This is a genomic window from Arthrobacter sp. MMS24-S77 (assembly GCF_054888235.1).
Genome location: NZ_JBTZRN010000001.1, coordinates 2,575,062 through 2,631,375 on the forward strand (window position 1 = coordinate 2,575,062; position 56,314 = coordinate 2,631,375).

Here is a 56,314-nt window from a genome sequence, read left to right on the forward strand (position 1 = left end):
CCTTGGCCAGTGCCCGTCGGACAGCGACAGCGACGGCGTCGGCGGAAAAGCCGAACAGGACCGAGTCGGCAGGCAGCGCGGCGGAGACGGCAGCGGAAATCTCGGCCGGCGTCGAACTTTCCGGAAGGCCCGTGAGCGCCCGGTTGATGTCCAGCAGGGCCTCATCGGGTTCCAGGAAGAAATCTCCGCTGAGCGAGACGTGCGCGAACTGCCCGTCCACGACGTCGAGGTCGACCACCACGAGCTTTCCGCCGGGGACCTTGTATTCGCCGTGGAGCCGGGGTTCGTCTTGCTCGAAAGGCATGCTGGAAGTCATGGTTCCCATCCTGCCGGAAAACGCAAAAGCCCGCAGCCACCGAAGATACGGCGGGTGCGGGCTTTCACAGAAGCTTGGAGGTGAAGTTGATTACTTCTTGCCGCCGAAGCCCTTGAAGCGAGCGTTGAAGCGCTCGACGCGGCCTGCAGAGTCCATGATGCGCTGCTTGCCCGTGTAGAACGGGTGGGACTCCGAGGAGATTTCGACGTCGATGACCGGGTAGGTGTTGCCGTCTTCCCACTCGATGGTCTTGGAAGAAGACACGGTGGACTTGGTCAGGAACTTGACGCCGGAAGCCAGGTCGTTGAATACAACAGCTTCGTACTTCGGGTGGATATCAGACTTCATAATGGGACCTTTGTTCACGCAGCTGGATTTTGCCAGCTGCCAGGTATGAATGGATTCGGTCCGCGCACCGCCTGCCGTTACTAACGGATTTCCAGTGCCGGGCCAACAATCAATCATAGCGGAAACCGCACCTTGCGACGAACCGAGGTCAAGGCAAGTCAGCCGCAGTCCATGCATACTCAGTTAAGGTCAAGCGTGCTTCACTTCTTAAGGTACATATCGAGCAATCAGCCGGCGCGCATCCCAACGCGACCGCCACTGTGAGACGAGGAACCATTGCCATGGAGCTGAAGGTCAACATCCAGGTGTCCGTCGACGGCGTTTACCAGTCCAACGGCGGGCGTCATCCCGACTTCGACCCGGGCATGGAGAGAGGCGGCTGGGCCAGGCCGCTGTTCGACGACGAGTCGCTGGCCTACGTCGGCGACTACTACCAGCGCGCCGATGCGTTCCTGTTCGGCCGACGCACGTACGAGATGTTCGCCTGGTCCTGGGGAACCGGCACCTGGGGCACCGACCAGGGCGACAACCCGATCTCCGCGGCCTTGAACACCAGGCCGAAGTACGTTGCATCCACCACCCTCACGGACCCGGCCTGGGCGAACACGACCGTGCTCTCCGAGGACATCGCCAGCGCGATCCGCGAGCTCAAGGCCACGCCCGGCGGCGAACTGCAGGTGCACGGCAGCGGCGCACTCGCCCGCTGGCTGCTGGCAAGCGATCTGGTCGACGAGCTCACTCTGCTCGTTTGCCCCGTGATCGTCGGCCAGGGCGCCCGGCTGTTCCCCGAACACGGCCCCGATCTGGCGCTCGAGCTGGTAGCGACGCGGGCCTTCCCGAAGGGAATCATCCTGCAGACGTACCGGCCCGCCGGACTCCCCAGGTACGCGTCCGACCCCACCAAGTGAGAGTCACGAGACCATCATGACTGCGTCGACCGGCTCCAGGTGACGGTCTTCCCGGTGATCAGCGGCCAGACCGGAGACGCACCGATCTTCGCCGGTGCCGCCGACTTCGACCTGGAGCTGATCGAGAGTCATACGCTCGACTGCCGCACCCAAGAGCTCTTCCAACTTCCCACTCGGCATCGATGACAGAACACTGCGAGGAGAATCACCATGGGCAAGGCCATCCTGTACATGTCGATGTCTCTCGACGGCTACATCGCAGGTCCCGACGATGGCCCGGACAACGGGCTCGGAACCGGTGGTTCCCGACTTCACGAGTGGCTGGGCGAGCCCATCTCCGACTATCCCCACTTCGACCCGCCGGGGGTCAGCGGGCAGGTCTTCGCCGAGTGAATGGCGACCGGAGCGGTCGTCGTCGGCCGCAAGACCTTTGACTATGCCAGCCACTGCATCGATGTTTTCGGCTCACGGAATCACCGCACCATCAACATATTAGAGACGGCCTCGGGCGCAGCCTGGAGCCAGGTGATCCTGTCCTCGGACAAAGGGGGCCGCGTGTCGGTCACGGACCCGTCGGCACGGAATCCAAGGCAACGGCGGTCTCCTCAGGCCTTACCGGTTGATTCCAAGGTTCGGTGTCTTGCGACCACGGTCAGGCAGTCAGGGCCATTGCTGCAAACCCGATTCCGAATGCCCAGGGCACGCCGAACCGGTCGATGACGATGCCGGCCACCGCGGCCGATGCGGCGAACGATCCCAGGGCAACCGAGGTAACCGCCGTAAAAGCCTCGGTGAGAGTGCCTCGCGGAGCGAGGTCCTCCAGTAGGCCGAAGTAACAGACCGCAACCGGCCCTATCGATGTTCCGACAAGGAAGACCGAGACTGCGAGCAGCGGGAGGGAAGGCATCACAGCGCAGAGGGCCAAGGCGGCCGCTGCGGACGCGAGGAGCAGTGCCAGCCTTGCCCATGGGCGCCCGGCCCAGCGCCGCAAACCGTACGCGAACGTGCCGACCAGGCTCCCCACTGAGAGCGCCCCGTAGAGCAGCGGTGCGCCCTCAGCAGCGCCGACGTTCGCAGCGAAGGCGGCCGACGGAACCTGAGTCAGGGCCGTAAGAATACCTTGGCCGAAGCCGACCAGCACGATGGTCCTGACCCCCTTCGACCCGAAAGCACCCAGAAGGCGACTCCGTTCCCTTAATACGGGCTTCCAGGCCCGTGACGCCTTGCTGGCGGAAAGCAGATATGCCCCGGCTGTGAAGCACACTCCAGCAAGAAGCACGCCGAATGACGGGTTGGCGATCACCAGGACCGCGGTCAAAAGCAGGGGCGCGACAATGATCGGTGCTTCGAACAAAATCGAAGACAGAGCCGTCGCCACGTGCCGCTGCTCTGGTCCGACGAGTGCCGCCCAGAGCGATCGCAGACTAGCCCCGACCTGCGGTTCGCCAGCCCCGGCACCGAACGCCACCAAGCAAATGGCCCATACGGGCCAGCCGGAACCCACCCCGACGACGAGAAGCACGAGGAGAACAAGCTGAATCGATGCCACCGGAATGAGCACTCTCGGTTGCCCGAATAGGTCGATCAGCCGGCCTTGGAATGCCATCCCGAGCCCCGTCCCTAGACCGAGTGCCCCGACGACCAGCCCTGCACCTGAGAAGCCAGCGCTGGACTGCTGGACCATGAGCAGGACGGACAGGCCGAGCATTCCGATGGGGAACGTGGCCAGCATGGTTCCGACCACGGGCAACGCAGCGCCTGGCGCGCGCACAACGTCTGCATAACGCGACACCGCCGCTCCAACCCCACCAAGCATCATCGTGGTTACCTCCGAACTCGTCATTAACCCGGTGCTGCGTTCAGGCTATCGATTCACGGCAGCGAGAACGTGTCCGTGTCCCTGGGCAGCAGCGGTTCTTCGAAGACGCTGTCCACCCTGTCTTCTGAGAAGAAACCAATGGCAGTGACAGGAGATTCCCCAGCGTTCGCTATGTCGTGGATGACACCAGGCGAGATGACGACAATCGAACCGGCGACAAGCAGTGCCCGCTCGTCGCCGACCCGCGCCTCGGCTAACACGCGGAAGACACACCTCACAGCTCGCCACGAAATCTGCACCGTGCCCGTATTGGCAGAGCTATGGTTTCGTGCCGGTCGCCGGAGACTACCTGGCGTTCGGCGATTTTCATCATTCAGGAACCGGCCACCACCCCGCTGGCTGTCTGATCGCCGCGAGGTCCGCGGTCCTCTGGAAACCGTTTGAACGGCGCGCTCCGCTCGCTTCGAACAGGCAGAGAACCGATCTGTTCGGGCCTTCGAGTGCGCACGAGCCAACCCGCGCTGAACGTCCGTGTAATGAGGGAGGACGTCGAGGCCGCCCACAAGATTGAAACCGCTGGGTCGGTGACACCGACATCGTTCCTGTCGGCGGCAAACACGATGGCGATGTCAGCAAAATGAAGCCACCAACGTTACTAACGAGATGGGTCGTTGACGTGCCACAAAGATGTCCACACATAGGTCAGAACCCGCGTCATTCCAGGGATTTTGGTACCCACCTCCTATAACAACTTTGGTGCCACGAAGCTCTCGTTGTCACGCCAGTGACCGCTGTCAGCATGATTCCAATCGCCGGTCAGCGACTGGCAGCCGACCCGCCAGGGATCACGCCAGAGAAGGCCCCCTGACTAGAATCGAATCATGCGACTTCGCGCGAAGCCGCTATCTCGTGGCGTAGAACGCCACAGCCGACGAAGCCGCAACATTCAGCGAATCCACGCCGTTCATCATTGGAATCGTCACGCGCGCGTCAAGCAATCGGTCGGTCTCAGGCTTCAGCCCGTCGCCTTCGGTTCCGAAGACTAGCACAAGGTTTTGATGATCCTGGGCCACCAGCTCATCAAGAGTGATGGCTCCCTCCCCCAGGGACATGCCCGCTACGAAGTAGCCCGCCTCTTTCAGCTGTTCAATACCAGCCGGCCACGGATCGACCCGCGTCCACGGCACCTGGAAAACGGTGCCCATACTGACCCTGATCGAGCGACGGTACAACGGATCAGCGCACTGAGGCGTCACCAGCACGGCGTCAACACCGATCGCCGCGGCTGACCTAAACACAGCACCTACATTCGTATGATCAGTAAGGTCCTCAAGTACTGCGATCCTTGATCGCCCTCGTGCGCGAACTCGATCGGACTCCTGTACTTTGCGACCACCCACGTTCGTGTGGTCAACCACCTCTTCAAGGACAGCCACCCGGTGCGCGCCCGCGAGGAGCTCTTCAAGGGGGACCGGTGCCGGGCGATGCATGGCGGCCATGGCGCCGCGGTGCAAGTGGAATCCCGTGATTTCCTCAAGCAGGGAAGCCGTGCCGATGTAGACCGGGACCTCGGGGAACTGTTGGAAGACATCGTCGAGGTCTTCCAACCATTTCTCCGCCAGGAAGAAGGAACGGGGTTGATGCCCCGCCGCGAGGGCACGCCGAAGCACTCGGGACGACTCAGCAATGTACATGCCCTCCGCGGGCTCGCGGAGCTTGCGGAGGTGCACATCCGTGAGTTGCGTGTAGTCAGCAACGCGCGGATCGTCGGCGGTTTCGAGGTAGTGGAAGGTCACTGGGTTCCTATTTCAGCAAGTTGGCGATCATGAAACCGAGCGCCACGAGCCCCAGCGCGAAGATCACGATGCGCAGGGCGAGGGGTTTCAGGCGCCGCCCCACCTTTGAACCCACCAGGCCGCCGATCAACGAGCTGACCGCGATGATTGCCACGACCGGCCACTCGATCCGGCCAGCGGCGAACAAGAGGTAGGAGCACGCGGCCACCACGTTGACCGCCAAGACCAGGATGTTCTTCATGGCGTTGGCGTTCTGAATGGTGCCGGTCATGAAAACACCCAGGATGCCGACCAACAAGATGCCCTGGGCAGCCACGAAGTAGCCACCGTAGATTCCGGCGAGGAACACCAGCACCACGAGGATGACCGTGTGCCGCTTATCCTGGATGGCGTGCTCCGGGTTGCCTGCCCGGTCCTGGACCCACTGCTGGAGTTTGGGTTGGAAGAGCACCATGAGCAGCGCAACGACGATCAGGACGGGAGCGGCGTAGTAGAAGACCTTCTCCGGGAGGTGCAGGAGCAGCCAGGCACCCGTGATGCCGCCAAGCAGCGACGCCGGCAGCAGCCGCAGCAGTTGCCGGCCCCGGCCCCTGAGTTCGTGCCGGTAACCCCAGGCCCCGGTGACGTTGCCTGCCACGAGGCCCATGGCGTTGCTGATGGACGCCGTGACCGGCGCGTAGCCCAGGGCGATGAGAACCGGGAACGTGACCAGCGTGCCCGAGCCGACCACGCTGTTGATGGTTCCGGCCCACAAGCCCGCGAAAAAGATCAGGATGCCGCTAAGGATCTCCACTGCTTCGAGGTGCCCGTGCCTAGCGGCGGGCGGTGGCCGTGTAGCGGCCGGAGTTCTCGGTCACATCCAGGGGAAGGCCGAAGGTGTTGCTGAGGTGCTCGGCGGTCAGGACCTCCTCGATGGGTCCTGCGGCCACCACCCCGCCGTCGCGGAGAAGCATGGCATGCGTGAATCCGGGCGGGACTTCCTCCAGGTGGTGCGTCACGAGAACCATGGCGGGAGCGTCCTCGTCGCGGGCGAGTTCGCCGAGTTTGTGGACCAGCTCTTCGCGGCCGCCAAGGTCCAGGCCAGCGGCCGGCTCGTCGAGCAGGAGTAGCTCAGGATCAGTCATAAGGGCGCGGGCGATCTGCACACGCTTGCGCTCGCCCTCGGAAAGCGAGGAGAAGGACCGGTTCAGCAGCGGACCCATGCCCCATTCGTTGAGCAGGCCGAAGGCGCGGCGCTCGTCGTCGCGCTCGTATCCTTCACGCCAGCGGCCGGTGACGCCGTAGGCGGCGGTGACCACCACGTTGAGTACCTTTTCGTGTTCCGGGATCTGGGTGGCCAAGGCCGCGGAGGAAAGCCCGATGCGCGGACGGAGGTCGAAGACGTCAACCCGGCCAAGCGTCTCGTCAAGGATTCCGGCTTTTCCACTGGTGGGATGCATCCGGGCAGCGGCTATCTGGAGCAGAGTGGTCTTACCGGCACCGTTGGGGCCAAGGATGACCCAGCGTTCGCCTTCATTGACCTGCCAGTCAACCTTGTCCAGCAGGGTCTTGGTACCTCGGACAACGCTGACGGAAGCCAATTCAAGAACATCACTCATAGGAGTAGACACTAGGACAAAAACGGGGGCGATAGATAACCGAAACGTCGGTCACACTGTTCGTACGCCGCATTGAATGAAACAGGAATTCGGGCGGCGGTTCCGGGCTAGCTAAGATTGCAGCCATGAGTTCGAACTTGACCGCGGTCAGCTATGGCGTGAATTTGTCCCCCTCGGAGCTTGAACACCTGCGCAAGGTGCTGTCCGGCTCAGGGGCTTCCTTCACGTCTGAGTCGCGCTCCGGGGACAGTCGCTTCGGCGTCTACACCATGGGCTTGGCCGTTGACGGGGCTACGGCCGCCGACTTGTCCGGCATCCGGCGCCGGGTGGCAGATGCCGCGGCTCCAGGCATGGACACGGCAATCGTGGCCGACGCCTTGCGTGATGCTTCCCGCAAGCTGCTGATCATGGATGTCGACTCCACCCTGATCCAGCAGGAAGTGATCGAATTACTTGCCGCACACGCCGGCAAGCGCGAGGAAGTAGCGGCCGTCACTGAGGCCGCGATGCGTGGCGAGCTGGATTTCGCGCAGAGCCTGCATGCCCGGGTGGCGGTGCTCGCGGGCCTGCCGGCCGCCGTCGTCGACGCCGTCCGTGCCGAGGTGCGCTTGAGCGAGGGCGCGGCGGAACTCGTCGCTGCGTTCAAAGCCGCGGGCCATGCAGTGGCGGTGGTGTCCGGCGGCTTCAACCAGATCCTGAAGCCCATCGCGGAAGAACTCGGGCTGGACTATTGGATCGCAAATGAACTTGAGATCGTCGACGGCCTCCTGACGGGCAAGGTCCTCGGCGACGTCATCGACCGCGCAGCCAAGGAGAAGTACCTTCGCGAATGGGCAGCTGCCGAGGGGATCGACCTGGAGCACACCATCGCCGTGGGCGACGGCGCGAACGACCTCGACATGCTGGGCGCTGCGGGCATCGGTGTCGCGTTCAACGCCAAGCCTGCCGTCCGGGCTGTAGCCGATGCCGCCATCAACATGCCATATCTGGACGCCGTCCGGCATATCGCCGGCGTCTGAGCCGAGTTAAGGGGCCACGAAGAAGCGGCCGGGACTGGGTAATTCAGACAGTCCCGGGCCGCTTCTTCATGCACTAAAAAATATCAGGCGCTCTTGCCGAAGTAGTCGGCGCCGCCAACGTACTCGGTGTGGCCGCTCTCGACGTCGGCAGTCACCATCTTGGCGACCTCCGCGGCGAATTCCTCCACGGAGTACAGCTTGCCGGCCTCTGCGCGGCGGGCCTCGATGGCGCCCGGGTTGGAGCGGTCGAGCAAGGTGGCCGTGACGGTGCCCTCGATCATGTCTCCGGAAACCACGACGAGGGAGATGCCCTTCTCGGCCAAGTCCGGGAGCAGTTCTCGCAGTGCGTCTTCACCAGCACGCTTGCTGCGGGCAACCGGCTCGTATTCGGGCATCGTGGGCACGGTCTCGACGAAATGCGCCTGGTGGCTCGTGACGAAGACCACGCGGGAACCTTCGGGCATCAGCGGAACCGCGGCGTTGAGCATGTTGATCTGGGCATCACGGTTCAGCTTGAGGGCGTAGTCCTCTTCCATGCCGGATTCCATGCCACCGGAAGCGTTGAGCACCAGGACGTTCAGCGAACCGAATTCCTCCATGGCGGCGCTGGCCAGGGACTGGACTCCTTCCTGGGTGGTCAGGTCCGCGCCGACGGCGACAGCACGGCCACCGGCCGCTTGGATCTCGCCCACCACCTTGTTGGCCCGGGGGGCCTTCTGGCGGTAGTTGACAACGACGGCAGCGCCCTCGCCAGCCAGGATCTTGGCTACTTCAGCGCCGATGCCGCGTGAAGAACCGGTGACAATCGCCGTCTTGTTGTCCAGCAGTCCCATTCGTGCTCCCTTATTCAAAGCGTCCAACTTGTTCAAAACATCCCAAGTTCTATTAGTCCCGAGTCAATCATGCCAGCGGGCTTCCTCATTCCACCTGTGGATTCCCCACAAGAACCGGTGGACGTGCTTTTGCGCTTCCGCCTACACACCCTGCCGCTGGAGGGACGGACCTAGTGGCCCATCCCCAAGCCGCCATCCACCGGGATAACAGCTCCGGAAATGTAAGCGGCCTCGTCGCTGGCAAGCCAACGGACCACGTTGGCGACCTCGGACGCCTCGGCGAAGCGGCCGGCTGGAACGCTGGCCAGGTAGGCCTTCTGGGTGTCTTCGGGAAGCTCGGCGGTCATGTCGGTGTTGATGAAGCCCGGTGCCACCACGTTTGCCGTGATGCCGCGGCTTCCAAGTTCGCGGGTCAGGGAACGGGCGATCCCCACCATTCCGGCCTTCGAGGCCGAGTAGTTGATCTGGCCCGGGGCTCCGTAGAGGCCCGAGACGGAGGAGATCAGCACAACGCGTCCCTTGCGGAGACGGATCATGCCTTTGGAGGCGCGCTTGATGACGCGGAAGGCGCCGGTCAGGTTGGTGTCGATGACCGAAGTGAAGTCGTCCTCGCTCATGCGAAGGAGGAGGGTGTCCTTGGTGATCCCGGCGTTGGCCACGAGGACTTCAACGGGACCGTGCGCAGCCTCGACTTCCTTGAACGCCGCGTCAAGGGAAGCCTCGTCCGTGACATCGGCCTTAACGCCGAGGATGCCCTCGGGAAGCGGCGTTTCGCTGCGGTACGTCACTGCGACCTTGTCGCCGTTGGCCAGGAACGACTCTGCGATCGCCAGGCCGATGCCTCGGTTTCCACCCGTGATGAGGACACTGCGGGCGGTTGATGCTGCTTCAGACATGCTGTTCTCCGTAAGTTCCGCGGCAGCACGGTGCCGCTTGAAAAGGGTGATTTCCTGGATCGATCTTAGCCGCCGGGAGCCCACGGCCGCGGGTAGCCGCCTTCGGCGCGGTTTGGGCGGCCGGTTCCATGGTGAGAGAATTGAAGGAAGCCGTTGGAGCGTGATGAATCAGCCGTGACAAGAGATAGCAGTCCCCTGCAGCAGGCGCCCGGGGACCCGGACGCCGTTTCAGGTGACCCCGTAGTGCACAGCATTACCGATGCCGCCGCCGCCCATTCGGACGACATGCGCGAAAGATTGATCAAGTACGCAGTGGCCATGGGCATCCGCATGGTGTGCATCATCCTCATTTTCGTGGTTGATGGCTGGTTCAAGATCATCGCCATAGCCGGCGCCGTGTTCTTGCCTTGGATTGCCGTGGTGATCGCCAATGGCAGCGACAAGGCCGAAATCCACAGCGACGCTTTGTTGGATTACGTGCCGGCGATCGAGCTCGAAGCGTCGCCGGTGGCAGAACCGGAGTCGCCCGCGGCGACCGTGACAGTGCTGGAAGGTGAGCTCATCGAGGACGACGCCACGCACCAGGACGATTCCCTCCCGGAAGCAGAAGGCATCGCCGGCAGCGGCAAGCTCAGATATCCGCACAGCGGGGAAGAACAGGCGGCTTCATGAACATCTTCACAATGGGCGGCTCTGGCCTGGACAATGAGCAGCAAGCTGGTCATCGCGAGTCACTCGCCGCAGTGTGCTCGCGTAAGGCCTGCCGCGCAGAGGCCACATGGCAGCTCTTGTGGAACAACCCGCGCATCCACACTCCCGATCGCCGCAAGGTGTGGCTGTCCTGCCAGGAGCACCGGGAATGGCTGGAGGACTACCTGCAGACCCGCGGCCTGTGGAAAGAGACAATACCTTTCGAGAAGTCCACAGACCCAGGCGAGGCCCGCTGAATGTACCGCTTTCTTTTTTCCAGCAAGTGGCTGGGCTATTTCGTCCTGGCCGTGATCTTCGCTGCCGGCTGCGTTTTCCTGGGTCGCTGGCAAATGGATCGCCGGGCCGAAACGTTGGCGGAAATCAACCGTGTTGTCAGTAACTATTCGGCCACTCCCCTTCCGTTCTCCGCTGCCAAGGCGGAGTTCCAGTCCTTGGACCCTGAGCGGGAATGGACGCAGGTGGAGCTGCGTGGCAGCTATGACGTGTCCGGCCAACGCGTCGTCCGTAACCGGCCCCTCAACGGCCAGCCCGGATACGAGGTAGTGGTCCCGTTCCGTTTGACGAGCGGCGAAGCCGTGGTGGTTGATCGCGGGTGGCTGCCCATCGGAAACAAGACTCCCGGCCACCCTGACAGCATCCCGGCCCCGCCGGCCGGCGAGGTCACCGTCGTCGCGCGCTTGAAGGCCTCGGAACCGAAGCTGGACCGCGGCGCCGTCGACGGCCAACTGGCATCCATCGATCTGCCTTCCTACGCCACGGAGCTTGGCTACCCCATCATGACGGGCGCCTATGGGCAGCTGGCCACGGAATCGCCCGCTGTCCAGCCGATGCCCGCACCGTTCCCCAAGCCGGCCACGGACGAAGGCACCCACCTGTCCTATTCCCTGCAGTGGTTTGCCTTCGGCGTGCTGATGTTCGTCGGGTTCGGCTATGCGGCCAGGCAACAAGCCCGCAATGCCCGGATTGATGCCGAAGACGAGGAAGAAGAAATCAGTGCGATGCCTCGTCGCAAGGCCCCCGCGCCACGGAAGTCAAAGCGGCCAACGGCCGAAGAAGAGGAAGACGCAATCCTGGATGCACAAGGCTATTGAGAAGATCCCCTCGCCCGTTCTGAACGTGAAGGCGGCATTGACGGCCGCAGGCGCCCAAGACACCGTGCGCACTTTCGACGACGACGTCCCGACGGCGGCTGCCGCGGCTTCTCTGTTGGGCTGCGATGTTGCGGCGATCGCCAACAGTTTGGTCTTCGAGCTCGACGGCGCGCCCCTGCTGATTCTCGCGAGCGGAGCCGCGAAGGTGGACACAGCCTTGGTGGCGGCAACCTTGGGTACCGCCAGGATCCGCCGGGCAAGCCCGGACTTCGTCATGGAACACACGGGCCAAGCCGTGGGTGGCGTAGCTCCTGTCGGCCACCCACAGCCCATACGCACCATCCTCGACATATCCCTCCAGGACCATCCGCTCCTTTGGGCAGGCGCGGGCGACCATAACTCGATGTTTTCCATCAGCTACAGCGAACTCCAGCGGATTACGGCCGCGCAACCCTTGCAGGTCCGCTGAGCTGCAAGTCCGCTGGGCCGCTGACCCCGTGAGCCATTGATCCGATGCCGCCTGCGGCTAGGCTGGTGAGCATGGCTGAATACACGTACGTCACGTACATCGAAGGAACCCCGGACCGGATTTGGACGGCGCTGACGGATGCCGCTCAGACCGCCGAGTACTGGGGCCACGCCAATGTCTCGGACTGGAAAGCAGGTTCACGCTGGGAGCACCAGCGCACGGATGGTTCCGGTACCGCGGACGTCGTGGGCACAGTCCTGGAGGCAACGCCGCCGATGCGACTTGTCAACACCTGGGAGGATCCCACGGTTCCTGAGGTCGGGAAGCCAGACGTGGTGACCTTCACCATCGAGTCGCATGACGGCATTGCCAGGCTTACCGTCCACCACAGGAACATCGCCGACGACGAGCAACTAGCCATTGCGAGCCGGGGTTGGTCGGCCGTCCTGTCCAATCTGAAAAGCTACATTGAACTCGGCCGCCCCCTTGCTTCCGTGCCGTGGGAAATGCCCTGAGGCGGTCCCCCTAAGCGCGGGTGATCCTAAGCGAGGGTGATGAGGTCCAAGTAGTCTTCGTTCCAGTGGTCCTCGACACCGTCCGGGAGCAGAACCACGCGTTCCGGGTTCAGCGCCTCCACGGCACCCTCGTCGTGACTGACAAGCACGACGGCGCCCGAATAGTTTCGCAATGCGCCCAAGATCTCCGCGCGGCTGGCGGGGTCGAGGTTGTTGGTGGGCTCGTCCAGAAGGAGCACGTTGGCGCTAGAGGCCACAATCGTGGCGAGGGCCAGTCGCGTCTTCTCACCACCGGAAAGCACGCCTGCCGGCTTGTCGACGTCGTCGCCTGAGAACAGGAACGAGCCGAGGATCCCGCGGACCTCGGCGTCCTTCATGTCCGGAGCGGATGAACGCATGTTCTCCAGGACAGTGCGGTCGTGGTCAAGGGTTTCGTGCTCCTGGGCGTAGTAGCCCACCTTGAGGCCGTGGCCGGGAACGATTTCGCCGGTGTCCGGTTTGTCCACTCCAGCAAGCATGCGCAAAAGAGTGGTCTTGCCCGCACCGTTGAGGCCCAGGATGACTACCTTGGAACCGCGGTCGATTGCCAGGTCCACATCCGTGAAGATTTCCAGGGAGCCGTAGGACTTGCTCAAGCCCTCCGCGGTGAGCGGAGTCTTGCCACAGGGAGCGGGATCCGGGAAGCGCAGGGCTGCCACGCGGTCATGCTCACGCACTGCTTCGAGGCCGCCAAGCAGCCGCTCGGCACGCTTTGCCATGTTCTGCGCGGCCACGGCCTTGGTGGCCTTGGCGCGCATCTTGTTGGCCTGGTCCATGAGGACCTGGGCCTTCTTCTCGGCGTTGGCGCGCTCGCGCTTGCGGGCGCGCTCGTCAGTTTCGCGCTGTTGCAGGTAGCGCTTCCAACCCATGTTGTAGAAGTCGATCTGCGCCCGGTTGGCGTCCAGGTGATAGACCTTGTTGACGGTGGCCTCGAGGAGCTCCACATCGTGGCTGATCACAATCAGCCCGCCCTGGTGGCCCTTGAGGAAGTCACGGAGCCAGGTGATGGAATCGGCATCGAGGTGGTTGGTGGGTTCGTCAAGGAGGAGGGTTTCGGCGTCGGAGTAGAGGATCCGGGCCAGTTCCACGCGGCGGCGCTGGCCACCGGAGAGTGTCTTGAGCGGCTGGTTCAGGAGTCGCTCGGGAAGAGCCAGGTTGGAGGAAATCGCCGCGGCTTCGGCCTCGGCCGCGTAGCCGCCCCCGGCGAGGAACTCGGCTTCCAGGCGGTCATAGCGGTTCATGGCCTTGCGCTGGACTGTGGCGTCTTCGCTGGACATGTCCGCTTGCGCCTGCTTTAGCTTGCCAACCACCACGTCGAGGCCGCGGGCGGATAGGATGCGGTCGCGCGCCAGCTGTTCCATATCCGGGGTCCGCGGATCCTGCGGCAAGTAGCCAATCTCGCCGCTGCGGGCAACCTTGCCTGCCGCGGGCAATCCCTCACCGGCAAGGACGCGGGTGAGGGTCGTCTTGCCCGCACCGTTCCGGCCCACGAGACCGATCTTGTCCCCCTTGTCCACGCGGAAGCTGACCTGGTCCATGAGCAGGCGGGCGCCGGCGCGCAGTTCGAGTTCCTGGACGGTAATCAATTCGGGGGATGCCTTTCAATGGGGAACACCCGCAGCACCGGAGGTCACGGCGCGGCTTAAGTGGAGGGGGCCGAACAAACGGCCTTTACGATTCTACCGCCCGCCGGGTCTTACGCTCGCCAACGCAGAGGGACCCGAGAGCAGTTCGCCGCCGGTAGACAGCGCCATCCTTTGTACCCTGGCCCCAAGGCCTTGGCGTGCGGCTCGTGGACACCCTACAAAATGGGTCGCCCGGCCGCTCTGTAGTGTCGGTTTCAGGGGATTCATTCCGCCCCCGGCACCAGACAGGACACACCATGAGCAGCACCGAAACCGCAGCCACGCGACGAACCTCCCCCCGCACCCGCTGGACGTCCACTGACATCGGCCTCATCGCGGTATTCGCGGCCTTGGTGGCCGCTTCCACCATGATTCCAGGCATTCCGGTCGGCGCCCTAGGCGTCCCGATCACGCTGCAGACCCTTGCCGTCTTGCTGACCGGCCTCGTGCTCGGCAGCGGCCGGGCCTTTGCCGCCGTCGGGCTCTATACCCTGCTCGGTTTCGCCGGACTACCGATCTTCAGCGGGGGTCGCAGCGGACTTGGCATCCTGGCAACGCCATCAGCCGGCTACATCATCGCCTTCCCGCTGGCTGCCGCTGCCGCCGGCTGGCTCGCGGCCCGCGTGATTCGCAGGACCGTCAAGTACCGTGCAGTGTTCCTGTTCGCAGCAGCCATGGTCAGCACCATCGTCCTCATCCACGGCCTCGGCGTGCTTGGCTTCATGGTCAATGGCAAATTCGACTTCGCCAAGGCCTTCCTGGCCGACCTGCCCTACTACCCCGGCGATACCATCAAGAACGTCCTGGCCGCGATCATCGCCGTCGCCCTCCACAGGGCATTCCCGGACATCCTGGTCCGCCGCGTCAAATAGAGCGGGAACAATCAATACATGAACACCATCATTCTCAGCGAAGTCTCGGTGCGTGTGGCCGTCGATGGCAGCCCCACGCCCAAGACCTTGCTGCAGGACGTCTCATTGGAACTTGCCGAACAGAGGATCGCCGTCATTGGCGCCAATGGCTCGGGAAAGTCCACCTTGCTGCGCTTGCTCAACGGTTTGGTGGCCCCGAGCGAGGGTGCCGTCACCGTCAACGGTGCGGACAGCATGGGAAACGTTCGTCAGGTCCGCAGCCAAGTGGGTTTCGTCTTCACCGATCCGTTGTCCCAGCTGGTCATGCCGACGGGCCGGGAAGATGTTGAACTGTCATTGCGGCGTTCCGTTAAGAACTCCAAGGAGCGTGCTACCCGGGCCGAGGCCGTCCTGGAGCGGTTCGGCCTCCTGGAGCTCGCCGATCAGAGTATCTACGAACTCTCCGGCGGAGAACGGCAACTGCTCGCCCTCGCCGCGGTCCTCGCGGTGAATCCTGCCGTGCTGGTTCTCGATGAGCCGTCAACGCTGCTGGACCTCCGCAACCGGGAGCTGCTCCGGCGCACGCTTGCGGGCCTCGAGCAGCAAATCATCATGTCAACCCACGATCTCGACCTCGCGCTGGAAGCGGAGCGCGCCCTGGTGGTGGACGGCGGACGTGTAGTGTTCGACGGCGGAGCAGCCGACGCCGTCGAACACTACCGCTCGCTTTGCGCCGAGGCGGTGGCGCCCCGCGAAGCTGCCCCTCGGGGCAAAGTGCGGGCGACGTGAGGGGCCGTGGGGTCCTGATCCCCAACTATGTGCGGGGCGAGTCGATCGTCCACCGCACGCCCTTGTGGCTGAAATTCCTGCTGGTGGCGGGCTGCGGGCTGGCATCGTTCCTGGTTGTCGACTGGCTCATTTCGGCATTGGTCCTGGCCGTCATGTGCGGGCTCTTCCTGCTGAGCGGTGCAGGGTTCAAACGGCTCGTGCATTCCGTGTGGCTCGTGACGCCCATCCTCGCCGTGATCGGCGCCTTCCAATGGTGGCAGTTGGGCGGCCCCGTCGCCGCACGGATCGTCCTCAACGTGCTGGTCTGCGTCGTCGCCGCGTCCGTACTCACGGCCACGACTCCAGTGCAGGCGCTGCTGGACGGGGTGGTGTCTCTGTCCAAGCCCTTCAAGCGATTCGGGGCGGATCCTGAGCGCTTCGCGCTGACCATCGCCATCATGCTGCGCAGCCTTCCGTTCATCGCAGGAGCATTTTCGGATGTCCGCGACTCGGCCCGCGCGCGGGGGCTGGAACGCAATCCCCGTGCCCTGGTCCTTCCGGTGTTCATCACCACAGTGGCTTATGCGCGGCAGACCGGCGACGCCTTGGCGGCACGCGGCCTGGGCGACGCCGAGGACTAGTCACCCTGCAGGAGGGCGTACCGGAACATCGCGGCCGTACCCATTCCCCCGGCGATACTGATCATCGCCAGCGCCAAGCTCTCCCGGTCTGGCTGCTCTTCGGCAATTCTGCGGGCTTGTGCCAGAAGTCGCGTGACCAAAACAGCTCCGGACGCACCATAGCCGTGCCCCAAAGCCAGGGCACCGCCGTCGAGGTTCGCGCGCTCCGGGTCCACTCCGAGAGCATCGAGGCAGGCCAGGGTCTGGGAGGCAAATGCCTCGTTGAATTCCACCAGGTCCAGTTGCTCCGGCTCCACGCCAAGCCCTCCCAGCAAGCGTTTTGCCGCCACCGAGGCCCCGATTCCGAGCAATTCCGGGTCCACCCCTGCCGTGTCGCACCCCAGCACGAGCAGGCCGTCGGCGGCGCCAAGTTGCCGGGCCCGCTGTAGCGACGTGATCACGACGGCGGACGCCGCGTCAGCGTCGAAGCAGGAGTTCCCGGCCGTTACAGTGCCGCCCGGCACGAAGGCGGCCGGAAAGCGCGCCATGAGTCCGGCCTTCAGCGATGCCCGGGGACCGTCATCGGCCTGAACCACGGCACCCCCCGCTTCCAAAGGAACAATTTCCGGGACGAAGGCTCCGGCCACGCTCGCCGCGACGGCGCGCTGATGGCTGCGCAAGGCGAAATCATCCTGGCGCTCGCGGCTGATGCCACACTCCCGCGCCACGTTTTCGGCAGCAACGCCCATATCCGGGTCCCCGAACTCGGGTGGCACAAAAGTAGCGCGCGTGTAGAAGTCCGGTTCGCCGTCGGGGTCTGGATTTCGCCTGGCCCGCAGGGGTGCCGTGCTGATGCTCTCCACTCCCCCGGCCAAATAGACTCCGTTGCCGCCGGCGGCCACCAGCCGCGAGGCCAGGGCGATAGCATCGAGCCCGGAACCACACTGCCGGTCCACGGTCAGCCCGGGAACCTCCACCGGGAGTCCTGCTTGCAGGGCGGCGAAGCGGGCCAGGTTGCCGCCACCGCCCACGGCGTTGCCGATCACGACGTCGCTGACATCCGAAGCGGAAACACCGGTGGATGCCAGCAACGAGCGCAGGACCGGAGCCAGGAGATCCTCGGCCCGGAGCGACTTCAGTTGTCCGTTGGAGCGGCACACCGGCGTCCGCAGGGCGGCAATGATCACGGGCTGGCGGGAGGGATCCAGGCCCTTGCCCTGCGTTCCGCGAGTTCGGCTAGGCAAGGGGTTTTGCCCGGGGATCGTTGTTCTTGATCCAGTCCAGCAGGATCTGGCGGCTGACTTTTCCGCGGTCCGTCACAGGCAATTCGGACAGGGTGAAGTACTGCAGGGGCCGCTTGTCCCGGGCGAGTAATCCGTCCAGTCCGGTCCTCACCTGGGTTGCCGTCACCGAACCGTAGGCGGGGAGGATTCCTGCAACGACCCTCTGTCCACGGATATCGTCGACCATTCCCGCAGCGACGGCAGCCGAAACTCCGGGGACACACGCCAAGGCGAGTTCCACCTCGTGGGGATAGACGTTCTTCCCGGACGTGATGACCATGTCCGATCGACGGCCCAGGATATGCAGGACGCCAGCGTCCACGTAGCCTTGGTCCCCCACCGTGTACCAGCCATCGAAGCAGCGCAGCGCCTGCCCGTCGTCGCCCCACAGGTATCCGTTGCTGACCATGCCGCTGCGAACGCAGATGTTCCCATGCGCTCCGTCCGGCTTCTCTGCGCCGCGGTCGTCCATGATCCTGACTTCGACGCCGGGAAACGGCCCGCCGATGCCAGTGCCCCCGGCGTCGAGAGGCTCCCCGGCAGCAAGGCGCGTTCCGGAAACGAAACTGAGTTCTGAAGCACCGTAATACTCGAAGATGGACGCGTTGGGCGCCCAACGCCTGGCCGCCTCCAACGTGCGGGCATCCAGCTTCGAACCTGCGCAAATGATGCTGCGCACCCCGGACGCGTCGACTCCTCCAGCGAGTCCGCGCTCGCTCAAGAGGCGCAGCATGGTGGGCGCCAAGACCAGGCGGGTAACGCCGTCGTGGCTGATGGCCGCGTGGGCATCGCCGACGTCGAAGGCCTCCAAAGTGTGGAAGGCCGCCCCGGCGTATAGGCATTCGGACAGGGCGTAGAGGTTCAAGCTCGCGGCCAGCGGCCCGGGGGCCAGTGTCTTGTCCTCAGGGGTCAGTCCGAAGAATTCGATGGAGGCGTCAAACGAGACCTGCCACGAGCGCCGGGAACGGGTGAAGGCTTTAGGGACGGACGTGGTTCCGGACGTCAGGCCGATCAGGAACGTGGTATCGGGACGGCCGTCTGCCAGCTCGTCGCCGTCGGCAAGCTCCCGGGCGGTGGCGGGCGCGTCGGCGGGGGCGTGCCCGGCTTGTCCGATCCTCTGGGTAACCTCATCGATCATGGCCTGGGGCCAGAGAGGATCCAACACGGCACAGCGCCGCTCGCCCGCCACGGCGGCCGCGTAAGCCACCACGAAGTCCAGGGAGTTGGGCTCGGCGAGTATCGTCGTCTCGGCGGTCCCTCCCAGACGCAGGGTCGCGGCGTCCCGAAGGTCGGCCCAGTTGAGCCGTTTGCCGCCCACGACGACGGCGGCGTCGTCGGGGCGTTCCTCGGCCCAGCGCTGAAGTTTGTCCAGAAAAGGCATCATCGAATTTTAGCCTCTATCGCACGCCCGGGCCTTTCTGTGACGCCTATTGTTGGGACTATGAGTTTCAATGACGGGGCGGAACTGGACCCCAGCCAAGTACAAGACCGGCGCGGCGGCGGCATGGGGCGGGGAACGAAGATCGGCGGCGGCATCGGAGGCGGGATCGTTGTCCTCCTCGCGGTCTTGTTCGGCATCAACCCGAGCTTGCTCGAGGGCCTCACAGGCCAGCAGCAGCCGCCCGCCGTGAGCCAGTCTTCGGGTGGCACGCAGGAATGCCGGACGGGCGCGGACGCCGACAAACGGCTCGACTGCCGGATTACAGGTACCGTCAACAGCCTCAATGCCTTTTGGCCCGCCTATCTGGCCGACTACAAGGTGAAGTACCCGCAGCCAAAAACCGTGATCTTCAGCGGTGCCACGAGCACCGGTTGCGGTCCGGCCTCCACCGAGGTTGGTCCGTTCTACTGCCCCGCAGACACCACGGCCTACTTCGATCCCGGATTCTTCCAGGAGCTTGTGGACCGCTTTGGCTCCTCCGGCGGTCCGCTCGCGCAGGAGTATGTGGTTGCCCATGAGTTCGGCCATCACATCCAGAACATCCTGGGGAATCTGGACAAGGCCCAAGAGGATCCTCAAGGTCCGAAATCCGGTGGCGTGCGCGTGGAGCTCCAGGCCGACTGCTACGCGGGCCTGTGGGTCAAATACGCCAGCACCACCAAGGACCCCAAAACCGGGCGGCCCTTCCTCGATCCGCTCACGAAGCAGGATATCCAGGATGCCCTGTCCGCTGCCTCGTCCGTGGGCGATGACCGCATCCAGAAGGCGGCCACCGGGAGGGTTTCCCCGGAGTCCTGGACCCACGGTTCAAGCGCCCAGCGGCAAAAGTGGTTCTCGCAGGGTTACAACACCGGCGACATCAACAAGTGCGATACTTTCGGCGTGGCCCAGCCTTAAGCGCACTGGACAGGAGTACGACGGCGGCCGGCCACCTTCGCGGGAAGGTGACCGGCCGCCGTCGTACTCTAGGGAAGCGGTGGGGACTAGATGTTGAAGCCGAGGGCCCGCATCTGGTCCTTGCCGTCGTCGGTGATCCGCTCGGGACCCCATGGCGGCATCCATACCCAGTTGAGGCGCCAGTCGTCCACGATGCCGTCGAGGGATTGGCCGACTTGCTCTTCAAGGACATCCGTCAGCGGACAAGCTGCCGTCGTCAACGTCATGTCGATGAGCAGCGCGCCGTCCTCCTCCGAGTACTTCAGACCGTAGAGCAGCCCAAGGTCCACCACGTTGACACCGAGTTCCGGGTCAATGACATCCTTGAGCGCCTCCTCGACGTCCTCGAGGCTGGTGCGAGCCGCGTTGATTTCGGTCATGGCGGGAGTCCTAACTAGGCCTGTGCTGCTGCGGCAGCAGCAATGGTGGCTGCGCCGGCGCCCGTGGCGTAACGGTCGTAGCCTTCTTCTTCGAGACGGTCGGCCAATTCGGGGCCGCCCTCTTCAACAACCTGGCCATCAACAAACACGTGGACGAAGTCCGGCTTGATGTAGCGCAGGATGCGGGTGTAGTGGGTGATGAGCAAGGTACCCATGTTGCCCGTGGCGTGGGCGCGGTTGACGCCCTCGGACACGACCTTGAGCGCGTCGACGTCCAGGCCGGAGTCGGTCTCGTCAAGCACGGCGAACTTCGGCTTGAAGAGTTCGAGCTGGAGGATCTCCACGCGCTTCTTTTCGCCTCCGGAGAAGCCTTCGTTGACGTTGCGCTGCGCGAAGTCGGCATCGATGCGCAGCTGCTGCATGGCCGCCTTGACGTCCTTGGTCCAGGTACGGAGGGCCGGTGCTTCGCCGTCGATTGCCGTCTTGGCGGTGCGCAGGAAGTTGGTCATGGTGACGCCCGGAACCTCTACGGGGTACTGCATGGCCAGGAAGACGCCTGCACGGGCACGCTGGTCGACGCTCATGGCCAGGACGTCTTCGCCGTCGAGCGTGATGCTGCCGCTCGTGACGTTGTAGCGCGGGTGGCCGGCAATGGTGGACGCCAGGGTGGACTTGCCCGAACCGTTGGGGCCCATGATTGCGTGGGTCTCGCCGGTCTTGATGGTCAGGCTGACGCCCTTCAGGATCTCCTTGGTGCCCTGCTCCGTCTCGATGCTGACGTGCAGGTCCTTGATCTCAAGAGTAGACATGCTCTTCTTTCTTTCGTAAGTCTTTAGGCTCTTGGCGCTCAGTAGTTCTGTACTGAAGCGCCGTTCACAACGTTGGTCACGTCCACGTAGACGTCGTCACCGTCGAGGGTGACGGCGAAGACCGGGACGGGGTCATAGGCAGGGAGCTGCAAGGGCTGTCCGGTGCGGAGATCGAACTGGGAACCGTGGCCCCAGCATTCGATTGCGCAGCCTTCGATTTCACCCTCGGCGAGCGAAATGTCGGCATGCGAGCAGGTGTCGCCGATGGCGTGGATCTCGCCCATCGAGTCCTTGACGATGGCTACGGGGTAGTCATCGATCAGGATGCGCAGCGCTTGCTTGACCTGGATCTCGTTGGCGTTGCATACCAGTTCGCCTTGTGGCTGATCGCTCATAGTCTGTTTTCCCTGCTTGGCTTCTGTTAGTTGTCGCTCGCGGCGAGCTCACGCTCAACAGCTTCGGTGAGGCGCTCTTCGAGGGCCGGTACCTTGATCTGCTGGATGATCTCGTTGAGGAAGCCGCGCACCACCAAACGGCGGGCGACGTCTTCCGGGATGCCGCGTGCCATGAGGTAGAACAAGTGTTCGTCATCGAAGCGTCCGGTGGCGCTGGCGTGGCCGGCCCCCTCGATCAGCCCGGTTTCAATTTCGAGGTTCGGCACGGAGTCCGCGCGTGCACCGTCTGTGAGGACCAGGTTGCGGTTTGCCTCATAGGTGTCGGTGCCTTCAGCTTCCTTGCGGATCAGGACGTCGCCAACCCACACAGTGTGTGCGTTGCGGCCCTGGAGCGCGCCCTTGTACAGGACATTGGACTTGCAGTTGGCCACGGCGTGGTCAACAAACAAGCGCTGCTCGAGGTGCTGGCCGGCGTCGGCGAAGTACAGGCCGAACATCTCGGCTTCCGCGCCCGGCCCAGTGAAGCGGGTGGACGGAGTCAAGCGCACGAGGTCGCCACCGAGGCTGACCACGATGTGCTTGAACTTGGCATCACGGCCCAGCTTGGCCTGCTGCGAAGAAGCGTGGACGGCGTCGTCGTTCCATTCCTGGAGCGAGATAACGGTCAGGTCGGCACCGTCTTCCACCAGGATTTCGACGTTTTCCGAAACGATCGCGCTGCCCTGGTGGTCCAGGACGATCCGGGCCTTGGAGAAGCGCTCTGCCACGATCACAATGTGCTGGGCGGAAGCTTCAGTGGAGGTGCCGGTCAGCAGGACGGACACTTCGCCGTCGAGCTGGAGCTCGGCGGGTACCGTGATGACGGTGGCCTCGGTGAAGTTCTCCCAGGCGTTGGCGGACACGCGGTCCTCCGGGATGGCCGCCAAGCCGATGCGGCGGTCTTCCCGGCCTACGGTTTCGACGACGACGCCGTCCGGTGCCGTAACAGCCACAGACGGTGCCGAACCCGAGAGGACCTCGGTGTGAAGGCCGCGAAGCCGCTTGAGCGGGGTGAAGCGCCAGTCTTCTTCCAGGCCGGTGAGGGGCTTGAAGTCAGCCAGCTTGTACGAGGTCAGCCGACCTGCACGCGAGCTGTCCGGGACACCGACGCCGCCACCGTGGGAGTGGCTCTTGGCGGAGGCTCCGGCAAGCGGACCGGCCGACGGCGCCTGTTCCGATGTGGTGGAGGTATTGGTTCCCGTGTTGACGGGCGAGAGGTTCTCGCCTTCTTCGGTGAAGCCGTCGATAAATGGCTGTGCCGACGGCGCGCCGATGCGCGCCTTTTCAGTAGTGATTTCAGTCATTGCTAACCGACGGATCCTTCCATCTGCAGTTCAATCAGGCGGTTGAGTTCAAGGGCGTATTCCATAGGCAACTCACGGGCAATCGGCTCAATGAAGCCGCGCACGATCATGGCCATGGCCTCGTCCTCGGGCATACCGCGGGACATCAGATAGAAGAGTTGCTCCTCACTGACTCGGGAAACGGTGGCCTCGTGACCCATCACCACGTCATCCTCGCGGATGTCGATGTAGGGATAGGTATCGGAACGGGAAATCGTGTCAACCAACAAGGCGTCGCAACGCACGGTGTTGGCGGAGTGCTTGGCGCCTTCGCGGACCTGGACCAGGCCGCGGTATGCTGCACGACCGCCGCCTCGGGCCACGGACTTGGAGATGATGGAGCTCTTAGTGTTCGGCGCGATGTGGACCATCTTGGAGCCGGTGTCCTGGTGCTGGCCCTCGCCCGCGAAGGCGATGGACAGGGTCTCACCCTTGGCGTGCTCGCCGACCAGGTAGACAGCCGGGTACTTCATGGTCACCTTGGAGCCGATGTTGCCATCGATCCACTCCATGGTGGCGCCTTCTTCGCAGATAGCGCGCTTGGTGACCAGGTTGTACACGTTGGTGGACCAGTTCTGGATGGTCGTGTAACGGACGCGGGCGCCCTTCTTCACGATGATTTCCACCACGGCGGAATGCAAGGAGTCCGAAGTGTAGATCGGAGCGGTGCAGCCTTCGATGTAGTGGACGTAGGAGTCCTCGTCCGCAATGATCAGGGTGCGCTCGAACTGGCCCATGTTCTCCGTGTTGATGCGGAAGTAGGCCTGCAGCGGGATGTCCACGTGGACGCCCTTGGGGACGTACACGAAGGAACCGCCGGACCACACAGCCGTGTTCAGCGAAGCGAACTTGTTGTCGCCCACGGGAATGATGGTGCCGAAGTACTCCTGGAAGATCTCCGGGTGCTCGCGAAGCGCAGTATCGGTGTCCAGGAAGATGACACCCTGCTTCTCCAGGTCCTCACGGATCTGGTGGTACACCACCTCGGACTCGTACTGCGCGGCCACGCCGGACACGAGGCGGCTGCGCTCAGCTTCCGGGATGCCCAGCTTCTCGTAGGTGTTGCGGATGTCCTCGGGGAGGTCTTCCCACGTGGCAGCCTGCTTCTCCGTGGAGCGCACGAAGTACTTGATGTTGTCGAAGTCGATGCCCGAAAGGTCTGCACCCCACGTGGGCATGGGCTTGCGGTCGAAGTACTTCAAGCCCTTCAAGCGGAGGTCCAGCATCCACTGCGGCTCACTCTTCTTGGCCGAAATGTCGCGAACTACCTCTTCGTTGAGACCACGGCGGGCGTTTGCGCCGACGTCGTTCTTGTCAGCCCATCCGTACTCGTAGTTGCCAATACCGTGCAGCTCGGGATTCTTCTCCAGAATCTCCGAGATCACAGCACCGTCAGCTAGCGCTTTCTCTGCTGTTCCTTCAGCTAATTGACCCGTCATCACGGCCTTTCTTACTGATTGTTGGATTCGACATGGGGCGTGGCCCGCAGCTTGGGAAACCCGAGGGCCTCCCTAGCGGCTGGCCTGCCGGTAGGAATGTGGGTTGTGCAGACGTGTCCGCCCTGCGCGAGGGTGGAGAGCCTGCGGACATCGACGCCGACCAAACGGGAAAACAGTTCGGTCTCCGTGTCGCAAAAAACGGGAAATTCTGCTGCGAGTTGCTGGATAGGGCAGTGTCCCTGGCACAACTGGACGCTGGAGAGGGAAGCCGGCAAGGGTACCTTGGTCTCAACCGAGGCAGCCGATGCAACGTAGCCGTCCCGGCTCAGTGCCTCGGACAATGCCACCGCACGAGCAGCGATATCGGAGCCTGCCCGGTCGACTTCGGGTGCGTAGCGCTCCTCCATCTCGGCAAATCGCTCTACTGCATAGTCCCTGACGGCTTGTTCGCCCGCAAGGTCCCGCAGGCGACGCAGCGCGGAACTGGCGATATTGAGGTAGTCATCTCCGAGCTTCGACTGGCCCTGGGAGCTGAGGACATAGCGACGGGCGGGACGGCCCGCCCCGGCCCCTGCCTTCGCGACGCGTTTCACCTCGATGACCCCGGAGCGCTGAAGGTGGTCCAGGTGCCGGCGGACCGCCGCAGGGGTGAAACCCAGCATGTCGCCGAGTTCGGCCGCACTGACAGGGCCATGCTCCAACACGGCGTTGAGAACACGGTCCCGGGTGCGGTCTTCCGCATCAGCCACGCCAACGGCGGTGCCGCCGGGCATGGGCATGGCTGCGCTGTGTCGCGTTGCGGGCACAGAAACAGAACTCCTCATGGAATACACAACACAATCATGTCGTAATTTAGTCCGTGCATCCAGTAAGGCAAGGCTGGCCTGCGGTACCCCGCCCGCGGCACCCCTACTACTTCACGTAGAATACTTTGGTGCGATCCCCCGAATCCCCTGTCCTCACCATCGATGGACTCATCAAGGACGTCGGCCCGCTGGCTTCCCTTGACGGCAAGATGCTCCGGGTAGTCAGCGGCCTGTCTATGTTCGCAGAACGCGGCCAGATCACCGCCTTGTTGGGCGCCAATGGCGCAGGAAAAACAACCACCCTCGAATGCGCCCAAGGACTCCAAAAGCGTACCGGCGGCCGCATCGAACTGCTTGGCGAGGACCCGGACACAGCCGGAGCGAACCTTCGTTCGCGTGTCGGCGTGATGCTGCAGGACGGGGGCTTGCCGCCGTCGGCCCGCCCCATTCCCTTGCTCCGGCACATTGCCGGCATGTATCAAAGCCCCCTTCCCTTGGACGGCCTGATAGAACGGCTGGGAATCGACACTTTCAGCCGCACAGGCGTCCGCCGCTTGTCCGGAGGGCAGAAGCAACGGCTTTCACTTGCAGCCGCCCTGATCGGCAATCCCGAAGTCCTGTTCCTCGACGAGCCCAGCGCAGGCCTGGATCCCCAGTCCCGCCAAATCGTCTTTGAACTCATCGCCGAACTGCGGGATGCGGGCATGGGCATCATCCTCACCACACACCTCATGGACGACGCCCAGAGGCTTGCGGACTACGTGTACATCATCGACGCCGGACGCAATGTTGCAGAGGGCACCGTTGCCGACTTGCTGAGCCACGGTCACGAAGCCATGGACGGGGTGACCGAACGCACCCTTTTCTTTGATGCTCCAGCGGGCCTCGACATTGCCGCGGCTATCGGTGACGAGCTGACCATCACGGAAAGCCGGGCAGGCAGTTACGCGATCGCCGGAACCCTGACGCCGCAACACCTGGCGAAACTTACGGCCTGGTGGGCAGAGAAGGGCATCATGCCGGCTTCCCTTCGCTTGGAGGCACGCAGTTTGGAAGACGTTTTCCTGGACATTTCCGGAAGGGACATCCGATGACCAGCGCATCGCCTGTGCTCGGCACGCCGCACGCCGGACCCGCCCCCTTGCTCCGCAGGATCCTGCTCCAAGGCCGCTACGAAACCTTGACCATGATCCGGAACGGCGAACAGCTGATCCTCGCGGTGATCATGCCTTTGTTGGCCTTGGTGGGACTAACGGTTACACCCCTGCTCGATGGCTTGGGTGCCAACCGCGTGGACATCGCGACCCCGGGCGTCCTCGCTCTGTGCGCCATGTCCACGGCGTTCACCGGCCAAGGCATCGCCACCGGCTTCGACCGTCGCTACGGTGTGCTCCGCTTCCTCTCGACCACTCCCCTGGGCCGGACCGGCCTCATTGCGGGCAAGATCATCGCCGTCTTGGCCGTCCTGGTCCTCCAGGTCCTGGTGATCGGCGCCGTGGCCGCGTTGCTGGGCTGGCATCCGCGTCCCGAAGGCTGGCTTCCGGGCCTGGGCCTTTTGGTTCTCGGCGCTGCAGCCTTCACTGCGCTCGGGCTCCTGGTTGCCGGCACGGTGCGGCCGGAGGCAACGCTTGCCATTACGAACTTGCTCTGGATCCTACTTGGCGCACTCGGGGGAATCGTGGTTCCCGCCGAACGCCTGCCGGTCCTCGCACAGAACATCGTGCATTTCCTGCCGTCCGGCGCCTTGGGACAATCGCTCCGGGACGCTTTCCTGCATGGCAATATTTCCTGGCCTTACGTGCTTGTGCTGCTGTTGTGGACGGTTGTCCCCGGGGCGGCCGCGGTCCGCTGGTTCAAGTGGAACTAGGCGTTCCGGAACCGAACCCTCAGCCTGAAATGAGATCCGAGAATTGAGAAATCTGTGAGCACGGCTTCCCGCCTCCCGAAGTCCATCCAGCAATTGGCAGCAAGACTGCCCACCGAAGTCAACAGGACCATCCGCAGGCTGGCAATGCTGTCACTGATCGGCCAGACGGTCCTCGTGGTTACCGGCGGCGCTGTCCGGCTGACTTCATCGGGTCTAGGCTGCCCGACATGGCCGCGCTGCACCAGCAGTTCCCTCGTCAATACTCCGGAAATGGGCATCCACGGCTTTATCGAATTCGGTAACCGGATGCTGACGTTCGCCTTGGCCGCCGTCGCCGTCCTGATGCTGGTGTACTTGTGGAATCTCCGCAAGGAGCGTCGGGACCTTTTCCTCCTGGCTCTTGGCCTGCTCGCGAGCATTCCTGCACAGGCCATCATTGGTGGCATCACTGTGCTGTCCAATCTGAACCCCTGGGTTGTCGGACTGCACTTCCTCGTTTCGATGGCCCTCGTCGTCTTCTCCACGCTCCTGGTCAACCGCGCCTACGGCCGGACCGGCGGCTTCATGACCCGCCCGCTGGCCGCTATTCCCGGCGCAGTGAGCCCCGTCATGACCGCCGTCGCATTCTTCTCCGCTGTCGCCGTGTGCCTGGGCGTCGTGGTGACTGGCGCCGGCCCCCACGCCGGCGACGCCAACGCCCCCCGCAACGATCTCGACTGGGACCTCTTCTCGCACATCCACGCCGTCCCTGCGTACCTGATCACGGCGGGAGCCCTGTTCGCGGTCTACTTCGTGTTGCGCAAGGGACTCATCGGCCCGTTCCGCACGGCGACGTTCCTGCTGCTCGGCGTGACCATTCTTCAGGCAATCATCGGCTTCACGCAGTACTACAACGGCATTCCCGCCCTTCTCGTCGGAGCGCACATGTTGGGCGCCGCCCTCCTCATGAGTGCCGCCACCAACGCGGCGGATGTGGCGCGGTTCAGCCCCAAGCTCTGACCGCCGAGCGGTTGCTCGCCTCGCGCCTTAGCCAAAGCGAAAGACCCTCCTTCACATCTTGTGACGTGAAGGAGGGTCTTCTGTTTTACCGCAATAGGTGAGCGAGCGTTTGGGAAAAGGGCGCCATACGTGAGCGGGCATCCTTCGACGACGGCCGGCGGCTTCGGCGACGGCGCTGCTAGCCGCCGATGATCGGGGAACCGATGAACGGGTCCACGGCGAGGGCGATGAAGAGCAGGGTCAGGTAGCTGATGGAGCCGTGGAAGACCTTCATGGCTCCCTTGTTCGACACGTCGCCGCCCTGGGCCCGGTTGTAAAGGGCGTGGGATTCATACAGGAACCAGGCGCCTGCGAGGACGGCGGCAATCGTGTAAACCCAGCCCGCCCCACCCACCGGCACCATGAGCAGCGAGCAGGCAACCATGGCCCACGCGTAGAGAACCACCTGCACGGAAACCACCTTGGCACCGGCGATGGCGCCCAGCATGGGGACGTTGGCGTTCCGGTAGTCCTCGCCGTAGCGCATCGAGAGCGGCCAGTAGTGCGGCGGAGTCCAGAGGAAGATCACCATGAAGAGCACGACGGCGGGCCATTGGACCGTGTTTGTCACCGCGGCCCACGCGATAAGCACCGGGAAGCACCCTGCAGCGCCGCCCCACACGATGTTCTGGGCCGTGCGGCGCTTGAGGATCATCGTGTAGATGACAACGTAGAAAACAATCGCACCGAGGCCAAGCCATGCCGAAAGCGGGTTGGCCCCGAACCACAGGATGGCGATCGAGGCGGCGCCAAGGATCCAAGCGAAGACAAGCGCTTCGCGAGGAGTGACTTCGCCCGTCACAAGGGGCCGCTTTTCCGTGCGGTGCATCAACTTGTCGATGTCACGGTCGATGTAACAGTTGAACACCCCCGCGCTGCCGGCCGCGAAGGCGCCACCGACCAACGTGGCCAGGATCAACCCGATGGAGGGAAAGCCGCGCTCGGCGAAGATCATGGTGGGCAGGGTGCTGACCAGCAGCAACTCGATCACACGGGGTTTGGTCAGTGCCAGATACGCCTTGAACTTACGGGACATTCCGCGCTTCCCCGCAGCCGGGGAAGCATTGAGGGGCGTATCTGTTGTGCTCACGTTGGCAGTCACTCTGTTCTTTGCTGGTGTTGTCAAGGCAGGTTTCTCGCGGCGGCGGCACCTCGCTTCGGCCTCCAGATATCATACCGTGGCCTGTCCGACGCCACGGCACCGGCGAACTTTCCCATGTTTCCGAAAGTTCACCGGCACTTTGACGTCGCGGTGATTCATAAAACGGAATTTGCGTCCATTTTTTGAGATTCCCACCATTTGGGGCCCGGAACCGGGCTAAGCTGTCTGCAGATCAGCTCACGCAGGTTTCCGAGAAAGCGTATTCTCAGATTTGCATGTCTGGATGATAGATCAACGTTTCAATGGTGAACGGCTGGTAGACACTTCGCAGCGGGCGCCATCCTGTGCCCGAGGCTTGCCATGTCCCAACACCCGCCGTCAGCACAGAGAGGGGCTCGGTTTACGTGCCACATTTGGAAGAGCAAGAACTGACTTGGACCAGCCTGGACCAGCGCGCCGTGGACACCGTCCGCGTTTTGGCCGCTGACGCCGTCGAGAAGGTCGGCAACGGTCACCCCGGCACGGCCATGAGCCTTGCACCCGCCGCATACCTTCTCTTCCAGAAGCTGATGCGCCACGACCCGAAGAACCCTGACTGGATCGGCCGCGACCGCTTCATCCTGTCCCCCGGCCACACGTCCCTGACCCTGTACATCCAGCTGTTCCTTTCCGGCTACGGCCTGGAGCTGAAGGACCTCGAGGCCCTCCGCACCTGGGGATCGCTGACCCCCGGCCACCCGGAATACAAGCACACCGCCGGCGTCGAGATCACCACCGGCCCGCTCGGCCAGGGCCTGGCCTCCTCGGTGGGCTTCGCATACTCGCAGCGCCGCCAGCGCGGCCTGTTCGACGCCGACGCAGCTGCGGGCACCAGCCCGTTCGACCACACCATCTGGGTCATCGCCTCCGACGGCGACCTCCAGGAAGGCGTGACCTCGGAGGCTTCCTCCCTGGCCGGCCACCAGGAACTGGGCAACCTCGTGGTCATCTACGACGAAAACCACATCTCCATCGAAGACGACACCGACATCGCCTTCACCGAAGACGTGCTCAAGCGCTACGAAGCCTACGGCTGGCACACCCAGCGCGTGGACTGGACCAAGACCGGCGAATACGTCGAAGACGTCCAGGAGCTCTACGGCGCCCTGCTCGCCGCCAAGGCCGAAACCACCAAGCCGTCCATCATCTCGCTGCGCACCATCATCGGCTACCCGGCCCCCAAGAAGCAGAACACCGGCAAGATCCACGGTTCCGCCCTCGGCGCCGAGGAAGTCGCAGCACTGAAGGAAGTCCTGGGCTTCGACCCCGAGCGTTCCTTCCAGGTTGACGAGGACGTCCTGGCACACGCCCGCGCCGTCGTCGAACGCGGCGCAGCCGCCCGCAGCGAATGGCAGGCATCCTTCGAGGCATGGCAGGCCGCCAACCCCGACAACGCGGCACTGCTGGAGCGCATCGAAGCCAAGAAGCTTCCTGTCGAGCTCGACGCCGCACTGCCGGTGTTCGAAGCAGGCAAGGACGTCTCCACCCGCGCCGCTTCCGGCAAGGTCCTGAACGCGATCGGTCCGGTCCTTCCGGAACTGTGGGGCGGCTCGGCCGACCTCGCCGAGTCCAACAACACCACCATTGAGGGTTCGCCGTCGTTCATCCCGGCCTCGCGCTCCACCGGCGCGTGGAAGGGCAACCCGTACGGCCGGGTGCTGCACTTCGGTATCCGTGAGCACGCCGCGGCATCGATCGTGAACGGCATCTCGCTGCACGGCCGGACCCGGGCGTTCTCCGGTACGTTCCTGATCTTCAGTGACTACCAGCGCCCCGCAATCCGCCTTGGCGCCCTCATGGGTGTTCCGTCGCTGTACGTATGGACCCACGATTCCATCGGCCTGGGCGAAGACGGCCCCACCCACCAGCCGGTGGAACAGCTGTCTACCCTGCGCGCCATCCCCGGCCTGGATGTTGTCCGTCCGGGCGATGCCAACGAGGTGGCCGCAGCATGGAAGACCATGCTCGAGAACCACGAGAACCCTGCCGGCATCGTTCTGACCCGCCAGAACATCCCGACCTACGCACGTGGCGAGGGCGTTGCCGAGGGCGACACCTTCGGCTCCACCGCAGGCGTTGCGAAGGGCGGCTACGTCCTGGCAGAGGCTTCGAAGGACGGCACCACGATCCCGGCCGAAGTCATCCTGATCGGCACCGGTTCCGAGGTCCAGCTCGCCGTGAACGCCCGCGAAGCGCTCCAGGCCGAAGGCATCGCCACCCGCGTTGTCTCCATGCCGTGCGTCGAGTGGTTCAACAAGCAGGACGCCGCGTACCGCGAGTCCGTGCTTCCGGCCGCCGTCAAGGCCCGTGTTTCGGTTGAGGCCGGCCTGGCACTGGGCTGGAAGGAATTCGTCGGCGACGCCGGCCGTTCCATCAGCCTCGAGCACTTCGGCGCATCCGCAGACTACAAGCGCCTCTTCAAGGAGTTCGGCATCACGGCAGAAGCAGTCGCCGCCGCCGCCAAGGACTCCCTTGACGGTCTCGGTAGCTGAAAACGCGCCTGAGACGAATTCGACTGCAACGAATAGATTTCCAAGGAGAAAAAGAAATGACTACGACTCCCACCCAGCAGCTTTCCGACGCCGGCGTGTCCATCTGGCTTGATGACCTTTCCCGTGAACGCCTGTCCAGCGGCAGCCTGCAGAAGCTCATCGAAGAGAAGAACGTGGTTGGCGTGACCACCAACCCGTCCATCTTCCACGCCGCCATCACTTCCGGCAGCGACTACGACGCCGTGATCGCCGAAGAGGCCGCGAAGGGCGCCACTGTCGAAGAGACCGTCTTCGAGATCACCACCCGCGACGTCGCCGACGCTTGCGATCTCTTCGCGCCGATCGCCGCAGCGAGCAAGGGCGTGGACGGCCGCGTCTCCATCGAGGTGGACCCCCGCCTTGCCTGGGACACCGAAGGCACCATCGCAGAGGCCAAGCACCTCTACAAGAAGGTCAACAAGGACAACGTCCACATCAAGATCCCGGCAACCCTTGAAGGCCTCGCCGCCATCACGGCAACCCTGGCCGAGGGCATCAGCGTCAACGTGACCCTGATCTTCTCCCTCGAGCGCTACCGCGCCGTCATCAACGCCTTCCAGTCCGGCCTTGAGCTCGCCAAGGAAAACGGTCACGACCTCTCCACGATCCACTCCGTGGCATCCTTCTTCGTTTCCCGCGTGGACACCGAGATCGACAAGCGCCTCAATGCCCTGGGCACCGAGGAAGCCAAGGCCCTCAAGGGCAAGGCCGGCGTCGCGAACGCCCGCCTCGCCTACCAGGTCTACGAAGAGCTGTTCTCCACCGAGCGCTGGGCAGTCCTGGCCGAGGCCGGCGCGCTTCCCCAGCGTCCGCTGTGGGCTTCGACCGGCGTCAAGGACCCGTCCTACCCCGACACCCTGTACGTGACCGAACTGGTCGCAGCGGGCGTCGTGAACACCATGCCGGAAAAGACCCTCGACGCCACGTTCGACCACGGAGTGGTCACCGGCGACACCGTCTCCGGCACCTACGAGGAAGCAAACAACGTCCTCAACGCACTTGAGGGCCTGGGCATCTCCTACAACGACGTCGTCGCGATCCTCGAATCCGAGGGCCTGGACAAGTTCGTGGCCAGCTGGAAGGAACTTCTGGCCGACGTCGAAGGCGCCCTCGCCTCTGCACGGAAGGCTTCCTAACCCACATGAGCACTCTCAGCTACGACGCCAGCGGTGCTGCGCAGCAGGCCATCGAACAGCACATCCCGGCACTTGTTGAAGACCGGATTGCCACCAGGATTTTCGCGAAGGACCACACCTTGTGGGGCCCCGAGGCAGAGTCCGAATCCGCCATCCGTCTCGGATGGGTGGAGGCGGCAACCGTTTCCCAGCCTTTGGTCGAAGGAATCCTGGAACTCCGGGATGCCCTCAAGGCCGAAGGCGTCTCCCGCATTGTCCTGTGTGGCATGGGCGGCTCCTCGCTCGCCCCCGAGGTCATTGCCGGCACCGCTGGCGTCGAGCTGACCGTGCTGGACAGCACTGACCCTGAACAGGTTGGTGCAGCCCTCGCGGACCGCCTCGCCGAGACCGCCATCGTGGTCTCTTCCAAGTCGGGTTCCACTGTGGAGACCGACTCGCAGCGACGGGTGTTCGAGCAGGCCTTCACCGACGCCGGCATCGATGCCAAGAGCCGCATCATCATCGTGACCGATCCCGGTTCTCCGCTGGACAAAGCCTCCCGCGAAGCGGGCTACCGCGCCGTCTTCAATGCCGACCCGAACGTCGGCGGCCGCTTCTCGGCCCTGACGGCTTTCGGCTTGGTCCCCAGTGGCCTCGCGGGGGTCGATATCCAGGCATTCCTGGACGAGGCCGAGGAAGCGGCGGAAATCCTCAACGAGGACTCCCCCGAAAACATCGGGCTGAGGCTTGGTGTTGCACTCGGCGGAACCACCCCGCTGCGCAACAAGATCGTCATCGTCGAAGATGGTTCCGGCATTGTGGGTTTCGCCGATTGGGCCGAGCAGCTCATCGCGGAGTCCACAGGGAAGCTCGGCACCGGCGTTTTGCCGGTTGTCGCAAGTCCGTCGGCACCCGAGGTCAGCGGCAGCGCTGAAGACGTCCTGGTGATCCGCCTCGTCGGCGCGGACTCTGACGTCGAACTCGGGGAAAACGAAGCCGCGATCGCCGGTGGCCTGGCCACCCAGATGTTCGTCTGGGAGTTTGCCACCGCCGTCGCAGGGCGCCTGTTGGGCATCAACCCCTTTGACCAGCCCGACGTCGAGGCAGCCAAGATTGCCGCGCGCGGCCTTCTGGACGCACGTCCTGAGCCGACGCCCGCGAACTTCGTGGACGGCTCCATCGAGGTCCGTGGAGGTGCGTGGCTCGGCGACGCGGCAACTGCCGCCGACGCCGTCAAGGCCCTCCTCGCTGGACTCGGCACGGATGGTTACTTGAGCGTCCAGGCGTACTTCGACCGGATCGCGTTCGCACAGCTGGAAGGCATCCGTGACGAACTCGCGGGTGCCAGCGGCCGGCCCGTCACTTTTGGCTGGGGACCGCGTTTCCTGCACTCCACCGGACAGTTCCACAAGGGCGGACCGGCCATCGGTTCATTCCTGCAGATTACGGCTTCCGCGACCGGCGACATCGCCATTCCGGAACGCCCGTTCACTTTCGGTCAGCTGATTGCAGCCCAGGCGGCCGGCGATGCCCAGGTTCTGGAGAACCACGGCCGTCCGGTCCTGCGGCTGCACCTCACGGATCGTGGAGCTGGAGTCGCCCAGCTCCAGGAAATCGTCGCCGCACTGGCCGGCCAGGCCAGCGCGCTCGAAAGCTAAGGCACAAACCCAAACATGCCAGAAACTGAAAACGGTTACCGGTCCACCGGAAAGGCAAGCCACCGCAATCCCCTCCGGGATCCTCGGGACCGGCGCCTGAACCGCATCGCAGGGCCTTCGTCGCTGGTGTTCTTCGGAGTCACCGGTGACCTCGCCCGCAAAAAACTCATGCCGGCGGTCTACGACCTCGCCAACCGGGGGCTGTTGCCGCCGAGCTTCGCGCTCGTCGGCTTCGGTCGCCGGGACTGGAGCAACGAGGACTTCGCCAGCGAGGTCAAGGAGAACGTCAAGGCGCACTCCCGCACCCCGTTCGACGACGCCGTCTGGAACCAATTGTCCGAGGGCATCCGCTTCGTCCAGGGTGAGTTCGACGACGACCAGGCGTTCAAGCGCCTCGGCGCCACGCTCGATGAGCTCGATGAGACCCGCGGCACGCGCGGCAATCACGGTTTCTACCTGTCCATTCCGCCCAAGGCCTTCGAGCAGGTCTGCCGCCAGCTGTCCAAGCACGGGCTGGCGCAGGCCGGCGATGGCCAATGGCGGCGCGTGGTCATCGAGAAGCCCTTCGGCCACGACCTCGAGTCCGCACGCAAGCTCAACGACATCGTGGAGTCCGTCTTCCCACAGGACGCGGTCTTCCGCATCGACCACTACCTCGGCAAGGAAACGGTCCAGAACATCCTGGCCCTGCGCTTCGCCAACCAGTTGTTCGAACCCCTCTGGAACGCCAACTACGTTGACCACGTCCAGATCACCATGGCCGAGGACATCGGCACCGGCGGCCGCGCGGGATACTACGACGGCGTCGGAGCGGCTCGCGATGTCATCCAGAACCACCTCCTGCAGTTGCTGGCCCTGACGGCCATGGAGGAGCCCATCTCCTTCAACGCCGACGACCTGCGTGCGGAGAAGGAAAAGGTCCTGGCAGCGGTCAAGCTGCCCGACGATTTGTCCACCCACTCAGCCCGCGGCCAGTTCGCAGGCGGTTGGCAGGGCGGCGAGCTCGTGCAGGGCTACCTCGAAGAAGAAGGCATTCCCGCCGATTCGAAGACGGAGACCTATGCGGCCATCCGTCTGGACATCCACACCCGGCGTTGGAGCGGCGTGCCGTTCTACCTCCGGGCCGGAAAGCGTCTTGGACGCCGCGTCACGGAAATCGCCGTGGTGTTCAAACGGGCGCCCAACCTGCTCTTCCGCGGTCACGGCGAGGACGACTTCGGCCAGAACGCCGTGGTCATCCGGGTGCAGCCTGACGAGGGCGCCACCATCCGCTTCGGATCCAAGGTTCCCGGCACGCAGATGGAAGTCCGCGACGTCACCATGGACTTCGGATATGGGCACTCGTTCACCGAGTCCAGCCCGGAGGCCTACGAACGCCTCATCCTGGACGTCCTGCTGGGCGAACCGCCGCTCTTCCCCAGGCACCAGGAAGTCGAGGAATCCTGGAAGATCCTGGATCCCTTCGAAGAATACTGGGCCGGACTCGACGAACAGCCCGAGCCCTATGCTCCCGGCAGCTGGGGTCCGGCCTCGGCCGACGAGCTGCTTGCCCGCGACGGACGAACCTGGAGAAGGCCATGATCGTAGATCTTCCCGACACCACCACCTCCAAGATCTCCAAGAAGATCACCTCCCTGCGCGAGCAGGGAGGTGTGATCGCCCTCGGACGCGTCCTGACGCTCGTGGTGGTCACCAAGTCGGGTCTCGAAGAAGAAGCCATTGAGGCAGCCAACGAGGCCAGCCGCGAACACCCGTGCCGCATCATCGTGCTCGCCGACGCCGGCAGCGAAGCCCCGAACCGCCTCGACGCCCAGATCCGCGTGGGCGGTGACGCCGGAGCATCCGAGGTGATCGTGCTGCGCGGCTACGGTGAGCTCGCCAAGGAGAACGAATCCTTGGTCGCGGCACTGCTGCTGCCGGACGCACCGATCGTGGCGTGGTGGCCGCACGGAGCGCCGGACAACGCCTGCGAGACCTCCATCGGCCGCATCTCGCACCGCCGCATCACGGACTCCGCCAACGAGCCCGATCCCGCGGCGGCACTGGCCCGGATCCGGAAAACGTACCGGGCAGGCGACACGGACCTCGCCTGGACACGCCTGACCAACTGGCGCCTGCAACTCGCGGCAGCCCTGGACCAGGTAGACGAGTCCCCCGTCACGGCCATCGCCGTCGAGGGCGCTTCGGACTCGCCCAGCACCCTGCTGCTGGCCGCGTGGCTCACCTTGTTCCTCGACGCTCCGGTCCAGATTGTCGCCGACCCGGCAGGAACCGGCATCCGCAGGGTACGGCTGAGCCGCGCCACCGGCGACGTCCAGCTGGTCCGTCCCGGCCTCACCATCGCGGAACTGACCCAGCCGGGCCAGCCCGCCCAGCGGATATCACTGCCGCGCCGCAGCCTGCGGGACTGCCTCGCCGAAGAACTGCGCCGCCTTGATCCGGACGATGTCTTCGGAGAAGTGATTACTATGGGACTGCCCCGAACCAATAGCAAGGAGTGACCGTCCCAGTGAGCGCTGACCCCAGAGTAAGCATCCATCCCAACTCCGCCGTCCTCATGGCCGCGATCGCAGCAAGGCTTATCACCAAGCTGGTGGACGTGCAGGACAAGCACGGCGAAGCCACGGTGGTCCTCACCGGCGGAACCGTGGGCATCGGCACCCTGAAAGCGGTTGCCGACTCACCCGCGGCGCCTGCCGTCGACTGGTCCCGGGTGAACTTCTGGTGGGGTGACGAACGATTCGTTGGCAAAGACAGCACGGACCGCAACACCGTACAAGCCCGTGAGGCGCTGCTCTCCAGCCTTCCGGTGGATCCGGACCGCGTGCACGAGCCGGGCTCATCGGACGAGTTCGCCACGGCTGACGACGCCGCAGCCGACTACGCAGCCCGGCTCAAGGCGGCAGCGGAGGCAGAGCACGCCGCAGATACTTCGGACCACCGACCGGAGCAGGCTGGCGAGCTGCCGCGTTTCGACATCCTGCTGCTGGGCGTGGGCCCGGATGCGCACGTTGCCTCGCTCTTCCCTGAGCAGGCGGGTATCCGCGTCCAGGACCGCACGGTGGTGGGGGTCGAGAACTCCCCCAAGCCGCCGCCGTCGAGGATTTCACTGACCCTGCCCGCCATCAATTCCGCCCAGGAGATCTGGATGGTCGTGGCAGGCGAGGACAAGGCCGGGGCCGTGGGCCTGGCCCTCGCCGGGGCCAACCCGGTCCAGGTTCCCGCCTCCGGCCCGATTGGCCGGTCGAGGACCCTATGGCTCATCGACGAAAATGCAGCCTCACGTGTCCCCCAGCAACTCATCCGGAAGGATCCTGCGGGCGCGTAGCCTCTTGAGCGCTCCAGCCAGGACGATTTCCGCTTCTTGGCTGGAGCGTCTTTCTTTAACGTAATCCAGGTGGCTCTTGAAGATTTCTTCGTCCGCCCGCTCCATCGTCGCCTCGCCTTGTTCGCGGACGGCAACCAGGCCACACTTCGGGCAGTCCCACCGAACCGGAATTTGATCTTCCGGGAGCTTAATGAAAACAAGCCGCGTCTCGTGTCCCTTGGCGCACCAATAGGGAACACGAATACGCGGCAAGCTTTCGCCAACTATGGAGTCGGGTTGGTTTCTCGGGGCCGATCCAGCGGTTACGCCGGCTCGTGTGCCTCGGAATCCTGAAGAACCATGAACCATCGTCGATCCCCTTGAGAGTTCGGCTGCATGGCGGTGAAGGCCATGGAGCCTAGTCTAGTGCGAGGATCGCGACGACGGCAGGGTTGCTTCCGGGCAGTTTGCTCCACCCGGAAGTCAAACCGGGAGACGCTAGGAATCTCCGCCGGAAGTGAAGCGCATGATGAGGCCAAGGCCGATGATCACGACACCCCAAGTGCAGCCCAAGACGATGGTGAAACGGTTGAGGTTTCGTTCTGCGACACCCGAAGAGCTCAATCCCGAACTCATGCCACCGCCAAACATATCGGACAAACCACCGCCACGTCCCTTGTGCAGGAGGATAAGCAGCGTCAGCAGAAGACTGGTGATGCCCAGCAGGATCTGCAGAATGACTTGAAGAACGTCCACGACGGCCTTTCAGAAGAACGGAAAACGGGAGCGGAACCTTGAAACGGACTAGGCCGCGCTGAGGTGGCTCTCGAACCTGACAATGTTAGCAAACTCAGCGGGGTCAAGGCTCGCTCCACCGACCAGCAAGCCGTCGACGTCGGAGCCGGCCATGATCGCTGCTGCATTGCTGGCCTTCACCGAGCCACCGTACAGGAGGCGGGTCTTGGCAGCGACGGAATCATCGAACAAGGAGGCCAGCTCGGCACGGATCGCGGCGCACATCTCCTGCGCGTCTTCCGGACCAGCGACTTCGCCCGTGCCGATGGCCCAGACCGGTTCGTAAGCGACAACCAGCTCACCTGTTTGCTCGGCTGAGAGCCCTTCGACGCCGGCACGCAACTGGGCAAGCGTGTGCTCGACGTGGGTGCCGGCCTGGCGGATCTCAAGGCCTTCGCCGACGCACAGGACCGGCGTTACCTCGTGGCGGAAAGCAGCTTTGACCTTCGCGTTGAGGACCTGGTCACCCTCGTTGTGGATGGTGCGGCGTTCACTGTGGCCCACCAGGACGTATGCGCAACCCAGCTTGTTGAGGAACTGGCCGGAGATATCGCCGGTGTACGCTCCGGAGTCGAATTGCGAGAGGTCCTGGCCGCCATAAACAACGTCCAGTTCATCGCCCTGGACGAGGGTCTGCACACCGCGGAGGTCCGTGAACGGCGGGAAAACGGCAACCTCGACGCGGCTGTAGTCGTGCTTGGCGTCGGACAGGGTCCATGCCAGCTTCTGCAGCAGGGTGATGCCCTGGACGTGGTCCATGTTCATCTTCCAGTTGCCGGCAATGAAAGGCTTGCGGACGAAGTTTCCGTTGGCAGAAGTTGTCACGTGTGCTCCAAAAATGCGTTGAGATAGGGAAGCCGGCGGGGCGCTTGCCTTCTCAGAAGGGCACCCCGCCGGCTGTGTGGCCTTAGCGGTCCAGCACGCTCAGGCCAGGAAGTTCCTTGCCTTCAAGGTATTCCAGGCTGGCGCCGCCGCCGGTGGAAATGTGGCCGAACTGGGAGTCCTCAAAGCCGAGGGTCCGGACAGCTGCGGCGGAGTCGCCGCCGCCGACCACGGTGAATGCGGGCGTCTCAGTCAAAGCCTGGGCGATGGCACGGGTGCCGTCCGAGAAAGCCTCGAATTCGAAGACGCCCATGGGCCCGTTCCAGAACACGGTCTTGGCGGCCTTGATCTGCTCGGCGAAAGCCGCCGCGGATACCGGCCCGATGTCCAGGCCAATGCCAGCGGCACCGAATGCGCTGTCCTCGATTGCGTCGGCAGCGACCACTTCGTGCTCGGCATCCGCGGCGAAGCGGCTCGCGACAACGACGTCGGTGGGGACGACGAACGCGGTACCCGCGTCGGAAGCGCGTTTGAGGTAGTCCTGGACCACGGGGATCTGGTCTGTTTCAAGCAGGCTGCCTGCGACTTTGTGGCCCGCCGCTGCCAGGAAGGTGAAGAGCATCCCGCCACCGACCAGGATGGTGTCCGCCTTGCCCAGGAGGTTGTCGATCACGGCGAGCTTGTCCGAAACCTTGGAGCCACCGAGAACCACAACGTACGGGCGCTGTGTATCCGTGGTGAGCTTGCGCAGTACTTCGACCTCGGTGTGCACGAGGTCCCCCTGGTAGGAAGGAAGCCGGGTGGCGACGTCGTACACGCTTGCGTGCTTGCGGTGAACAGCGCCAAAGGCGTCATCCACGAACGCACCGTTGTCGCCGGTCAGCGCCACGAGATCATCGGCGAAGGCGCCGCGCTCGGCGTCGTCCTTGCTGGTTTCGCGGGCGTCGAAGCGGACGTTCTCGAGAACCAGGACGTCTCCGTCCTCGAGGGACCCGGCCAACTCTTTGGCGGACTCACCAACGGTGTCTTCCGCGAGCTGGACCTTGAATGGCGCGAGCTCCGCAAGCCGCGCTACGGCGGGCTTGAGCGAGTACTTGGCCTCAGGAGCACCCTTGGGGCGTCCTAGGTGGGCCGTTACGAGCACGCGGGCACCGGCGTCCGAGAGCTTTTCGATGACCGGGAGGGAAGCCTTGATGCGGCCGTCGTCGGTCACTGTAGAGCCGTCGAGCGGCACATTCAGGTCACTTCTGACGAGAATGTACCGCCCGCGGACACCTTCAGCGATCAGTTCGTTGAGGGTGTGAGATGTCATGTGTCTACCCTAGCCCAGCTTGGATGCGACAAGCTCCGTGAGGTCAACGAGGCGGTTGGAGTAGCCCCATTCGTTGTCATACCAGGAAACAACCTTGACCTGGTTGCCGATGACCTTGGTGAGGCCGGAGTCGAAGATCGAGGAAGCGGGGTCGCCGACGATGTCCGAAGAGACGATCGGATCCGACGTGTAGCTCAGGATGCCCTTGAACTGCTCAGTCTCGGAAGCCGCCTTGAGGGCTGCGTTGACTTCCTCGACGGTCACTTCGCGGGAAACCGTGACGGTCAGGTCCGTGGCGGAACCCGTGGGGACCGGAACGCGGATGGCGTAGCCGTCCAACTTGCCCTTGAGTTCCGGGAGGACCAGTCCGATCGCCTTGGCAGCACCCGTGGAGGTGGGGACCATGTTGATGGCTGCGGCACGGGCACGGCGAAGGTCGCTGTGCGGGCCGTCCTGCAGGTTCTGGTCTGCCGTGTAGGCGTGCACCGTGGTCATGAGGCCGCGCTCGATGCCGAAGGCGTCGTTGACAACCTTGGCCAGCGGGCCGAGGCAGTTGGTGGTGCAGGACGCGTTGGAGATGATGTGGTGCGCTGCGGGGTCATAGAGCTCATGGTTGACGCCCATCACGATGGTGATGTCTTCGTCCGAAGCAGGAGCGGAGATCAGGACCTTCTTGGCACCCGCGTCGATGTGCTTCTGCGCGGCGGCAGCCTTGGTGAAGAAGCCGGTGGACTCGATGACGATGTCCACGCCCAGCTCGGCCCACGGGAGGTTCGCGGGATCGCGCTCGGCAAGGACCTTGATGATGCTGCCGTCGACAATGAGGTTGCCCTCTTTGACTTCAACGGACTGAGTCAGGCGGCCGCCGACGGAGTCGTACTTCAGCAGGTGGGCAAGAGCCTCGGGACTCGTGAGGTCGTTGACCGCAACAATTTCGAGATCTGCACCCTGGGCGAGTGCTGCGCGGAAGTAGTTGCGGCCGATGCGGCCAAAGCCGTTGATACCAATACGGGTGGTCACTATTTCAGTCTCCTTGGTGCTCTTGCAAGCACACCTAGTGAGTCGGATCTTGATTCCAACTAACAATTCCCGCACATCATTGGGCAGAAGTGATTATCAGATCGGAGGGCGACCAGCCACGTTGCTGAAGGCTAACCGCCTTCCGTGACCCATCTTACGTTTAACTACGTCTGCCCCGCAACTGCGGGGGCAGACAATCCGGTATTTGGGCGAAATTCACCTGAATGTGAAGTTTGTTACATCCCCGTGTATTCCGCGTCACTCACCGATTCGGGATGGAGTTCCCTAGAGAACGATCAGTCCCGTGGCGTTCGCGCGGGCTGCTTCGAAGCGCTTGGCGACGTCGGCCCAGTTGACGATGTTCCAGAATGCCTTGACGTAGTCGGCCTTGACGTTGACGTAGTCCAGGTAGAAGGCGTGCTCCCACATGTCCAGCATCAGCAGGGGCGTGGTGCCGACTGCGACGTTGCCCTGCTGGTCGTAGAGCTGCTCGATGAGGAGGTTGCCGCCGATGGGCTCGTAGGCGAGGAAGCCCCAGCCGGATCCCTGCAGGCCAAGGGCAGCTGCCGAGAACTGGGCACGGAATGCATCGAAGGAGCCGAAGGCGTCGTCGATGGCTGCCGCCAGCTCGCCCTCGGGCTTGTCGCCGCCGTCCGGGGAGATGTTGTTCCAGAACACTGAGTGGTTGATGTGACCGCCGGTGTGGAACGCGAGGTCCTTGGAAAGGCGGTTGATGTTGGCGAAATCACCCTTGTCGCGGGCTTCGGCCAACTGGGCCAGGGCGTTGTTGGCGCCGGCTACATAGGCAGCGTGGTGCTTGCTGTGGTGCAGCTCCATGATCTTCGCCGAAATGTGCGGCTCAAGTGCTGCGTAGTCGTAGCCGAGCTCGGGCAGTACGTACTCTGTCACGAAATCCTCCAATGTAGTGGACCGGGGTCCGGTTGGTAACTCTCGTTTTGTTTATCCGATCGGCGAACCGGCCGGAAATCTTCGGGCAGGAACCCTGGTTCCTCCGCACCATGACGATTCTAGGGCGGGCGCCTTACTCGTCCATCATTTCGGCGGTCACATTTGCCTCGGTGCCCGGGATGCCCAGATCTCCGGCGCGTTTGTCCGCCATGGCCAAGAGCCGGCGGATCCGCCCCGCGATGGCGTCCTTGGTCATGGGCGGATCGGCGAGCCGGCCCAATTCATCCAGGCTGGCCTGCTTGTGCGCCACCCGGAGCTCACCGGCGTACTTGAGGTGGTCTGGAACGTCGTCGCCCAGGATTTCCAAGGCCCGGTCGACACGGGCACCTGCGGCGACCGCCGCCTGGGCCGAGCGGCGGAGGTTGGCGTCGTCGAAGTTCGCAAGGCGGTTGGCGGTGGCCCGTACTTCCTTCCGCATGCGTCGCTCCTCCCACACCATGAGGGCGTCATGGGCGCCCATCCGGGTGAGCAATGCGGCGATGGTGTCGCCGTCACGAATGACCACGCGGTCCACGCCGCGCACTTCCCGCGCCTTGGCCTGGATGCCGAGCCGGCGGGCGGCTCCGACCAAGGCAAGGGCGGACTCCGGTCCGGGGCACGTGACTTCGAGCGAAGAGGACCTGCCCGGTTCGGTCAGCGAACCGTGGGCCAGGAAGGCTCCGCGCCAGACCGCTTCGGCGTCGGACGCCGAACCATTGACGACGGCGGACGGCAAGCCGCGGACAGGCCGTCCACGGCCATCCAGGAGGCCAGTCTGGCGGGCCAGGGCCTCGCCGTCGCGCACTACCCGCACGACATAGCGGCTGCCGCGCCGGAGGCCCCCGCCGGAGACGACGATGATTTCGCTCTGGTGCCCGTAGACTTCGGCGATCGCGGCGCGGAGTCGCCGCGCCGTGGAGGCGAGGTCAACCTCCGCCTCGATCACGATGCGGCCCGAAATGATGTGCAATCCGCCGGCAAAACGCAGCATGGCCGAGACTTCGGCCTTGCGGACGGAAGACTTCTTGATGTCCAGCCGGGAAAGTTCTTCCTTGACCGATGCGGTCAGTGCCATCGCATGTTCCTAACTATTCCCGAAAATATCGTGATACGCCGATGCCAGACGCAGCGGGTCATGGACTGGACGGCGGCTCGACGCCCCCACTTTACCCAAGACCACCTCCGCACCGATCATTCCGGCAGCGCGCTCGAATTCCTTGAGGTCCGATATCGAGGAGGGATCGGCCAGGACTACGTCCACGCTGAACTCCGGCGCGTAGTGCCGCAGGGCATCCAGGTGGTCCGCGGCGGACATCCCGGAGGTTTCCTTCGTGTCCATGGCAAGGTTCATGGTGAGGCATCGTTTAGCCGGGGTATCACACAAGGCTTGGCGCATCTCGGGCAACAGCAAATGCGGCAGGACAGAGGTGTACCAGGAGCCAGGGCCGAGAATGATCCAGTCTGCGAGCTCGATGGCCGTGAGCGCCTCGATGCATGCCCTGGCGTCTTCCGGTCGAAGCCGGACGTTTTCGAGGGATCCGGCAACGGCGCACTTGGCCTGGCCTTTGACGGTCTGGAACTCGTAACCGCCTCCCAGCAAGGGCACCCGGACATCGCCTTCGATGTTCAGTGGCTGCGTGGACATCGGCAGGACCTGGCCGCGGGCACCCAAGAGGGCACCTGCCCATTTCAGTCCCGCCACGGCGTCGCCCAGCAACTCCCAGAGGGTAACAATGAGCAGGTTTCCCATGGCGTGGTTGTCCAAGGAACCTTGCCGGCCGCTCGGAGTCTTGAAGCGATGCTGCATCACGTCCCGCCACGTGCGCCCCCAGTCCGTGTCATCGCAGAGGGCGCTCAGCGCCATCCGAAGATCGCCGGGCGGAAGGACCCCGTACTCTTCCCGCAGCCGCCCGGACGATCCGCCGTCGTCGGCAACGGTCACGATCGCGGTGAGCTCGGAGGTCAGCAGCCGCAACGCAGAGAGTGATGCGGAGAGCCCGTGACCGCCGCCGAGTGCAACAACGGTAGGTCCCTTGGAAGGCTGGCTGCCTGGCGTCCCCTTGGGCGGGACAAGCGGCAGGGGTCCGGTCAGAACCCCCATTATTCGCGACCCAGATCACGGTGGCTCGTGGTCACGGTGACCCGAGGATATTGGGCCAGCCGTTTGGAAAGTTCGACGGCCACCGCGACCGAACGGTGTTTGCCACCCGTGCAGCCGACAGCAATGGTGGCGTAGTGCTTGTTTTCCGTCCGGTAGCCGTCGAGGACGGGCTCCAGGGCAAGGACGTAGCGGTCAACGAAGTCCTTGACGCCGTCGGCCCCCAGCACGTAGTCGCTCACATCGGCGTCGAGTCCAGTGTGCGGGCGCAACTTCGGGACCCAGTGCGGGTTGGGGATGAAGCGCGCGTCCGCCACGAAGTTGGCGTCCACCGGCAGGCCGTATTTGAAACCGAAGCTCATGACGTTCAAGCGCAGCGCGACGGGGCCTGTGTCGGTGAATAGTTCAGTGATAGCGGTCGCCAGGCCGTGGACGTTGTACGTACTCGTGTCCAGGACCACATCTGCCGATTCCTTCAGTTCCTTCAGGACGTCGCGCTCAGCGGCGATACCGTCCAGGATCCGGCCGCCGCCCTGGAGCGGATGCGGTCGGCGGCCTTGTTCAAAGCGCCGGACCAGGACGTTGTCGCTGGCATCGAGGAAGAGCACCCGGAACGTGATTCCGCTGGCGCTGAGTGCGCCGAGGGCTGTCCGAATATCGGTGAACAGGCCCTTGCTGCGGACGTCCACGACGACGGCAAGCTTGGGGATCGACTGGGGTGCGTGCGAGACGATTTCGGCGAGCGTCCCCAACATCTGCGGGGGAGGTTTTCGACAACGTACCAGCCGTGGTCCTCCAAGGCGTCCGAGGCGGTGCTGCGGCCTGCTCCGGACATGCCAGTCACCACCAGCAGTTCCGCTTCGACAGGCTTGACGGGAATAAGGCCGTCCTGCTCCGCGTCGGATCCTGCTGTTGTTTCTGACATCTAGTGTCCCCGTTTCTGAGATGGTCCAAAAGCCGGACCGCCTTGAGGAGCAGTCCGATTATTACCCTAGCTAATATTCAAGGATTTCGCCGGTGGTCATGTTGACTGCCGGGGCGGCCTCTTCCGAGGCACTGGACGCCGCCAGATGGCTGACCACGGCTTCTGCCAGTGCCGGGCCGATTCCCTTCGCGGCGGTGAGCTCAGTTGCCGTGGCAGCCTTGATCTTCTTGAGCGAACCGAAATGTGCCACGAGCGCCTTCCGTTTGGCTTCGCCGAGGCCGGGAACGCCGTCGAGCGCAGACACGGTCATGGCCTTTCCGCGCTTCTGCCGGTGGAAAGTGATGGCGAAGCGGTGGGCTTCGTCGCGGATGCGCTGCAGGAGGTAGAGCCCTTGTGAAGTGCGCGGCAGTATCACGGGGAAATCGCTATCCGGCAACCAGACTTCTTCGAGCCGCTTCGCCAGGCCCACGACGTAGACGTCGTCGATCCCCAGCTCCGCGAGTGCCCGCGCGGCCGCGTTCACTTGGGGCTGCCCGCCGTCGACGACGACGAGGTTGGGCGGATAGGCGAACCTCGCCTTCGTCCCGGTGCCGGCGACGTCATCGGACGACGTCGGCTCCTCCCCGGAACCGGCGGCGGGGATTTCCCCGCTCTTGGGGAGCTGGGCGGATTTGTCCTGCAGATAGTGCCTGAATCGTCGCGTGAGGACGTCGTGCATCGCCGCGGTGTCGTCGGTTGCCGCCGCACCCGTGATGGAGAACTTCCGATAGTCGGCCTTCTTGGGGAGCCCATCTTCCACCACCACCATGGACGCGACCACGTTGGTGCCCTGCACATGGGATATGTCGTAACACTCGATCCGAAGCAACGGCACGGGAAGCTCAAGCGCCTCCTGCAATTCCTGGAGCGCCTGGGAGCGGACGGTGATATCACCTGCCCTCCGGACTTTGTGGAGCTTCAGTGCTTGCTCCGCATTTTCCCGGACAGTGGACATGAGGGCAGCTTTGTCGCCACGCTGCGGCACCCGGATATCCACCTTGGCGCCCCTCAGGCCGCCAAGCCATTCAAGCAACTCATGATGGTTGGACGGAATCTCCGGGACCAGGACTTCGCGGGGAATACGGCCCTGGTTGTCGCTGTCCTCTCCGTAGACCTGCTGCAGGAGGTGCTCGATGAGCTCAGGAGTGGTGGCGTCTTCCACCTTTTCCACTACCCAGCCCCGCTGGCCGCGTACCCGGCCGCCCCTGACGTGGAAGACCTGCACCGAAGCCTCGAGGTCGTCGTCGTGCAGGGCGAAAATATCCGCATCCGTGTCCTCGGAAAGGACCACGGCATTGCGTTCGAAGACTTTGCGCAGGGCCGCGATGTCGTCGCGGATTCGCGCCGCCCTCTCGTAGTCAAGTTCGGCCACGGCAGCCGCCATGTCCTTTTCGAGGCGCCGGATGAACTTGCCGGCTTCTCCGCCCATGAAGGAGCAGAAGTCTTCGGCGATGGCCCGGTGCTCCTCAGGGGTCACCCGTCCCACGCACGGTGCCGAACATTTGTCGATATAACCCAGCAGGCATGGCCGGCCGCTCGCCTGTGCCCTCTTCAAGACACCGGCGCTGCAGCTCCGCACCGGGAAAACCCTGAGCAGGGTGTCCATGGTTTCGCGGATGGCGCCGGCCGTGTACGGGCCGAAGTAACGGGTGCCTTTGCGGCGCTCCCCGCGCATGACCTGGACCCGGGGAGCTTCTCCCCCATGCTCACGGCGAGATACGGGTAGGTCTTGTCATCGCGGAACACGACGTTGAAGCGCGGCTTGAATTCCTTGATCCAGGTGTACTCGAGCTGGAGGGACTCAAGCTCGCTGCCAACCACGGTCCACTCAACGCTGCTGGCCGCGTGCACCATGGCGTACGTCTTTGGCAACAACCCTGCAGGGTTTGCGAAGTAGGAGTTCAGCCGGGACCGCAGGTTCTTCGCCTTGCCCACATAGATGACACGGCCGTGTGGATCCCGGAACCGGTAGACGCCGGGGGTGGTGGGGATTTCTCCCGTCTGGGGTCGATAACTCGCTGGATCTGCCACAGATCCAGTCTAGTAAGGGAAAGACGCCACCCCGTACGCACCGGCTTCGCGGAGAGCTACTCCGCGGACTTGCTCTGGTTGTAGCTGGTGGAGCGTTCCTGGCCGCTCAATGCCGCGATGGCATCCATGATCTTGTCCGTCACTTCGCGGCGGGCCGGCAGGGAATGGTCCGGACCTGTCTTCTCGAAGTACAGCGGTTCGCCCACCTTCATGGTGAAGTGCTGGGGACGGACGGTGTTACGGTCCACTGGCTGCAGTTTGTCCGTGCCAATCAGGCCCACCGGCACCACAGGCGCCCCCGTGGTCAGGGCAAGCCAGCCGACGCCCGTGCGCCCACGGTAGAGCAAGCCGTCACGCGAACGCGTTCCCTCCGGATAGATACCGATGCCCCTCCCGTTCTCCAGGATGTCCAGCAGGGTCTTGAGCGCTTGCACACTGGCAGCTTGTTCTCCGCGTTCCACCGGAATGGATCCGACCGCCTGGAAGAACGCCTTCATGGCGCGGCCCTTGAAGCCCTTGGTGGTGAAGTACTCCGCCTTGGCAAAGAAGCCCACCGGACGGGGCATCAGTGCCTGGACAATCACGCTGTCCAGAAAGGACAAATGGTTCGGGGCCACAATGAATGGCCCTTCCTTGGGCACATTTTCCAGTCCGATGACCGTGGGACGGCAGGTGCTGGAAATCAGTCCGCGGGTGGTCCAGCGGATGACATCAAAGGCTTCCATCGTTCTGCACCTCGCTCAGGGCCGCCGCACGGACGGCGTCAAGTTCTTCGATCTTCTTCAGCAGCTGCGCGGTGGAGTCCACGACGGCGACGGCTCCCGCTTCCTGAAGCTCGCCGTCGGGCGCAAATCCCCAACTCACACCGATGCAGTCAAGTCCATTGGCCATGGCGCCGGCAACATCCTGGTGCCGGTCCCCCACCATCACCGCGGGCTGCGAATGCAGCGTGGCCAGCGCCGCACCGACGATTTCCACCTTGCCGGGGGCCGTGTTCGCGGCCATTGATTCGTCGTCGGAGGCACCGCAGATGGACGCAAAGAAGTCGGCAATGCCGTGGTGCTCCAACACTACGCGCGCCAGTCCCTGGGGTTTCTGCGTGGCCACAGCGACCGGACGCCGCGACTCCGCGAAGAACTCGAGGAGCTCACGGATTCCGGGATAAAGGCGGCCCTGCCCGATGCCGACGGAACGGTAATAGCTGCGGTAGCGCCCGATGACTTCGTCGACTCTTCCCGCGGGAACCCCGGCGATGTGCTCCAGGGAATCGCTGAGCTTGGGTCCAACCATGGAGTCGAGCACGGGCTGATCCGGGATGGGGAGGCCAATTTCGCGCAAGGCCGCGGCGATGCCGCCGGTTATGCCACCTGCAGGATCGACAAGGGTGCCGTCCAGATCGAAGATTACGGGCACCATTGTTTGAGTCACCGGGTTAGTTTCTCACGAGTTGAGGCATGCCTGAAACTCACATGCCGGCCAGGGAATACTCCGGCCGAAGCCGAAATATTCCCCGGCGGGAGCCGCCACACTAACCCAGAATCTCCGCCAGGAAGGCCGCGGTATGGCTTTCCGTGGACTTGGCGACCTGTTCGGGCGTGCCGGTTGCCACGATGCGTCCACCGCCTGAACCACCGTTGGGACCAAGGTCCACAATCCAGTCGGCAGACTTGATGACGTCAAGGTTGTGTTCAATGGTGATGACCGTGTTCCCCTTGTCCACCAAGCCCTGCAGCACCATGAGCAGCTTGCGGATGTCCTCGAAGTGCAGGCCTGTAGTGGGCTCGTCCAAGACGTAGACGCTGCGTCCGTTCGACCGCTTCTGGAGCTCCGAGGCCAGCTTCACGCGCTGCGCCTCGCCACCGGACAGGGTGGTGGCCGGCTGCCCGAGCCGGACGTAGCCGAGACCGACGTCGACGAGGGTGTTCAGGTGCCGGGCGATGGGCGTGAACGCCGCAAAGAACTCCGCGCCTTCTTCGATAGGCATGTTGAGGACGTCTGCAATGGTTTTGCCCTTGTAGTGAACTTCAAGGGTCTCCCGGTTGTAGCGGGCGCCATGGCACACTTCGCACGGGACGTAGACGTCCGGCAGGAAGTTCATCTCGATCTTCAGCGTGCCGTCACCGGAGCAGGCCTCACAGCGGCCGCCCTTGACGTTGAATGAGAAGCGGCCTGGCTGGTAACCGCGCACTTTGGCTTCGTTGGTTTCCGCGAAGAGCTTCCGGATGTTGTCGAACACGCCGGTGTACGTGGCGGGGTTGGAACGCGGTGTCCGGCCGATAGGGCTCTGGTCCACGTGGACCACCTTGTCGAGGTGCTCCAGGCCCGCTACCGAGCGGTGCCGGCCCGCAACCTGCTTGGCGCCGTTGAGCTTATTCGCAAGCACCTTGTAGAGGATCTCGTTCACCAGGGTGGACTTCCCTGAGCCACTGACGCCGGTCACGGCGGTGAAAAGACCCAGCGGGAAGGTGGCGTCAACGTTGTTCAGGTTGTTTTCGCGTGCGCCGATGACCTTGAGTTCGCGCTTCTTGTCGTACTTGCGTCGCTTCGGCGGGATGTCGATCTTGCGCCGCCCGGACAGGTAGTCGCCGGTCAGGGAGTTCGTGTTTTCCAGGAGTTCCTTGTAGGAACCGGAGTGCACCACCTGGCCACCGTGCTCGCCGGCGCCAGGTCCGATGTCCACCACCCAGTCGGCCTCGTGAATGGTGTCTTCGTCGTGTTCGACAACAATCAGCGTATTACCGAGATCGCGCAGCCGCGTCAGCGTTTCGATGAGGCGGCGGTTGTCCTTCTGGTGCAGTCCGATGGACGGCTCGTCCAGGACGTAGAGGACACCCACCAGGCCAGAGCCGATCTGAGTGGCGAGTCGAATGCGCTGGGCCTCGCCGCCGGACAGGGTCCCGGACGGCCGTTCGAGATTCAGGTATTCGAGCCCCACATCAAGCAGGAACGTCAGGCGTGCCTGGATCTCTTTGAGAACCTGGTGCGCGATCTGGGCCTCGCGGTCGGTGAGCGTGAGGCTACCGAGGAAATCGGCGCAATCACGCATCGGAAGGGCCGATACTTCGGCGATGGACTTGCCGTTGATCAGCACCGAGAGCGACGCCGGGTTAAGCCGGGCACCGTTGCATGCGGGGCAAGGAACCTGCCGCATGTACTCTTCGTAGCGGTCGCGTGCCCAGTCGGAGTCCGTTTCACCGTGCTTCCGGTGAACGTATTGGATGGCGCCTTCGAAGCCGGTGCTGTACTTGCGCTCCCGGCCGAACCTGTTGCGGTACTGGACCACCACCTTGTGGTCCTTGCCGTGCAGCACCGTCTGCCGAACTTCCTGCGGCAGCTTCTCCCACGGGGTGTCCATGGAGAAATCGAGCTCCAGGGCGAGGCCCTCCAGAAGCCTGTTCCAGTACTCCGTGGTGGCCGTGCCCAACGACCACGGCGCTATGGCCCCTTGGCCCAACGAAAGCTCGGGGTTCGGAACCACGAGTTCCTCATCGACCTCCAGTTTGGTGCCGATGCCACTGCAGGCAGCGCATGCGCCGAAGGGGTTGTTGAAGGAGAACGAACGGGGCTCGATCTCGTCGATGGCCAGCGGGTGCTCATTAGGGCAAGCGAGGTTCTCCGAAAACGCGCGGATCCGCGCCGGGTCTTCGGCGTCGAGATCGACGAATTCGACCAGCACACGGCCTTCCGCAAGGCCGAGCGCCGTTTCGATCGAGTCGGTCAACCGTTGGCTGATCCCCTCCTTGACCACCAACCGGTCCACGACTACTTCGATGGAGTGCTTGAATTGTTTGCCGAGCTTGGGCGGATCGCTTAGCTGGACGAGTTCGCCGTCCACCCTGGCACGTGAGTAGCCCTTGGCGGTGAGCTCCTTGAAGAGCTCCACGAATTCGCCCTTGCGTCCGCGGACCACGGGGGCAAGAATCTGGAAGCGCGTGCCCGATTCGAGTTCCAGCAGTTGGTCGACGATCTGCTGCGGAGTCTGCCTTGTGATGGGCTCATGGCACACCGGGCAATGCGGCCTGCCGACACGGGCCCAGAGAAGGCGCATGTAGTCGTAGATCTCGGTGATGGTGCCCACGGTGGAACGCGGGTTCTTGCTGGTGGACTTCTGGTCGATGGAGACTGCCGGGGAAAGGCCCTCGATGAAGTCGACGTCCGGCTTGTCCACTTGGCCCAGGAACTGGCGGGCATAGGCCGACAATGATTCCACGTACCGGCGCTGCCCCTCGGCGAAGATGGTATCGAACGCCAAGGACGACTTGCCCGAACCTGACAAGCCGGTAAAGACGATCATGGCATCACGGGGAAGGTCGAGGTCCACGTTGCGGAGGTTGTGTTCACGCGCTCCCTTCACCACGAGGCGGGACAGGTCATGTCTCACGGGCGTGGCAGGCGGCTGCGCGGAAACGCTTGCGAAGGATTCGACGGCGGGGACTTCAGCTACGGCTTTAGGCACCCACTAATGCTAATCGAAAACTTCTTCGAATTTCCATGTGGACTCCCGCGGCCTACTGACGGGTATCAATCCGCGTCGTAGGCGGCCGCCAGAAGCTGTACTGCCTCGGCGAAACTGGCGCCCTGCGCCTTGGCCGCGGCCGAGTAATTCGCCGCGACGGCGGCCAAAGCGCTCCAGCGGTCGTCCCGGGCGCACACCACTGTTCCGTTCCGGCCACGGGTTGCCACCACTCCGGCCGCTTCAAGTTCCTTGTACGCGCGGGCGACGGTGTGGGGGGCAACATCCAGCTCGCCAGCCAGGCTGCGCACCGCCGGAAGTTTGGTCCCGACAGGGAGCGTGCCTGCGTCAGCCAGCTCGATAATGCGGAGCCGAAGCTGCTCATACAAGGCCACGGTGCTCGACTGCTTGGGTCGCCATGAACCGGGAAACTCGATCGAGCCACTCATGAGGCTTCCCTCTCCACTTGCTCGGCGCGGTGTTTGGCGGTCCGTGCCGGCATCGCGGCCAAGCCGCCGTCTCCGACGGCGAACTGGGCGTCGTGCAAGCGGGCATAGTGCCCGCCAAGCTCCAGCAGCGAATGATGGGTGCCGTGTTCAACGATCCGTCCGTGGTCCATGACGAGAATTAGATCAGCGTCGCGGATGGTGGACAAGCGGTGCGCGATGACGAAAGACGTCTTGTTGCTCCGCAATCTGTGCATCGCCTGGCGGATGAGGACTTCCGTGCGGGTATCGACTGAACTCGTGGCTTCGTCCAGGATCAGAAGGGGGCGGCCGGAAAGCCGTGCACGGGCGATGCTCAGCAATTGCCTCTGCCCTTGGCTCAGCGGCTCTCCTCCATTGCTGAGCATGGTGGAGTACCCGTTCGGCAGCGACCGGACAAAGTGGTCCACGTAGCTCGCCTCGGCAGCGGCCACGATGTCCGCGTCGCTGGCACCTGGACGTCCGTATTCGATGTTCTCCCGGATGGTGCCCGTGAAAATCCACGGATCCTGAAGCACCACGCCGAAGTTGCGGCGGAGGGCATCGCGCCCCATGCCCGCAATGTCCGCGCCGTCAATGGTGATCTTCCCGGAGCCAAGTTCATGGAAACGCATGAGGAGGCTGATCAGCGTGGTCTTCCCCGCGCCGGTGTGCCCCACAATGGCCACCGTCTGCCCCGGCTCCACGTGGAATGACAGGTCCTCGATCAATGGCGCATCGGCGCGATAGCTGAAAGCAATGTGCTCAAAAGAGACCCTTCCCGCAGGTGCATCAAAGCTTGAACCGGCGACAGCGCGTGCACCGACGCTGGGTTCCGTCGACAATTCCGGTTCGTCCAACAACTCGAAGACCCTGCTGGCGGATACGGCGCACGATTGCAGGACCTGGGCCATGCCGCCAATCTGGCCCAACGGCTGGCTGAAGAGCCGGTTGAATTGTATGAACGCCTGGATCCCGCCAATACTCATCGCGCCGGCAAGGAACTGGAGTGCGCCCACGATCGCGACCCCCACATAGCTGGCGTTGGAGACGAAAGCCATCAGCGGAAGCAGCAGTCCGGACGCGAACTGCGCTTTGGAACTCGCGGAATACAGCCCGTCGTTGTGGGCTGCGAAGCGGGCCGCCATCGCAGTCTGCGCGCTGAAAAGCTTGATGGTCTCGTGACCGGTTGCGGTCTCCTCCACCAGGGAGTTGACGTCTGCAGTAGCCTCCCACTGCCGGACAAAGTACTTCTGCGAGCGCTGGGTCACCACAACCGAGGCGAGGGCTGATACCGGAACAGCCAACAGGGACACGAGGGCCAGCAAGGGCGAAAGCAGGAGCATCATCCCCAGGGAGCCAATGACCATCAACGCTGAGGTGAGGAGTTGCGCAAGGAGCTGGTTGAGGGTTTGTGCCACGTTGTCGAGGTCGTTGGTGGCGCGGCTCAGGACATCTCCCCGGGAGCGGCCGTCGTAGTAGGCCACGGGAAGACGATGCAATTTCGCTTCCACCGCTTCCCGAAGGTCATGCGCGAGCCGCTGCACAGCGAGGGCGTTGAGCCGGCCTTGGGCCCAGCTAAGCAGCGAGGCAACCGCATACATGGATGCGGCCACAAGCAACAGCAGGACAAAACGTTCGGTGTTGAACTGCGCGCCGAAGACGGCGGCTGCGATGACGTCGGTGGCGTCGCCGAGTATCTTGGGTGCTGCCACGTTGAGTGTGGCAAAACCGCAAATGCAGAGAATCGCGGCGGTCATGACGCCCCTCGCGGGCTTCAGCAAGCCCGCGAGGCGGAGAAGCGATCGCGCCGGCTTCTCAGTGCGGGCCCGGTGCGCGCTATCGCCGCTCACGCGGCTTCTTCCGTTTCGAGCTGGGACGCCACGATCTCCCGGTAGGTCCCGGAGGACACAAGAAGTTCCTCGTGCGTTCCATGTGCCACCAGACGGCCCTGGTCGATGAGGAGTATCTGGTCCGCCGACACCACTGTATTGACCCTTTGGGCGACGATGATGACGATTGCCTCCCGCAGTTCGGGTTCGAGTGCGGCCCGGAGCCTTGCTTCGGTCACTGTGTCCAGGGCCGAGAAGCTGTCGTCAAATAGATAGACCAATGCGGGGCGCAGCATTGCGCGGGCGATGCACAGCCGCTGCCGCTGGCCGCCGGAGAGACCGGCGCCGCTCTGGGACAGGGTGGTTTCCAGCCCTTGGGGCAGTTCAGCCACGAAATCTGCCGCCTGGGCCGTCTCAAGGGCCTGCCACAATTGGGAGTCCGTTGCTGACGGCAGTGAGAGGCGCAGGTTTTCCGCGATGGTTCCACGGAACAACCATGTCTCCTGGGGCACGACGGCGAGCTGGCTGCGCAAGGCACCCAGGGGAACCGTGGCGATGTCCTGGCCATCGAGCGAGATACTTCCGCTTGTCGCCTCAAGGAGCCTTGGCACAAGGCTGACGATCGTTGACTTGCCGCTTCCGGTGGAGCCGATCACCGCCGTCGTGGTTCCCGGGGCCGCCTGGAAGGTTATGCCCTCCAATACGGGCGCCTCGGCTCCCGGATAAGCGAAGGAGACATCGTTGAAGCTCAGGCCCTCAGTCCGCGGATGACTCCCCGCCGTCCCACCGGCAAGGTTTCCTTGCAGGACCAGTTCAGATGCTGTGTTGAGCACTTCGGTGACGCGTTCGGCGCTGACGGACGCACGGGGAGCCGTGCTCAGCACATACATGGCCATCATGATCGCGAGCAGGATCTGCATGATGTAGGCGATGAATGCGGTGAGCGCGCCCAGCTGCATGTCGCCGGCGATGATGCGGTGGCCACCGAGCCACACAACCCCCGTGGAGGAGAGGTTGACGACGATCATGACGAGCGGAAGCATGGCCGCGACAATCCGGGCAGAACGGAGATTGTTGTTTGTCAGGGCGTCATTGGCGGCCTCGAAGCGTTTCATCTCGAATGGCTGGCGGACAAAGGCCCTGATGACTGCGGTCCCCAGGATCTGTTCGCGAAGCACGCTGTTGATCCGGTCCACCAAGCCCTGGCCTTCGCGGTACAGCGGTACGAGCTTACGGACGATCAAGAGCATGATGATCAGGAGCACGGGAATGATCGCAAAAACGATCCACGACAAGGCCACGTCCTGTTCGACTGCCAGAATGACGCCGCCGATGCCCATGACCGGCGCCGCCACCAGCATGCTGAACACGAGCACCGTGATGTTCTGCAATTGCAGGACGTCATTGGTGGTCCTGACCACCAGGCTGGCGGGCCCGAAGGCTGCAACGTCCTGGTCCGGCAGGGAATGGATCTTGTCGAAAAGGTCCTGCCGCAGCCCCCTGCCGATCTTCATGGCGACGATGGCGCCGAGGTAGCCGGCTAGCACTGCGGCAAGCACCTGGACGACGGTGAGCGCCAGCATCCAGCCGCCCAGGCGAAGTATCACTTCGCTGTTCCCGGCGACGAGGCCGTCGTCGACGATCTTGGCGTTGAAGGTGGGCAGGAGGAGCGTGGCTCCGGTCTGGACCAGTTGCAGGAAAACTATGGCCAGTACGTGGGTCTTGTAGGGGGCTAGTCGCTGCAGCAGCAAGGATGCCAGCACTTTGCCTCCAATCGTTGGTCTCCGGAGCGGCGGATTCCACACGATGCCGCCCCGCGATCGCC

The 56,314-nt window shown here is 63.8% G+C and carries 55 protein-coding genes and 2 pseudogenes (1 of these 57 running past the window's edge); 21 read left to right on the forward strand and 36 right to left on the reverse strand.

Annotated features, from left to right (window positions below; genetic code table 11):
- Both ACX5I4_RS11740 and ACX5I4_RS11745 read right to left on the reverse strand, forming a co-directional pair.
- Positions 1 to 325, reverse strand: the beginning of a protein-coding gene (locus tag ACX5I4_RS11740) for a lipoate--protein ligase family protein (RefSeq protein WP_461836817.1). It extends 773 nt beyond the left edge of the window; 325 of the gene's 1,098 nt are visible here — the first part of the coding sequence; it begins with the start codon at positions 323 to 325; the stop codon falls past the left edge of the window.
- A gap of 81 nt (positions 326 to 406) precedes the next feature.
- A complete protein-coding gene (locus ACX5I4_RS11745) occupies positions 407 to 664 on the reverse strand; it encodes a type B 50S ribosomal protein L31 (RefSeq protein WP_009358283.1) in 258 nt (85 codons plus the stop codon).
- A 260-nt stretch (positions 665 to 924) separates the two neighbouring features.
- On the opposite strand from ACX5I4_RS11745, the gene ACX5I4_RS11750 reads away from it, so the two are divergent.
- Positions 925 to 1,572, forward strand: coding sequence for a dihydrofolate reductase family protein (locus tag ACX5I4_RS11750; RefSeq protein WP_461836818.1), 648 nt, complete (start codon positions 925 to 927; stop codon positions 1,570 to 1,572).
- Between the two features lie 3 nt (positions 1,573 to 1,575).
- On the opposite strand, the gene ACX5I4_RS11755 is transcribed toward ACX5I4_RS11750, so the two are convergent.
- Complete coding sequence (locus tag ACX5I4_RS11755; protein WP_461836819.1) at positions 1,576 to 1,704, reverse strand: hypothetical protein; 129 nt, start codon at positions 1,702 to 1,704, stop codon at positions 1,576 to 1,578.
- Positions 1,705 to 1,782: 78 nt separating this feature from the next.
- On the opposite strand from ACX5I4_RS11755, the gene ACX5I4_RS11760 reads away from it, so the two are divergent.
- The gene (locus ACX5I4_RS11760; protein WP_461836820.1) at positions 1,783 to 1,965 is read left to right on the forward strand and encodes a hypothetical protein; all 183 of its coding nucleotides are present in this window, start codon (positions 1,783 to 1,785) and stop codon (positions 1,963 to 1,965) included.
- Between the two features lie 259 nt (positions 1,966 to 2,224).
- Here the strand turns inward: ACX5I4_RS11760 and ACX5I4_RS11765 are convergent, their stop codons facing one another.
- The 5 genes from ACX5I4_RS11765 to ACX5I4_RS11785 form a co-directional block, all read right to left on the reverse strand.
- Positions 2,225 to 3,364: an MFS transporter gene (locus tag ACX5I4_RS11765; protein ID WP_461836821.1), complete on the reverse strand. Its 1,140-nt coding sequence runs from the start codon at positions 3,362 to 3,364 to the stop codon at positions 2,225 to 2,227.
- 80 nt (positions 3,365 to 3,444) lie between these two features.
- Positions 3,445 to 3,651 (reverse strand): cupin domain-containing protein, encoded by a 207-nt coding sequence (locus ACX5I4_RS11770; protein WP_461836822.1) that lies wholly within the window; start codon positions 3,649 to 3,651, stop codon positions 3,445 to 3,447.
- 642 nt (positions 3,652 to 4,293) lie between these two features.
- On the reverse strand, positions 4,294 to 5,187 hold the full coding sequence (locus ACX5I4_RS11775; RefSeq protein ID WP_461836823.1) for a TrmH family RNA methyltransferase: 894 nt from the start codon (positions 5,185 to 5,187) through the stop codon (positions 4,294 to 4,296).
- Positions 5,188 to 5,194: 7 nt separating this feature from the next.
- Entirely contained in the window at positions 5,195 to 5,980 is a 786-nt protein-coding gene (locus ACX5I4_RS11780; RefSeq protein WP_461836824.1) for a sulfite exporter TauE/SafE family protein, read from the reverse strand.
- 19 nt (positions 5,981 to 5,999) lie between these two features.
- Positions 6,000 to 6,785, reverse strand: a complete 786-nt coding sequence (locus ACX5I4_RS11785) for an ABC transporter ATP-binding protein (protein ID WP_265977520.1) — start codon at positions 6,783 to 6,785, stop codon at positions 6,000 to 6,002.
- Positions 6,786 to 6,910: 125 nt separating this feature from the next.
- Here ACX5I4_RS11785 and serB point away from each other — a divergent pair, with 125 nt between their 5' ends.
- Positions 6,911 to 7,804 (forward strand): phosphoserine phosphatase SerB, encoded by an 894-nt coding sequence (gene serB / locus ACX5I4_RS11790; RefSeq protein WP_461836825.1) that lies wholly within the window; start codon positions 6,911 to 6,913, stop codon positions 7,802 to 7,804.
- 83 nt (positions 7,805 to 7,887) lie between these two features.
- Here the strand turns inward: serB and ACX5I4_RS11795 are convergent, their stop codons facing one another.
- Together ACX5I4_RS11795 and ACX5I4_RS11800 are read right to left on the reverse strand one after the other, a co-directional pair.
- Complete coding sequence (locus tag ACX5I4_RS11795) at positions 7,888 to 8,637, reverse strand: SDR family oxidoreductase (protein WP_461836826.1); 750 nt, start codon at positions 8,635 to 8,637, stop codon at positions 7,888 to 7,890.
- Positions 8,638 to 8,807: 170 nt separating this feature from the next.
- Positions 8,808 to 9,533, reverse strand: coding sequence for a beta-ketoacyl-ACP reductase (locus ACX5I4_RS11800; RefSeq protein ID WP_461836827.1), 726 nt, complete (start codon positions 9,531 to 9,533; stop codon positions 8,808 to 8,810).
- A gap of 153 nt (positions 9,534 to 9,686) precedes the next feature.
- On the opposite strand from ACX5I4_RS11800, the gene ACX5I4_RS11805 reads away from it, so the two are divergent.
- From ACX5I4_RS11805 to ACX5I4_RS11825, 5 genes are all read left to right on the forward strand, one after another.
- Complete coding sequence (locus ACX5I4_RS11805; RefSeq protein WP_461836828.1) at positions 9,687 to 10,205, forward strand: DUF3099 domain-containing protein; 519 nt, start codon at positions 9,687 to 9,689, stop codon at positions 10,203 to 10,205.
- Complete coding sequence (locus ACX5I4_RS11810) at positions 10,202 to 10,480, forward strand: hypothetical protein (RefSeq protein WP_461836829.1); 279 nt, start codon at positions 10,202 to 10,204, stop codon at positions 10,478 to 10,480. Before ACX5I4_RS11805 ends, ACX5I4_RS11810 begins: the two co-directional genes overlap by 4 nt.
- Positions 10,481 to 11,335, forward strand: coding sequence for an SURF1 family cytochrome oxidase biogenesis protein (locus ACX5I4_RS11815; RefSeq protein ID WP_461836830.1), 855 nt, complete (start codon positions 10,481 to 10,483; stop codon positions 11,333 to 11,335).
- Positions 11,319 to 11,804 (forward strand): YbaK/EbsC family protein, encoded by a 486-nt coding sequence (locus ACX5I4_RS11820; RefSeq protein ID WP_461836831.1) that lies wholly within the window; start codon positions 11,319 to 11,321, stop codon positions 11,802 to 11,804. Before ACX5I4_RS11815 ends, ACX5I4_RS11820 begins: the two co-directional genes overlap by 17 nt.
- 71 nt (positions 11,805 to 11,875) lie before the next feature.
- Complete coding sequence (locus ACX5I4_RS11825; RefSeq protein WP_461836832.1) at positions 11,876 to 12,319, forward strand: SRPBCC domain-containing protein; 444 nt, start codon at positions 11,876 to 11,878, stop codon at positions 12,317 to 12,319.
- A gap of 26 nt (positions 12,320 to 12,345) precedes the next feature.
- On the opposite strand, the gene ACX5I4_RS11830 is transcribed toward ACX5I4_RS11825, so the two are convergent.
- Complete coding sequence (locus ACX5I4_RS11830; RefSeq protein WP_461836833.1) at positions 12,346 to 13,944, reverse strand: ABC-F family ATP-binding cassette domain-containing protein; 1,599 nt, start codon at positions 13,942 to 13,944, stop codon at positions 12,346 to 12,348.
- A gap of 296 nt (positions 13,945 to 14,240) precedes the next feature.
- Between ACX5I4_RS11830 and ACX5I4_RS11835 the strand changes: the two genes are divergently transcribed.
- From ACX5I4_RS11835 to ACX5I4_RS11845, 3 genes are read left to right on the forward strand one after another with little or no spacing between them, the layout of a single operon-like run.
- Positions 14,241 to 14,855, forward strand: a complete 615-nt coding sequence (locus ACX5I4_RS11835; RefSeq protein WP_461836834.1) for a biotin transporter BioY — start codon at positions 14,241 to 14,243, stop codon at positions 14,853 to 14,855.
- 18 nt (positions 14,856 to 14,873) lie between these two features.
- On the forward strand, positions 14,874 to 15,623 hold the full coding sequence (locus ACX5I4_RS11840) for an energy-coupling factor ABC transporter ATP-binding protein (RefSeq protein ID WP_461836835.1): 750 nt from the start codon (positions 14,874 to 14,876) through the stop codon (positions 15,621 to 15,623).
- A complete protein-coding gene (locus tag ACX5I4_RS11845) occupies positions 15,620 to 16,243 on the forward strand; it encodes an energy-coupling factor transporter transmembrane component T family protein (RefSeq protein ID WP_461836836.1) in 624 nt (207 codons plus the stop codon). Before ACX5I4_RS11840 ends, ACX5I4_RS11845 begins: the two co-directional genes overlap by 4 nt.
- Here the strand turns inward: ACX5I4_RS11845 and ACX5I4_RS11850 are convergent.
- Complete coding sequence (locus ACX5I4_RS11850; RefSeq protein WP_461836837.1) at positions 16,240 to 17,466, reverse strand: thiolase family protein; 1,227 nt, start codon at positions 17,464 to 17,466, stop codon at positions 16,240 to 16,242. The two genes, ACX5I4_RS11845 and ACX5I4_RS11850, sit on opposite strands and share 4 nt — an antisense overlap.
- On the reverse strand, positions 17,459 to 18,886 hold the full coding sequence (locus ACX5I4_RS11855) for a class I adenylate-forming enzyme family protein (protein WP_461836838.1): 1,428 nt from the start codon (positions 18,884 to 18,886) through the stop codon (positions 17,459 to 17,461). The genes ACX5I4_RS11850 and ACX5I4_RS11855 overlap by 8 nt, the downstream gene beginning before the upstream one ends.
- A gap of 60 nt (positions 18,887 to 18,946) precedes the next feature.
- Here ACX5I4_RS11855 and ypfJ point away from each other — a divergent pair, with 60 nt between their 5' ends.
- Entirely contained in the window at positions 18,947 to 19,843 is an 897-nt protein-coding gene (ypfJ, locus tag ACX5I4_RS11860) for a KPN_02809 family neutral zinc metallopeptidase (protein WP_461836839.1), read from the forward strand.
- 86 nt (positions 19,844 to 19,929) lie between these two features.
- On the opposite strand, the gene ACX5I4_RS11865 is transcribed toward ypfJ, so the two are convergent.
- The 6 genes from ACX5I4_RS11865 to ACX5I4_RS11890 are packed head-to-tail and all read right to left on the reverse strand — an operon-like array spanning position 19,930 to position 25,111.
- Positions 19,930 to 20,262, reverse strand: a complete 333-nt coding sequence (locus tag ACX5I4_RS11865) for a metal-sulfur cluster assembly factor (RefSeq protein WP_059389266.1) — start codon at positions 20,260 to 20,262, stop codon at positions 19,930 to 19,932.
- Positions 20,263 to 20,276: 14 nt separating this feature from the next.
- Entirely contained in the window at positions 20,277 to 21,071 is a 795-nt protein-coding gene (sufC, locus tag ACX5I4_RS11870) for a Fe-S cluster assembly ATPase SufC (protein WP_461836840.1), read from the reverse strand.
- A 38-nt stretch (positions 21,072 to 21,109) separates the two neighbouring features.
- Entirely contained in the window at positions 21,110 to 21,466 is a 357-nt protein-coding gene (locus ACX5I4_RS11875) for a non-heme iron oxygenase ferredoxin subunit (protein ID WP_059389267.1), read from the reverse strand.
- Positions 21,467 to 21,492: 26 nt separating this feature from the next.
- Positions 21,493 to 22,809, reverse strand: coding sequence for a Fe-S cluster assembly protein SufD (gene sufD, locus ACX5I4_RS11880; RefSeq protein ID WP_461836841.1), 1,317 nt, complete (start codon positions 22,807 to 22,809; stop codon positions 21,493 to 21,495).
- A 2-nt stretch (positions 22,810 to 22,811) separates the two neighbouring features.
- Positions 22,812 to 24,287, reverse strand: coding sequence for a Fe-S cluster assembly protein SufB (gene sufB / locus ACX5I4_RS11885; RefSeq protein WP_269998473.1), 1,476 nt, complete (start codon positions 24,285 to 24,287; stop codon positions 22,812 to 22,814).
- An 11-nt stretch (positions 24,288 to 24,298) separates the two neighbouring features.
- Complete coding sequence (locus ACX5I4_RS11890; protein ID WP_461836842.1) at positions 24,299 to 25,111, reverse strand: helix-turn-helix transcriptional regulator; 813 nt, start codon at positions 25,109 to 25,111, stop codon at positions 24,299 to 24,301.
- A gap of 110 nt (positions 25,112 to 25,221) precedes the next feature.
- Here ACX5I4_RS11890 and ACX5I4_RS11895 point away from each other — a divergent pair, with 110 nt between their 5' ends.
- The 3 genes from ACX5I4_RS11895 to ACX5I4_RS11905 are packed head-to-tail and all read left to right on the forward strand — an operon-like array spanning position 25,222 to position 27,959.
- Positions 25,222 to 26,187 carry an ABC transporter ATP-binding protein gene (locus ACX5I4_RS11895; RefSeq protein ID WP_461836843.1) on the forward strand — a complete coding sequence of 322 codons (966 nt, stop codon included), beginning with the start codon at positions 25,222 to 25,224 and terminating at the stop codon, positions 26,185 to 26,187.
- The gene (locus ACX5I4_RS11900) at positions 26,184 to 26,960 is read left to right on the forward strand and encodes an ABC transporter permease (RefSeq protein ID WP_461836844.1); all 777 of its coding nucleotides are present in this window, start codon (positions 26,184 to 26,186) and stop codon (positions 26,958 to 26,960) included. Before ACX5I4_RS11895 ends, ACX5I4_RS11900 begins: the two co-directional genes overlap by 4 nt.
- 54 nt (positions 26,961 to 27,014) lie before the next feature.
- The gene (locus ACX5I4_RS11905) at positions 27,015 to 27,959 is read left to right on the forward strand and encodes a COX15/CtaA family protein (protein ID WP_461836845.1); all 945 of its coding nucleotides are present in this window, start codon (positions 27,015 to 27,017) and stop codon (positions 27,957 to 27,959) included.
- 178 nt (positions 27,960 to 28,137) lie between these two features.
- Here ACX5I4_RS11905 and ACX5I4_RS11910 read toward each other — a convergent pair whose 3' ends face one another.
- Positions 28,138 to 29,100, reverse strand: coding sequence for a heme o synthase (locus ACX5I4_RS11910; protein ID WP_461836846.1), 963 nt, complete (start codon positions 29,098 to 29,100; stop codon positions 28,138 to 28,140).
- 413 nt (positions 29,101 to 29,513) lie between these two features.
- On the opposite strand from ACX5I4_RS11910, the gene tkt reads away from it, so the two are divergent.
- The 6 genes from tkt to pgl are packed head-to-tail and all read left to right on the forward strand — an operon-like array spanning position 29,514 to position 37,771.
- Entirely contained in the window at positions 29,514 to 31,631 is a 2,118-nt protein-coding gene (gene tkt, locus ACX5I4_RS11915; protein WP_461838706.1) for a transketolase, read from the forward strand.
- Between the two features lie 56 nt (positions 31,632 to 31,687).
- Positions 31,688 to 32,806 carry a transaldolase gene (gene tal, locus ACX5I4_RS11920; RefSeq protein ID WP_461836847.1) on the forward strand — a complete coding sequence of 373 codons (1,119 nt, stop codon included), beginning with the start codon at positions 31,688 to 31,690 and terminating at the stop codon, positions 32,804 to 32,806.
- Positions 32,807 to 32,811: 5 nt separating this feature from the next.
- Positions 32,812 to 34,443, forward strand: a complete 1,632-nt coding sequence (locus tag ACX5I4_RS11925; protein ID WP_461836848.1) for a glucose-6-phosphate isomerase — start codon at positions 32,812 to 32,814, stop codon at positions 34,441 to 34,443.
- Between the two features lie 15 nt (positions 34,444 to 34,458).
- The gene (gene zwf / locus ACX5I4_RS11930) at positions 34,459 to 36,024 is read left to right on the forward strand and encodes a glucose-6-phosphate dehydrogenase (protein WP_461836849.1); all 1,566 of its coding nucleotides are present in this window, start codon (positions 34,459 to 34,461) and stop codon (positions 36,022 to 36,024) included.
- Positions 36,021 to 36,944 (forward strand): glucose-6-phosphate dehydrogenase assembly protein OpcA, encoded by a 924-nt coding sequence (locus ACX5I4_RS11935; protein WP_461836850.1) that lies wholly within the window; start codon positions 36,021 to 36,023, stop codon positions 36,942 to 36,944. Before zwf ends, ACX5I4_RS11935 begins: the two co-directional genes overlap by 4 nt.
- Positions 36,945 to 36,952: 8 nt before the next feature.
- Positions 36,953 to 37,771, forward strand: coding sequence for a 6-phosphogluconolactonase (pgl, locus tag ACX5I4_RS11940; RefSeq protein WP_461836851.1), 819 nt, complete (start codon positions 36,953 to 36,955; stop codon positions 37,769 to 37,771).
- Here the strand turns inward: pgl and ACX5I4_RS11945 are convergent.
- The 16 genes and pseudogenes from ACX5I4_RS11945 to ACX5I4_RS12020 form a co-directional block, all read right to left on the reverse strand.
- Positions 37,724 to 38,119: an RNA polymerase-binding protein RbpA gene (locus ACX5I4_RS11945; RefSeq protein ID WP_461836852.1), complete on the reverse strand. Its 396-nt coding sequence runs from the start codon at positions 38,117 to 38,119 to the stop codon at positions 37,724 to 37,726. The genes pgl and ACX5I4_RS11945 overlap by 48 nt on opposite strands.
- A gap of 129 nt (positions 38,120 to 38,248) precedes the next feature.
- Complete coding sequence (secG, locus tag ACX5I4_RS11950) at positions 38,249 to 38,506, reverse strand: preprotein translocase subunit SecG (protein ID WP_074589634.1); 258 nt, start codon at positions 38,504 to 38,506, stop codon at positions 38,249 to 38,251.
- Positions 38,507 to 38,554: 48 nt separating this feature from the next.
- On the reverse strand, positions 38,555 to 39,370 hold the full coding sequence (gene tpiA / locus ACX5I4_RS11955) for a triose-phosphate isomerase (protein WP_461836853.1): 816 nt from the start codon (positions 39,368 to 39,370) through the stop codon (positions 38,555 to 38,557).
- Between the two features lie 82 nt (positions 39,371 to 39,452).
- A complete protein-coding gene (locus tag ACX5I4_RS11960; RefSeq protein WP_461836854.1) occupies positions 39,453 to 40,679 on the reverse strand; it encodes a phosphoglycerate kinase in 1,227 nt (408 codons plus the stop codon).
- 9 nt (positions 40,680 to 40,688) lie between these two features.
- Positions 40,689 to 41,699 (reverse strand): type I glyceraldehyde-3-phosphate dehydrogenase, encoded by a 1,011-nt coding sequence (gap, locus tag ACX5I4_RS11965; RefSeq protein WP_461836855.1) that lies wholly within the window; start codon positions 41,697 to 41,699, stop codon positions 40,689 to 40,691.
- A gap of 285 nt (positions 41,700 to 41,984) precedes the next feature.
- The gene (locus ACX5I4_RS11970; protein ID WP_059389282.1) at positions 41,985 to 42,608 is read right to left on the reverse strand and encodes a superoxide dismutase; all 624 of its coding nucleotides are present in this window, start codon (positions 42,606 to 42,608) and stop codon (positions 41,985 to 41,987) included.
- 133 nt (positions 42,609 to 42,741) lie between these two features.
- Positions 42,742 to 43,722, reverse strand: a complete 981-nt coding sequence (gene whiA / locus ACX5I4_RS11975; RefSeq protein ID WP_461836856.1) for a DNA-binding protein WhiA — start codon at positions 43,720 to 43,722, stop codon at positions 42,742 to 42,744.
- A gap of 9 nt (positions 43,723 to 43,731) precedes the next feature.
- Positions 43,732 to 44,748 carry a gluconeogenesis factor YvcK family protein gene (locus tag ACX5I4_RS11980; RefSeq protein WP_461836857.1) on the reverse strand — a complete coding sequence of 339 codons (1,017 nt, stop codon included), beginning with the start codon at positions 44,746 to 44,748 and terminating at the stop codon, positions 43,732 to 43,734.
- Positions 44,748 to 45,670, reverse strand: a pseudogene (gene rapZ, locus ACX5I4_RS11985) (RNase adapter RapZ). Before rapZ ends, ACX5I4_RS11980 begins: the two are co-directional and overlap by 1 nt.
- Before the next feature lie 70 nt (positions 45,671 to 45,740).
- Positions 45,741 to 47,740 (reverse strand): annotated as a pseudogene (uvrC, locus tag ACX5I4_RS11990) (excinuclease ABC subunit UvrC).
- A 56-nt stretch (positions 47,741 to 47,796) separates the two neighbouring features.
- Positions 47,797 to 48,465, reverse strand: coding sequence for a lysophospholipid acyltransferase family protein (locus ACX5I4_RS11995; protein ID WP_184735377.1), 669 nt, complete (start codon positions 48,463 to 48,465; stop codon positions 47,797 to 47,799).
- Complete coding sequence (locus ACX5I4_RS12000) at positions 48,452 to 49,168, reverse strand: HAD hydrolase-like protein (RefSeq protein WP_461836858.1); 717 nt, start codon at positions 49,166 to 49,168, stop codon at positions 48,452 to 48,454. Before ACX5I4_RS12000 ends, ACX5I4_RS11995 begins: the two co-directional genes overlap by 14 nt.
- 100 nt (positions 49,169 to 49,268) lie before the next feature.
- A complete protein-coding gene (uvrA, locus tag ACX5I4_RS12005; RefSeq protein ID WP_461836859.1) occupies positions 49,269 to 52,196 on the reverse strand; it encodes an excinuclease ABC subunit UvrA in 2,928 nt (975 codons plus the stop codon).
- A 65-nt stretch (positions 52,197 to 52,261) separates the two neighbouring features.
- Complete coding sequence (locus ACX5I4_RS12010; protein WP_461836860.1) at positions 52,262 to 52,642, reverse strand: GntR family transcriptional regulator; 381 nt, start codon at positions 52,640 to 52,642, stop codon at positions 52,262 to 52,264.
- Positions 52,639 to 54,417, reverse strand: a complete 1,779-nt coding sequence (locus ACX5I4_RS12015; protein ID WP_461838707.1) for an ABC transporter ATP-binding protein — start codon at positions 54,415 to 54,417, stop codon at positions 52,639 to 52,641. Before ACX5I4_RS12015 ends, ACX5I4_RS12010 begins: the two co-directional genes overlap by 4 nt.
- A gap of 89 nt (positions 54,418 to 54,506) precedes the next feature.
- On the reverse strand, positions 54,507 to 56,252 hold the full coding sequence (locus ACX5I4_RS12020; protein ID WP_461836861.1) for an ABC transporter ATP-binding protein: 1,746 nt from the start codon (positions 56,250 to 56,252) through the stop codon (positions 54,507 to 54,509).
- Positions 56,253 to 56,314 lie beyond the last annotated feature (62 nt).

Bases quoted from the DNA above. Each gene is read 5' to 3' on its own strand.
- ACX5I4_RS11745 (WP_009358283.1), bottom strand. From the start codon at position 664: ATGAAGTCTGATATCCACCCGAAGTACGAAGCTGTTGTATTCAACGAC.
- ACX5I4_RS11755 (WP_461836819.1), bottom strand. From the start codon at position 1,704: ATGACTCTCGATCAGCTCCAGGTCGAAGTCGGCGGCACCGGCGAAGAT.
- ACX5I4_RS11760 (WP_461836820.1), top strand. From the start codon at position 1,783: ATGGGCAAGGCCATCCTGTACATGTCGATGTCTCTCGACGGCTACATC.
- ACX5I4_RS11785 (WP_265977520.1), bottom strand. From the start codon at position 6,785: ATGAGTGATGTTCTTGAATTGGCTTCCGTCAGCGTTGTCCGAGGTACC.
- serB (WP_461836825.1), top strand. From the start codon at position 6,911: ATGAGTTCGAACTTGACCGCGGTCAGCTATGGCGTGAATTTGTCCCCC.
- ACX5I4_RS11795 (WP_461836826.1), bottom strand. From the start codon at position 8,637: ATGGGACTGCTGGACAACAAGACGGCGATTGTCACCGGTTCTTCACGC.
- ACX5I4_RS11800 (WP_461836827.1), bottom strand. From the start codon at position 9,533: ATGTCTGAAGCAGCATCAACCGCCCGCAGTGTCCTCATCACGGGTGGA.
- ACX5I4_RS11810 (WP_461836829.1), top strand. From the start codon at position 10,202: ATGAACATCTTCACAATGGGCGGCTCTGGCCTGGACAATGAGCAGCAA.
- ACX5I4_RS11815 (WP_461836830.1), top strand. From the start codon at position 10,481: ATGTACCGCTTTCTTTTTTCCAGCAAGTGGCTGGGCTATTTCGTCCTG.
- ACX5I4_RS11820 (WP_461836831.1), top strand. From the start codon at position 11,319: ATGCACAAGGCTATTGAGAAGATCCCCTCGCCCGTTCTGAACGTGAAG.
- ACX5I4_RS11825 (WP_461836832.1), top strand. From the start codon at position 11,876: ATGGCTGAATACACGTACGTCACGTACATCGAAGGAACCCCGGACCGG.
- ACX5I4_RS11835 (WP_461836834.1), top strand. From the start codon at position 14,241: ATGAGCAGCACCGAAACCGCAGCCACGCGACGAACCTCCCCCCGCACC.
- ACX5I4_RS11840 (WP_461836835.1), top strand. From the start codon at position 14,874: ATGAACACCATCATTCTCAGCGAAGTCTCGGTGCGTGTGGCCGTCGAT.
- ACX5I4_RS11855 (WP_461836838.1), bottom strand. From the start codon at position 18,886: ATGCCTTTTCTGGACAAACTTCAGCGCTGGGCCGAGGAACGCCCCGAC.
- ypfJ (WP_461836839.1), top strand. From the start codon at position 18,947: ATGAGTTTCAATGACGGGGCGGAACTGGACCCCAGCCAAGTACAAGAC.
- ACX5I4_RS11865 (WP_059389266.1), bottom strand. From the start codon at position 20,262: ATGACCGAAATCAACGCGGCTCGCACCAGCCTCGAGGACGTCGAGGAG.
- sufC (WP_461836840.1), bottom strand. From the start codon at position 21,071: ATGTCTACTCTTGAGATCAAGGACCTGCACGTCAGCATCGAGACGGAG.
- ACX5I4_RS11875 (WP_059389267.1), bottom strand. From the start codon at position 21,466: ATGAGCGATCAGCCACAAGGCGAACTGGTATGCAACGCCAACGAGATC.
- sufD (WP_461836841.1), bottom strand. From the start codon at position 22,809: ATGACTGAAATCACTACTGAAAAGGCGCGCATCGGCGCGCCGTCGGCA.
- sufB (WP_269998473.1), bottom strand. From the start codon at position 24,287: ATGACGGGTCAATTAGCTGAAGGAACAGCAGAGAAAGCGCTAGCTGAC.
- ACX5I4_RS11890 (WP_461836842.1), bottom strand. From the start codon at position 25,111: ATGAGGAGTTCTGTTTCTGTGCCCGCAACGCGACACAGCGCAGCCATG.
- ACX5I4_RS11900 (WP_461836844.1), top strand. From the start codon at position 26,184: ATGACCAGCGCATCGCCTGTGCTCGGCACGCCGCACGCCGGACCCGCC.
- tal (WP_461836847.1), top strand. From the start codon at position 31,688: ATGACTACGACTCCCACCCAGCAGCTTTCCGACGCCGGCGTGTCCATC.
- ACX5I4_RS11925 (WP_461836848.1), top strand. From the start codon at position 32,812: ATGAGCACTCTCAGCTACGACGCCAGCGGTGCTGCGCAGCAGGCCATC.
- zwf (WP_461836849.1), top strand. From the start codon at position 34,459: ATGCCAGAAACTGAAAACGGTTACCGGTCCACCGGAAAGGCAAGCCAC.
- ACX5I4_RS11935 (WP_461836850.1), top strand. From the start codon at position 36,021: ATGATCGTAGATCTTCCCGACACCACCACCTCCAAGATCTCCAAGAAG.
- ACX5I4_RS11945 (WP_461836852.1), bottom strand. From the start codon at position 38,119: ATGGTTCATGGTTCTTCAGGATTCCGAGGCACACGAGCCGGCGTAACC.
- ACX5I4_RS11960 (WP_461836854.1), bottom strand. From the start codon at position 40,679: ATGACATCTCACACCCTCAACGAACTGATCGCTGAAGGTGTCCGCGGG.
- whiA (WP_461836856.1), bottom strand. From the start codon at position 43,722: ATGGCACTGACCGCATCGGTCAAGGAAGAACTTTCCCGGCTGGACATC.
- ACX5I4_RS11980 (WP_461836857.1), bottom strand. From the start codon at position 44,748: ATGGGGGTTCTGACCGGACCCCTGCCGCTTGTCCCGCCCAAGGGGACG.
- ACX5I4_RS11995 (WP_184735377.1), bottom strand. From the start codon at position 48,465: ATGGAAGCCTTTGATGTCATCCGCTGGACCACCCGCGGACTGATTTCC.
- ACX5I4_RS12010 (WP_461836860.1), bottom strand. From the start codon at position 52,642: ATGAGTGGCTCGATCGAGTTTCCCGGTTCATGGCGACCCAAGCAGTCG.
- ACX5I4_RS12015 (WP_461838707.1), bottom strand. From the start codon at position 54,417: ATGACCGCCGCGATTCTCTGCATTTGCGGTTTTGCCACACTCAACGTG.